This window comes from Clostridium sp. AM25-23AC, from assembly GCF_003435125.1.
GTDB lineage: Bacteria > Bacillota > Clostridia > Lachnospirales > Lachnospiraceae > Pilosibacter > Pilosibacter fragilis.
Genome location: NZ_QWGI01000008.1, coordinates 1 through 57,671, shown reverse-complemented (window position 1 = coordinate 57,671; position 57,671 = coordinate 1). Strand labels below are relative to the sequence as shown.

The following is a 57,671-nucleotide window of genomic DNA, read 5'->3' as shown; positions in this document are numbered from 1 at the left end:
TCTTTTTGAGAAGGAAGAAGCGGAAAAGAATGGTGATCATTTCCGATGCGATCCCGGCAAGGAAAATATGGCTATGGTTCTGAGGAAAGAAATACCGTTGCATATTCACGCTCACCGTTCAGATGATATCTGTACAGCGATCCGTATTGCCAAGGAGTACGATATCAGGATTGTTATAGTTCATTGCACGGATGGGATTGACATTGCTGAACATATAGCAGCCAGCGGTTTTCCTGCGATTGTCGGTCCAAGCATGAACCCGTGCAGCAAGCAGGAGGTTTGGAATAAGAGCTTTGAGACTGCCGGCATCCTCAATAGGGCAGGTGTTAAAGTCTGCATCACTGCCGATCATGATGTAACACCGCTGTATTATTTGCCTATTTATGCTGCTATGGCTGTTCGCTTTGGCATGGATGATGCGGAAGCATTGCGCGCAGTAACATCATATCCTGCAGAGATTTTGGGTATCGATGATCGAAAAGGTGCGCTTGTCAGCGGAAAAGATGCGGATCTCGTTATCTGGAGTCATCATCCATTTGATATTCATGCGAAAGCAGAACATGTTTTTATTGAAGGAAAACAGGAATGTTAAAAAAACAAAGGAACTTGACTGAAAAGTGTAAAAAGTCATTTATCGGGTGGAAATTACCTCATACATATGTAATTTTAACGATTATTTTACTGGTCGTAGTAGGATTGACGTATATCATTCCCGGAGGAGAATATGATCGGGTAATTGATCCTGCGAATGGAAAAACGATCGTATTACCTGACAGTTTCCATTTTGTTGAAGGAAACCGCCCAGACTTCTTTGATATTTTTCTTTCGGTGTCTCGTGGCTATGTAAGTGCTGCAGATATCTTGTTTCTTATTGTTTTTGCATATGGCTTTGTTTATGTATTGAAAGACAACGGCACACTGGATGCTGCGGTGTCTGCGCTGCTTAAATTAATGGGGAAACGTACCGAATTGTTGATACCTGTGGGAATGCTGTTGTTTGGCCTGCTCGGATCAACATTGGGTATATTTGAAGAAACCTATGGTCTTGTGCCGTTGTTTGCAAGCATAATGCTGGCATTAGGCTATGACAATCTTGTAGGAGGTGCCGTCGTTTATATTGGCGTAGCTACCGGATTTGCGGCAGCTATGACAAATCCGTTTTCAGTAGGAATTGCCCAGACCATCGCTGATGTACCGCTGAATTCCAGTGTTGCCTATCGCGCCGTGATTTTTGCAGTATTTGAAATGGTATCTATTTGGTATGTGATGCGCTATGCCAGAAAAGTAAAGCAGAATCCTGAACTTTCAGTTTTATATGGCTGTGATGAAGTGGAACAATCGGACAAAAAGCAGTATGATAAAGAGGTGAACTTTACATTTCGCCGCAAATTGTGTACGATTTTGTTTTTTGCTACGATAGGGATCCTGCTTTACGGAACGAGCATGCTTGGATGGTATATCGATGAGATATCTTCATTATTTTTAGCAATGATGGTAGTGGCGGGAGTCGTGGGAGGAAGCAGTCTGAATGAGATCTGTCTTACTTTTATTGAGTCAACTAAGAGCGTAGTATCCTCGATCCTTGTGATTGGATTTACCCGGGGTATTCTTATTGTCATGAAAGAAGCACTTATTTCCGATACAATAGTTTACTACCTTTCTTCTCTTCTGGATATCGGGAATCCCGTCATTTCTGCTATTGGAATGTTGTTTTTACAGAGCATCATTAATATTTTCATTAATGGTTCTTCCAGTCAGGCTACGATCACTATGCCAATTATAGCACCTGTAGCTGACATTGTAGGCGTAAGCCGCCAGACAGCGGTATTGGCATATTGTTTTGGTGACGGCTTTTCGGACATGTTCTGGCCAACGAACTGTTCATTGGAATGCGGTCTGATGGGAATCCCGCTTGAGCGATGGTATAAATTTATTACACCTCTGTTTTTGATCATGACGATCCTACAGGTATTTTTTATAGCATTGTCGGTTTACGTTTATTGATGTTCCCTGTGAGCAGGCGGGCAGGGAAAGCTCCGGGCTGTTTAACCGCCTGATATCTTTTTTATAGTAAATTATCTGAACAAAGCCGCCTTTTTTTAGCGGAATCTTAACCTCTCAAAACATACTTTTCTCACAATTCCCATGTTATACTAAACATAATTCGCCGGTTACAGGATCGTGGCGCTGCAAGCCCACAGATCCTGTAACGGCATCCCCTGTTCGTGAAATACCTGGCGGAGAGAACACGAATGTGGAAAAAAACCAAGTAACAGGGCGGATTTTGAGAGAATGGGAATGTCCGCCTCAAAAAGACAGGAGAGTGGAATATTGGGAATGACAAAAAAACTGCGGGAGAAGTGGAATGAGGCGCTGCAGGCGGTACTGCCGATCATCGCGATCGTGCTGGTGCTCTGCTTTGTGATCGCGCCCATCTCCTCCAGCATCCTTCTCTGTTTCCTTTTGGGAGCAGTCCTTTTGCTTGCGGGAATGATGCTTTTTACACTTGGCGCAGAGCTTGCCATGTCACCGATGGGCGAGCGAGTGGGAACGTGCCTGACGAAGAGCCGGAAGCTTCCGGTGGTGATCGGGCTGTCCTTTCTCTTAGGCTTCATCATTACGATCTCGGAGCCGGATCTTCAGGTTCTGGCGAATCAGGTTCCGGCTGTGCCGAACATGACGCTGATCTTGTCCGTTGCATGCGGAGTCGGCGCATTTCTTGTCGTGGCCCTGCTGCGAATGTTGTTCTCCGTGGCACTTCCGCCGTTGCTGCTTGCCTTTTACGGCGTGGTGTTTGTACTGGCGATGTTCGTGCCGAAGGATTTTTTAAGCGTGGCCTTTGACTCCGGTGGCGTTACGACGGGACCGATGACGGTGCCGTTTATCATGGCACTCGGTGTCGGAATCTCTGCAACGCGAAGCGACCGCCACGCGGCGGACGACAGCTTCGGTCTCGTGGCGCTCTGCTCCATCGGACCGATCCTCGCAGTCATGATCTTAAGCATGATCTTCAAGGCGGACAGCAGCGCCTACACGCCGCCGGTGATTCCGGAGATCGGTGATTCAAAAGAACTGTTCCTGCTCTTTGCAAGGGAACTTCCGGCCTACATGAAGGAGATTGCAGTCTCCTTACTGCCTATTATCTTATTTTTCATGATTTTCCAGATTTTCATGTTAAAATTAACAACAAGAAAATTAAAGAAGATCGCGATCGGTCTTGCCTATACATACGCGGGGCTGGTACTTTTCCTTACGGGAGTGAACGTGGGCTTCATGCCGGCGGGAAATTATCTCGGACAGGTGCTTGCGAAGTCCGCCCACCCGCTGTTCCTTGTTCCCATCGCAATGATCATGGGATATTTCATCGTAAAGGCAGAGCCGGCCGTGTACGTTCTCAATAAACAGGTTGAGGAGATCACGGACGGAGCGATCTCCTCGAAGGCCATGGGAATGGGACTTTCCCTGGGCGTTGCGGTTTCTCTCGGACTTGCGATGGTGCGGGTACTCACAGGAATCTCGATCCTGTGGTTTCTCATTCCGGGATACGCGATCGCGTTGGGAATCTCGTTTTTTGTGCCGAAGATCTATACAGCGATCGCCTTCGACTCCGGCGGCGTGGCATCGGGACCGATGACGGCAGCGTTTCTGCTTCCGATGGCACAGGGAGCCTGCTCCGCGCTTGGAGGAAACATCGTCACCGATGCCTTCGGTGTGGTCGCAATGGTTGCCATGACACCGCTTATCACGATCCAGGTCATGGGGCTGGCTTCGAGAATAAAAGCGAAGTGCGGAGCGCAGGAAGGAATATCCGCAGCTCATGGACAGTCCGGGGCATACGCGGCGTTTGAGCTGCTGGATGATGACGCGATTATTGAATTGTAGGAGGTTTTATGAGCGAATTATACTTGATGGCGACGATCAGCGACCGGAACCAGAGCCGGAGATTCCTCGCCTTCTATAAAGAATATGGGATTTCCGTCACATTCCTGACGTTAGGCCGGGGAACCGCGGCGTCGGAGGTGTTGGATGCCTTCGGGTTAGAGGCATCGGAAAAGGCCGTCCAGTTTGCGGTAGTGACGGCGTCGGAATGGAAAAAGGTAAAAAAGGGACTGGAACAGGAGATCAAGATCGATATTCCGGGAACGGGGATCGCCTTTGTGACTCCCCTGAGCAGCATCGGCGGAAAGCGGCAGCTTCGCTTTTTGACTGAGGACCGTGGATTTGAGAAAGAGGAGGAAAGCAGCTTGAAAGGAACAGACTACGAGCTTCTTGTAGTGATCGCAAATCAGGGCTATACGGATGTGATCATGGATGCGGCGCGAAAGGCCAACGCTACCGGCGGAACCGTGATCCATGCGAAGGGAACGGGAATGGAGAAGGCGGAAAAGTTTTTAGGCGTTTCCCTTGCTCAGGAGAAAGAGATGATCTTTATGGTCACGAAGACAAAGGATAAAAACGGCATCATGCAGAGCATCATGAAGGAAGCCGGGATCGGAAGCAAGGCGGGGGCAATCGTCTTTTCTCTGCCGGTGACGGAGACGGCGGGGATGCGTCTGATCGAGAAAAATGAGGACGATTAAGCTCTGTCGCGCTGACCGCAGCGGATCATAGGCCTGAAGGCACGGAACGGTGGCATTAAAAAAGAAAAGCGGTTTTCAGAAAAAACGCCGCGGAAACGCTCCGAAACCATTGACACTGCATATAGAGTATTGTACAATCATTCGTAAATCTTCGACCGGTCCGGACACAGAGCGGAGCGTGCGGGGAGACAAATCATGGACGAAGCCCCGGAAGAAACCGGGCGGCGTCAAATTTATAAAGATTTAGGAGTTGATTTTTTTGGATTCAGGGCAAGCCCTGCAGGGACTGATCGTAATTGGACTTCTGGCGTTATCCGCGTTTTTCTCATCGGCGGAGACGGCAATGATGACGGTAAATAAGATCCGTGTGCGGAATCTCGCGGAGGCGGGACTCAGCCATGCCGTTGTGCTGGAGAAGATCTTAAGTAATCAGCCCAAAATGCTTAGCGCAATTTTAATAGGAAACAATATTGTCAATATTTCAGCGTCTTCTCTGATGACTGTGCTGGTCACAGATGTGCTTGGAAATAAATATGTCGGTATCGGAACCGGCGTTTTGACGCTGTTAGTCCTGATCTTTGGTGAGATCACACCGAAGACTTCCGCGACGATCTATTCCGAAACCCTGGCACTTAAGTTCGCGAAACCGATCTATTTGATCATGCAGGTCCTGACCCCGCTGATCGTGGTCGTTGATGTCCTCTCCAGGGGCGTTTTAAAGATGATCCATGTGGATCCGAACAAGAAACAGGACGCGATCACAGAGGATGAGCTCCGCACGATCGTGGAGGTCAGCCACGAAGAGGGTGTGATCGAGTCGGATGAAAAGAAGATGATCTACAACGTGTTCGATTTCGGGGATTCTGTCGCGAAGGACATTATGGTTCCGCGTATCGATATGACATTCCTCGATGTAAATGCCAGCTATCAGGAGATTATGGATATTTTCCGACAGGAGAAGTATACGAGATATCCGGTCTATGAGGAGACGACGGACAATGTCATTGGCATCGTGAATATCAAGGACCTGTTCCTGATCCCGAAAGACAAGGAATTTAAGCTGCGGGATTACCTGCGTGAGCCGTATTACACCTACGAGTTTAAAAAGACGACGGAGCTTATGGTGGAACTTCGAAAGACCATGAACAGCGTTGCCATCGTTCTTGATGAGTATGGCGCGACGGCCGGGCTTATCACATTGGAGGATATGCTTGAGGAGATCGTCGGAGAGATCCGTGACGAGTACGATGCGGATGAGGAAGACAGCATCAGGAAGATCAATCCGAAGGAATATGTGATCGAGGGTGCCATGAAACTTGATGATCTCGACGACCAGCTTGGTCTGGATCTCAAGTCAGAAGATTACGACTCCGTCGGTGGCTATATTATCGGCCTTTTAGACCATCTCCCGCAGGCAGGGGAGGAAGTCACAAGCGGAAATCTCCGGTTTGTGGTGGATACGGTGGAGAGAAACAGGATTGACAAGGTGCATCTGTATATTCTGGATGCGCCGCAGAAGAGCGAAGAAAGTGAGCAGGAGAGCAAACCCGAACAGTGAAGTTACTGAACCGCGACAAAATTAGCGAAAAATGTACAGCTTTCGGTCTTGACAATTTTTTTCAAACCAATTAATATGAAACTATCCAAAAGGGGAGTAGTTGAAATGCACTGTCAACAATCGCGGCGGAAACGTCTGGTGGTGCATACCGGTAAAATGGTAACGAGACTTTTTGCAGAGAGAAATTTCTGCAGAAAGTCTTTTTTTGTTGCTCTGAGGATCCGGGAGCGATCCGATATGGCGGCAAAAAAAGACGGTCTGTAAAATTTCATGGAATCCATCGGCAGGGAAAGAGAAAAACCTGCGCATACTATTTTCAAGGAGGAGTTTTTATGGACTTTTTATGGAATGGATTACTATCGATCACCTGGCAGCAGGTCGTCATGTATGTGGTAGGGCTTTTGCTGATCTACCTGGCAATTGAGAAAAATTATGAGCCGGCCCTTCTTCTGCCGATGGGCTTCGGTGCGATCCTTGTGAATCTCCCGGCCAGCGGTGTATTAAACCAGTTTATGGAGGGCGCCGGTGAGACTCATGGAATCATCCAGTGGCTCTTTGAATCCGGCATTGAGGCATCGGAGGCTTTCCCGCTACTGCTCTTTATCGGTATCGGAGCTATGATCGACTTTGGACCGCTGCTTTCGAACCCGAAGATGTTCCTCTTTGGCGCGGCGTCCCAGTTCGGCATCTTTTTTACGATCTTTATGGCATCACTTCTCGGCTTTGATATCAAGGACGCTGCCTCTATCGGAATCATCGGAGCGGCAGATGGTCCGACTTCGATTCTGGTATCCCAGGTGTTAAAGTCAAACTACATCGGAGCGATCGCGGTGGCGGCATATTCCTATATGGCACTTGTGCCGATTATCCAGCCGATGGCGATCAAAGCGGTTACGACGAAGAAAGAACGCATGATCCGCATGCCGTATGAGCCGGGAAAAGTAAGCCGGTTCACAAGAATCGCTTTTCCGATCATTGTAACATTTGTCGCAGGACTTGTCGCTCCGGCGTCGGTTGCTCTTGTAGGATTCCTGATGTTCGGAAATCTGATCCGTGAATGCGGCTGCTTAAACAGCCTTTCCGAAACAGCACAGACGACACTCGCAAACCTGATCACACTTGTTCTCGGAATCACGATTTCTTTCTCCATGAAAGCGGATCAGTTCGTAAGCTTACAGACACTGATGATCATGGGACTTGGACTTTTCGCTTTTATTTTTGACTCCATCGGCGGCGTCATGTTTGCGAAATTCTTAAATCTGTTCAGCAAGAACAAAGTGAACCCGATGGTGGGAGCAGCAGGAATCTCTGCATTCCCGATGTCTGCCCGTGTCATTGAGAAGATGGGAATCGCGGAGGACAGAACAAACCATCTTCTGATGCATGCCATCGGAGCTAATGTTTCCGGTCAGGTCGCATCTGCAGTTGCCGGCGGAATCATCCTTGGATTCTTTATGTAGGAGGTCTGGACTATGAATGTAAATACAATGCTTGCTTTAGGAATCATGTGGAAGGGAATGCTTGGAATCTTCGTTGTGATGGGGATCCTGGCGCTCGTTGTTTATCTCCTCACGAAGGTGGGAGACCGTTAGCTTACCATCCCGCCCGCCATTCCGCTCAGCGTGCACATGGCGAGGACAGAGAGGAGCCTTTTCGTGTCTTCCGTGACACCGTCCTTCTGGGCGAGGGACATGAGATATAAAAACAGAAAATAGAGAGTTCCGAGGACCAGGCCCCAGAAAAAGCGCCTGGTCCTCATTGTTTTTCCTGCGAGGATGCCGCCGAAGAAGCAGGAAATGACGTAGACGGCACAGACGGCGACGTTTACCTGATTTTCCGGGAGACGGAACTTAAAGAGGGCGAAGGAAAGCACCGCCAGAAGAATGCCGGAGAGGATATAAGTTACGATCAGGGCGCGTACCATGCGCCATACCGGGTTTGTCTGCATGAGAAAACTCCTTTCTTGAAGGATGTACTCCGGGAGTCTTTCCGGAACTCATAAAATCGGGAACAGAAAGATTCTGAGAGGACATCATGGTGTGGGCGTTTGCTTTATACAGGATATGTGAGGAAAGGCCATGCATATGCATCGCGCGGCTGATCTTGTAACTGATGAGCCGATTTGGCTGAAAAAAGCACCCGGATATTTTTCCCTTGTGGCTGCCGGACATGATCGGGAAGCTGCCTGCGGCATGTTATGCGGATAAAAAGTGGATATCCGTACCGGATTTTCCTGCATCACGGCAATAAAATCCGTTGCATAATAGAAAATCGTATGGTATAATTTCATTTAAATTCGGGGTATTATGCCCACGATAAGAGAACAGGAGGAAATGATACCATGAAGCATGTAAAGACTTTAAGTTCCAACACTTTAAAGAACAGCATGAAGAAGGGCGGCTGCGGCGAATGCCAGACATCCTGCCAGTCTGCGTGCAAAACATCCTGCACAGTAGGAAACCAGAGCTGTGAAAACAGCAACCGCTAATGCGGGGCTTCGAATAAACGGAAGTTTTTAAAGAGACCCCTACGGTCGTATGATTGTAGGGGCTATTTCTTGTCTGATCAAAGAATCTGCCGGTGACGGGTTTCCCGGACAGCGATGCCGGGAAAGCCGCCACTGACAGACCACAAAGGGCAGGTAAGAAAGAAGTCAGGAGACCATCAGATCGTGACTGTAATCGGGAAGAGACGGAACAGTCACCTGAAAATTAAGACAGTAGGAGAAAGTTAGCTTTGATACATCAGTATATAAATAATGGATACCATATTGTTTTGGACGTAAACAGTGGATCGGTTCATTCCGTGGATGCGCTGCTCTACGATGCCGTGGAGGTTCTCGCGAAGATCGTCCCGGATATGGAAAAACCGATGCCTCTCACGGATGACCAGAAAAAAGCAGTGAGAGAAGCACTGGTCTGTAAGTACTCTGAAGAAGATATTGAGGATGCGCTCTCCGATATTCAGGAGCTCATCGACGCGGAGGAGCTGTTCGCTGCGGATATTTACAAAGATTATGTGATCGATTTCAAGAAACGTCAGACGGTCGTGAAGGCACTCTGCCTTCATATTGCCCATGACTGCAACCTTGCCTGTAAGTACTGCTTCGCAGAGGAAGGAGAGTACCATGGACGCCGCGCCCTCATGAGCTTTGAGGTCGGAAAGAAGGCACTGGATTTCCTGATTGCAAACTCCGGAAACCGCATCAACCTTGAGGTTGATTTCTTCGGCGGCGAGCCGCTTATGAACTGGAACGTTGTAAAACAGCTTGTGGAATACGGACGTTCCCAGGAGAAGGAGCACAATAAGAAATTCCGTTTTACCCTGACAACAAACGGCGTACTCTTAAACGATGAGATCATGGAGTTCTGCAACAGGGAAATGAGCAACGTGGTCTTAAGTCTTGACGGACGTCCGGAGGTCAATGACCGGATGCGTCCGTTCAGAAATGGTAAGGGAAGCTACGAACTTATTGTTCCGAAATTCCAGAAATTCGCGAAATCACGCGGCGAGAAGGATTATTTCGTCCGCGGAACCTTCACAAGAAACAACCTGGATTTCGGAAACGATGTCCTCCACTATGCGGATCTCGGCTTTGAGAAGCTTTCTATGGAGCCGGTAGTTGCAGCTCCGGAAGAGCCGTACTCCATCCGTGAGGAAGACCTTCCGCAGATCATGGATGAGTATGACAGACTCGCAAAAGAGTTTGTAAAGCGTCAGAAAGAGGGAAGAGGATTCAAATTCTTCCACTTCATGCTTGATTTAAGTCAGGGACCGTGTGTTGCGAAACGTCTGTCCGGCTGCGGTTCAGGAACCGAGTATCTTGCGGTAACTCCTTGGGGAGATTTATATCCGTGCCACCAGTTCGTTGGAAATGAAGAGTTCCTGCTTGGAAACGTGGATACCGGCGTGGTCAACACGAAGGTGCGCGATGAATTCAAGCTCTGCAACGTATACGCGAAAGAAAAATGCAAAAACTGCTTTGCGAGATTCTACTGCAGCGGCGGCTGCGCGGCAAATTCCTTCAACTTCCACGGCAGCATTACGGATGCCTACGATATCGGCTGTGAGATGCAGAAAAAACGTATCGAGTGCGCGATCATGATCCGTGCAGCTTTAGCGGAGGACGAGGAAAACAACTAAATCGATCATAGCGGTCAGGGGAAGAAAACCCCGGACTGTTATTTTAAGGATGACGGAGGCGGTGCTTATGGCGGACTCCGGAATCAAGAGGGACAAAAAGCTTTTTGGACCTCGAAATCATATCAAGAAGGAGATTTTATCATGAAGAGCAACAAAGGAAAGGGACTGCTTGGCCTCCTGGGACTGCTCGTTGTGCTCGGTATCTTCGGCTTTTTCGGCTATGATACTCTTCAGAAGAGTAAGCTGGTCACCGATGAGAACGGAGTGACTTCCCAGAATGGCGGAATCAAGCTCGGTCTGGATCTGGCAGGCGGCGTCAGCATTACCTACCAGGCGAAGGAAGAGAATCCGAGCGCCGAGGATATGTCCGATACCCAGTACAAGCTGCAGCAGAGAGTACAGAACTACAGCTCTGAGGCGGAGGTTTATCAGGAAGGCGGAAACCGTATCAATGTTGATATTCCGGGTGTCACAGACGCGAACAAGATCCTGGAAGAGCTCGGTAAGCCGGGATCCTTACAGTTCTATGATGAGAACTGGAATGTTGTACTGGAAGGAACCGATGTAGCTTCTGCGAAAGCTGTGATCTATAAAGACCAGCAGACAGGAAACAATAACTATGAAGTAGCGCTTACATTTACGGATGAAGGTACTAAGAAATTCGCAGATGTGACAGCAGCGAACGTCGGCAAGAAGATCGCGATCGTTTACGATAATGTGATGTACTCTAACCCGACCGTACAGCAGGCGATCACAGGCGGACAGGCCTCTATCTCCGGCATGACTTCCTATGAAGAGGCTGAGAATCTTGCGTCCACGATCCGTATCGGTTCCCTTTCCCTGGAACTGGAGGAACTCCGTTCCAACGTGGTAGGCGCGAAACTCGGTCAGGAAGCGATCACGACAAGCTTAAAGGCCGGCGCGATCGGTTTCGGAATCGTATGCGTATTCATGATCGTAGTTTACCTCGTCCCGGGTCTTGCGGCATCCCTTGCACTCTGCCTCTATGTGGCACTGATGCTGATCCTGCTCGCGGCCTTTGAGGTTACATTAACACTTCCGGGTATTGCCGGTATCATCCTTTCCATCGGTATGGCGGTTGATGCGAACGTCATCATCTTCACCCGTATCAAGGAGGAGATCGGTCTCGGAAAGACCGTTCATTCCGCGATTAAGACAGGTTTTGCGAAAGCGTTATCCGCCATCGTCGATGGTAACGTGACAACACTGATCGCAGCGGCTGTTCTTTACTGGAGAGGCTCCGGTACAGTTAAGGGCTTCGCTACAACACTTGCCCTTGGTATCGTTCTTTCCATGTTCACAGCACTTTTCGTTACAAAGTTCACACTGAATACCCTGTATAACCTTGGATTTCAGGATCAGAAGTTCTACGGCATCAGAAAAGAGAAGAAGGCGCTCAACTTCCTCGGAAAGAGAAATATCTGCTTTATCATCTCAGCTGTTATGATCCTCGCAGGTGTTGCAGGAATGGTAATGAACAAGTCTTCCATCGGAAACGCGTTCAATTACTCCCTTGACTTCCAGGGCGGTACCTCCACAAGCGTGACCTTCAATGAGGACATGTCTCTGGAGAGAATCTCAAGCGAGGTCGTTCCGGTAGTCGAATCCATCACAAACAGTGCGGATACGCAGACACAGAAGGTTGCCGGAACAAACGAGGTGATCATCAAGACAAGAACCTTAAGCGTGGAAGAACGTCAGGCATTAGACGAGGCACTTGTTGAGAACTTCGGTGTCGATGAGTCAAAGATCACCGCAGAGAGCATCTCCGGTGCGGTAAGTGCTGAGATGAAGCGCGACGCGGTTATGGCTACAGCGATCGCTACCGTATTTATGCTTCTCTATATCTGGGTACGATTCAAGGATATCCGTTTCGCTGCAAGTGCTGTTTTAGCCCTTGTCCATGACGTATTGGTTGTAGTTGCATGCTATGCCCTCGCAAAGTGGTCCGTTGGTTCCACAGCGATCGCCTGCCTGCTTACTATCGTCGGATACTCTATCAACGCGACGATCGTTATCTTCGACCGTATCCGTGAGAACATCAAGCTCATGGGACCGAAGGCATCCACCGTTGATATTGTAAATATAAGTATCACCCAGACCTTCACACGAAGCATCAATACATCCCTGACGACCTTTGTCATGGTATTTGTTCTGTTCATCATGGGCGTATCCTCCATCCGTGAGTTCGCACTCCCGTTAATGGCAGGTATCATCTGTGGTACCTACTCTTCCGTATGCCTGACAGGCGCTATGTGGTATGTAATGACCACAAAGAAGCAGAAGAAGGATGCGGTTGAAAAGCAGGCAAAAAAGGATGCTGAGAAAGCAGCAAAGGAAGCGAAGAAATCCGGAAAATAACCGGAAGAACGTCGTTTCGAAAATAACGATAAGGCAAGAGAAATATGAAATATAAGATTCTGGCAAAAGACGGACGTGCCAAACGGGCTGACGTAGAGACAGTCCACGGCACGATCCACACGCCGGTATTCATGAATGTAGGAACTGTCGCCGCGATCAAGGGCGCTGTGTCCACCGATGACCTTCGTGGGATCGGGACACAGGTGGAGCTTTCCAACACCTATCATCTTCATGTCCGGACCGGCGACAAGCTGATCAAAGAGCTCGGCGGACTTCACAGGTTCATGAACTGGGATCGCCCGATCCTCACCGATTCCGGTGGATTCCAGGTATTTTCCCTCGCCGGACTCAGAAAGATCAAAGAAGAAGGCGTGTACTTCAACTCCCATATCGATGGTCATAAGATTTTCATGGGACCGGAGGAGAGCATGCAGATCCAGTCAAACCTTGGCTCCACGATCGCGATGGCATTCGATGAGTGCGCTCCGCATCCGTGTACCAGAGAATACATGGAGAATTCTGTCGCGAGAACTACAAGGTGGCTGGCGAGATGCCAGGCGGAGATGGCGAGATTAAATTCCCTGCCGGATACCGTCAATAAGGAACAGCTTCTGTTCGGCATCAATCAGGGCGGAACCTTCGAGGATATCCGGATCGCGCATGCGGATACGATCTCGAAGATGAACTGCGACGGCTACGCGGTCGGCGGACTTGCGGTCGGTGAGAGTCACGAGGAGATGTACCGTATCCTCGATGCGGTGGTTCCGCATCTCCCGGAAGAGAAACCGACTTACCTGATGGGTGTCGGAACCCCGGCGAACATCCTTGAAGCGGTGGACCGCGGCGTCGATTTCTTCGACTGCGTTTACCCGACAAGAAATGGCCGTCATGGTCATGTATATACAAACCACGGAAAGATCAACCTGTTTAATGAGCAGTTTTCAAAGGATATGCGCCCCATCGAAGAGGGATGCCAGTGTCCGGCCTGCCGCTCATACAGCAGGGCCTATATCCGCCATCTCCTGAAGGCAAAAGAGATGCTTGGAATGCGCTTATGCGTGCTCCACAATCTTTACTTCTACAACACAATGATGACGGAGATCAGGGAAGCTATCGAGAACCACTGCTACGCCGAGTACAAAGAGAAAAAGTTGGAGGGCGTGACAGGGAACTATAAAGACAAGGTATAAGAAAAGGAGGTGCAACGGATATGACTAACAGCCCGGCATTTTGGATTGGATATATTGTTTTAATCTTTGCTTTCATGTACTTCATTGCGATCAGACCGCAGCAGAAGGAAAAGAAAAAAATGCAGGAACTGATGGCAAGCATCGCAGTCGGTGACAGCGTGCTGACATCCAGCGGATTCTACGGAGTGATCATTGATATGACAGACGATACCGTTATCGTTGAGTTTGGCAACAATAAGAACTGCCGTATCCCGATGCAGAAACAGGCGATCGTTCAGGTTGAAAAACCGGAGGCGTAAGACCTGAAAAACAGAAAAGAAAGAGGTTCATTTCCGATTATGTGGAGATGAACCTCTTTTTTATGTAACCGGAAATTCTGAGGAATTCCCTGTTACATAAAAAGGCACTAACGTGCCAAAGACGCGCACTCGTGCGAAGATGTAGATTGTCGCAAGCGACTGCGCGAGGCGCGAGAATGTGCCAAGGCACATTCTTTTTTGGGTGAGCCGGGAAGAAACTTCCTGTTTTTACTGCGGCGTTGCATTTCTTCCTTCGTCCTCGAAGTACTTTTTCAATTCTTCAAATTCCCGCGCATACTTCGGGGAAACTGCGGTTGGGTTGGAGTGGATCCTTTCTTTGCGGAAACGGCGGCGTTCCTTTCGGAGTGCGGAGAGGAGGGATTCCCGTTCCTTTAACATCTCGGCGAGCTGTTCCGGGGATTTCCCGCGGAGCGCTTCCAGATGGATTCCGGTAAGGTCTTTCAGACTGTCGAGCTTTCCTCCGGCCTTTGCCTTTAATTCCTCAAGACTGACATTGGAGAGATCGCGAATGGAATCTGCGGCGGATCCGGCCTTTTCGCGAAGCATGGACATACCGACAGCCGGTTTTTCCTTGATGGATCCCAGTTTTGTACTGGCTTTTTCCCGGAATTCTTCCATACTCATTCCGGTGAGAGCCGCAGCCTGAATTCTCTTTGCCTCGATCTGATCCAGCAGTTCTTCTTTGGCGGCCTGCAAGCGGTCTTCGGTATTCATCTTGAGAAGAGCGCGCTGTACCTGAAGATTGTCAAGTTCCGCACGGAGCTTCTGCATAGCTTCCAGGGACTTTCCGAAGGCAAGTGCTTCCTTCGTGCAGATGATGGAATCGTAAACAAAGAGCACAGTCACAAAAAATACGAAAAACAGATCCCAGTAGAGCGGCATTGCGAGGACGGCCCGCGCGATGGGCTTATGGATCAGGTGCGTCATAAAGATCGTCAGGAATCCCCAGGCGATGGAGGAGCTGAGACAGATATATCCGTGAAGGTTAAAGGGCTGGTTGCTGTAATCCCAGTAGCGGACTCTGAAAAGACGCTCCATCACATATCCGGTCACGTACTCCAGAGCCGTGGCACCGATAACGCCGGAGATATAGGTGAGGATCAGGCTGTCCTGAAACGGGAGAGATACCCATAACATCATGACTGCGCCGCTTCCGTATAACGGCAGCATTGGCAGCCGCAGGAAACCGCGGTTCACGAAGTGCTTCTGTTTTAAGGAAACATAGGTGGACTCGAAGATCCAGCCAAAGAAACAGTACAGATAAAAAAACGTAAGCCACTGATACCAGGTGTAAGTGTACATAGATCTCCTCTCGGTTGTAAATTCAGATTATCCATATCATACGACAGGAACGGGAAAATGACAAGGCGCAACCGGGAAACTGTATTGGAAAAAGAAAACAGATATGAAAACAGCCGCCCAGGATATGACCGGGGCGGCTGTTTTGTTAACTGATTTATTGTAAAAGTATCTGGCTGTCTGTTGTATCCCTAACGCGGACAGTCAGGCATTGGGAAATTACTGAAGGTTTTTATAAACCTCAAAGCTCGGCTTCTTATTTCCGTTCACATCGATGAGGCCGAACGCATAATGCGCACCCAGAAGTCCCTGCTCATCCTTCATGCGGTTCAACAGGAATGCCTCAACATACGGGTTTGCCTTTGCTGTCTCGTAAGCCTCTTTGATGCACTGAGCCTGGAGATCGAGGCACTGGCCGTTGTGGGCAGGAGAATCGGATGTGAAGCCCTGCTCGGAGAGGATCAGGTGGCGGACCTTTCCGGTCGGGGAGAGCATGTCTGCCTGCTGCATATAGTCGGTCAGAACGTGGAGATTCTTCAGGTTGATAATATAAGTATCTGCTTTCTCCAACGTGTAGATATCATCGGTGAAGACCGGATCCTCGAAGGTCTCCGGATATGCGTGCCATGCGATGCCGTAGTCGGTATCTTTCAGGCGGCTGTTTAACCGCGGGATCATGTCCATAGCGCCGTACTTGAAGCCCTCGACCTGTCCGCAGTTCCAGCGGAAGTCAAACGGAATATAGACGTTTGCCAGCTTGTTGGAACCTTTGATGGTGTCGTACCAGGTGCGGAATCCGGTGGCGTAGTTGGAACAGTAGGTGTCGATATCCATCTGTCCGATATAGTTCCATGCCTGACCGTCATTGACTTCGTTGCCGATGACCCAGTTGGAGACACAATCCTTGAATGCCTCTGTGACGCGCTTTGCGGCATCTCTTGTGGACTGGACGCCTGCATCGTTTAAGGTGTTGAACGCGTAGTAGCTTGCGCCGGTTGGCTGGGATACCGGAAGAAGGGACGGGCTGTAGCTCGCTGCCGCCCAGTCGTTTAAGACGATCAGTGTCACGGTGACACCCGCCTGGTCAAGCTTTGTGTAGAGATCCTGGCAGACAGACAACTGGCTGCTGAATGCCCAGGACATTGGAAAGTTTAAAACGACCTGAGATGCGCCCACCTCGAGGACATCCGGGATCTGGGCGCGCTCGTTGATCAGAACGCCCTTGATGGACTTCGGAGTCTGATAGTGGTCGGCATAGGCCGGAACAGCCATGGAAAAACAGAGAGCTGCGGACAGCGCGGCAGCTGCGATGCGCTTCAGTGAATTCATAAGATTTCCCCTTTGTGGAATGAGCCATTTTTTGCGGAGCATTGATTCCTGAAAATAATTCCTCCGCACTGTTGGCAATGTTCATATATTTACTATACCGTGAGGCGGAATAGAAGTCAATGGAAAGGGACGTAAAACTGGTGAAAAGGGGAAAATGCCGGAATTTGAAATTGAAACAATTATGTCCGGAAATAAAAGTTAAAAACAAGGATATAGGAAAAAAGAACTTTGGCAAGCTGGCAGAGCAAAAAATAGGGACCGCAGCCGTTCCTGCAGTCCCTAAGGGGAGTATGGAAAGTATCAATTTTTTAGGGGGACCTGCCAGAGTTGCCTCCGACAGGTATGAGTATGAAAAAGCTTTGTGTGTTCAAGTGTAACACTTGAAACAAAGGCAGGTTATCCTTTCGGATAACGTAATTATATTATATAGACAAAATGTGTCTAAACTGTGAGTAAAAAATTAAAAGAAAGTAAAATTACTTAACGAATAATGAAGAGCCGTATCGAAATATGGCGAAAATTGGCACAGAGACAGACAACAAATCCTGCGCCGAGGATTTCCCGGAGATCTGCCGCATTTTTGCCGAAGTTTGGCAGGAAATTTGAACATAAATTGTCCATAAATATCTGATATACTATATAATAAATTGGTATCAGAGAGGCCAAAAGCTTTTGATCCCAACATCTTGAGATAAGAGAAAAAGAAAACGGGGAGGTTCACAATGAAGAAAGAAAAAATGATATTAGTACCCGCAGCGTTTCTTATGACAGCAATGCTGGCATTTCCGGTTATGGCATCGGAAAGAATCGAGGAGGTCACGATCGATATCAGTGCAGTCCTGACAGATTCCGACAACCTTGAAGTTGAGGCGGAAGTGTCGGATGACGGCTGTTATGTGGATGAGGTGACAGTCACAAATACACCGAGCGGAGACTGGAACGACAGCACAAAGCCGAAGGTAAAAGTTACTCTTGGCGCGGAGAGCGGATATACGTTCTCCACCGGACTCGGTAGATCCGATGTATATCTCGGAAATGATGATCAGACGGTGACATCTGTTTCGAGAAGTACTTCAAAGCTGTCTGTCTATGTGACACTCCCGAAGATCGAAGATATCGACACGGACTATGATTCTGATGATGATTTGGAAGTATATGATCTTTTCTGGGATGACAGCTACGGTGGAGTTGCATGCTGGGAGGGATCTGATTCCGCAAAGAAATATCAGGTTCGTTTATATAGGGACGGAAGCGCAGTGGGCTCCACATATACGACAACGAATGATTACTACAACTTCTGTGGTTCCTTCACAAAAAGTGGAAGTTATACATTTAAGGTAAAAGCGATCCGGGGAAACAACGAGACCAGCTGGCAGGAGTCTGACTCCAAAGATGTAAACAGCAGCGAGGCATCCGCAATCTACGCGAACCGCACAGCAGCAGCGAAGTATTACGGCAGCGGTTCCTCAGGATCAAACAATCAGACAAGCTCCAGCTCCTCCAGCACCGCAGACGGCGCATGGCTCCGCGACGGCAACGGCTGGTGGTGGTGCAACCCGGATAAGACTTACCCAGTGGCGAACTGGAAGCTGATCAACAACGTATGGTATTATTTCAACCAGTCCGGATATATGACAGAGAACCAGTGGGTAATGAACAACAACCGGTGGTATTACTGCGGAGTGTCCGGCGCGCTGGTCAAGAGCCAGTGGGTACAGACCAACGGCGCATGGTACTACTGCGGAGCTGACGGCGCGATGCTCACGAGCCAGATGATCGGCGGACAGTATTATGTTGATAAAAATGGCGTCTGGGTGCAGTAGAATAAAAATTTCAAAAACCCCTTTAAAAACAAAGGTCTTTCGTATATAATAAAAACTGATATTTCGCGCCCTGAATAAAGCAGGGTTTTCTGATAGAGAGATAAGCGAGGCACATCCCACCGATGGGATGTGGAAATGGATTCAGGAGATTTTCAGTTAGAGAGACAGGAGGAAGACGACAATGATGATGTCCAACGACATTGGAATTGACTTAGGTACCGCCAGCATCCTTGTATACATTAAGGGAAAAGGCGTTGTTTTAAAGGAGCCGTCCGTAGTAGCACTGGACAGGGAGACGAATAAAGTAATTACCTTCGGTGAGGAGGCGCGTCTGATGATCGGACGTACTCCGGGTAATATCGTTGCGGTAAGACCGCTCCGTAAAGGTGTAATTTCCGATTATACCGTAACCGAAAAAATGTTAAAATATTTCATTAACAAGGCGGTCGGAAAGAGAACCTTAAGAAAACCGCGTATCGCTGTCTGCATCCCGAGCGGAGCGACAGAGGTTGAGAGAAAGGCCGTTGAGGATGCAACATACCAGGCAGGTGCCCGCGAGGTCTGCATTATCGAGGAGCCGGTTGCCGCAGCGATCGGTGCCGGAATCGATATTTCCAAGGCATGCGGAAACATGATCGTAGATATCGGAGGCGGTACTGCGGATATCGCGGTGATCTCCCTCGGCGGTACGGTCGTAAGTACTTCTATCAAGACTGCCGGAGATGACTTCGATGAAGCTCTCGTCCGCTATATGAGAAAGAAACATAATCTTCTGATCGGTGAGAGAACCGCCGAGGAGATCAAGATCAATATCGGCGCGGCTTACCGCCGTCCGGAGCTTGTGACGATGGAAGTCCGCGGAAGAAACCTTGTGACCGGTCTCCCGAAGACCATCGTTGTCACATCCGACGAGACACTCGAGGCGTTAAGAGAGCCGGCGATGCAGATCGTTGACGCCGTACACAACGTACTGGAGCGCACCCCACCGGAACTTGCGGCAGATATCTTTGACCGCGGAATCGTTCTCACCGGCGGCGGATCCCTGATCTCAGGACTTGACGCTCTGATCGAGGAGAAGACAGGAATCACGACGATGATCGCGGAGGAGCCGCTTACAGCGGTTGCGATCGGAACCGGTAAGTTTATCGAGTTCGCACACGGCGGAAAAGGCGCAGAAAAATAAAAAATGGCAACTGTAACAGGCTATGTGGAAAGAATCAAATACCGCAATGAGGATAACGGTTACTCGGTCTTAAGCGTGGCGGACGGGGGAGAAGAATATATCCTCGTTGGCACATTTCCCTACATCAGTGAGGGAGAGCGGATCGAGGCGACGGGCCGGATGGTGGAACACTCCATCTACGGTGAACAGCTTGCGGTGGAGAGCTATGAGATAAAGGCTCCCGAGGACACACTGGCAATTGAACGGTATCTCGGCTCCGGTGCTATCAAAGGCATCGGAGCTGCTTTAGCTAAAAGGATCGTGAAAAAGTTCAAGGCGGATACATTCCGGATCATGGAAGAAGAGCCGGAGCGCCTCGCAGAGGTCAAAGGCGTCAGCGAGCGCATGGCGATGGAGATCTGCAGCCAGGTGGAGGAAAAACGGGATATGCGCCAGGCGATGGTCTTCCTTCAGCAGTACGGGATTTCCATGAACCTTGCGGTGAAGATCTACCAGCATTACGGTCCGAAGATGTACTCGGTCATCCAGGAAAATCCTTATCAGCTCGCGGATGATATCCAGGGCGTAGGCTTTAAGATCGCGGATGAGATCGCGGCGAAAGTCGGTATCTTTACGGATTCCGATTACCGGATCCGCAGCGGACTCTTCTATGCACTGCTCCAGGCGACGGGAAATGGCCATACATATCTGCCGGAGGAGGAGCTGTTTGCCAACGCATCGGCACTCTTAAATGTGGAACCGGAGCACATGGAAAAACATCTGGTGGATCTCCAGATGGAGAAGAAGCTGGTGGTGAAAGAAAAGGACGGAAAGCGGATCGTCTATCCGGCACAGTTCTACTATATGGAACTCAATACGGCGAGAATGCTGCATGATCTGAATATTCACTCGAAGATCAATGAGGAGGACGTGAAAAAACGGCTCAAAAAGATCACGGAGGCGGAGAAGATCGAGCTGGATGAGCTCCAGGAGCAGGCGGTGATGGAGGCGGTGAGCAATGGTCTCCTTATTATCACCGGAGGACCTGGAACTGGTAAAACAACGACGATCAACACGATCATCCACTATTTTGACCAGGAAGATATGGAGATCCTTCTGGCGGCCCCGACGGGGCGTGCGGCAAAGCGCATGACGGAGGCGACCGGATATGAGGCAAAGACGATCCATCGCCTTCTGGAGCTGACCGGAGCGCCTGTCGCGGATCCGAAAAACAACGGCAATTCCGGCGAGAACCGGCTGGAGGGCATGCATTTTGAGCGGAACGAGGAAAATCCTCTCGACGCGGATGTGATCATCATCGATGAGATGTCGATGGTCGACATCAGCCTGATCCACTCGCTCTTAAAGGCAGTAAATGTGGGGACGAGGCTGATCCTTGTGGGAGATGTTAACCAGCTTCCGAGCGTCGGACCGGGAAATGTCCTGCGGGATATGATCGCGTCTGAGGCGTTCCCTGTTGTAAAACTTACAAAGATCTTCCGCCAGGCGGCCCAGAGTGACATTATTGTCAATGCCCATAAGATCAATGACGGAGAGGTGGTTCCCTTAAATAAGAAGAGCCGTGATTTCCTTTTTATTCGCCGTGACTATCCGGCGGACATCGTGAAGGATATGATGGTCCTTGTACAGGATAAGCTGCCGAACTACGTCCATGCGGAGATGTCGGATATCCAGATTATGACGCCGATGCGGAAAGGTGCTCTCGGAGTGGAGGCGCTAAATAAGCAGCTTCAGGAGCGGTTTAATCCGCCTGCACCGCAGAAAGCGGAAAAGGAGTCCGGCGGAACGATCTTCCGGGTCGGCGATAAGGTCATGCAGATCAAAAACAATTACCAGATCGAGTGGGAGGTCCGCAACAGGTACGGGATACCGGTGGAAAAAGGGGAAGGCGTCTTTAATGGAGACACGGGGATCATCCGGTCCATCAACAGCTTTGCGGAAACTCTGGAGGTGGAGTTCGATGAGCGGAAGATGGTGGAGTACAGTTTTAAACAGCTGGAGGAGCTGGAACTTGCCTATGCGATCACGATCCACAAGTCCCAGGGAAGCGAGTATCCGGCAGTGGTGATCCCGGTCCATTCCGGTCCGAGGATGCTGATGACGAGAAACCTGATCTATACAGCGGTCACGAGAGCAAAATCGTGTGTCTGCCTGGTCGGGATCCCGGAGGTGTTCCAGGCGATGGTGGATAATGAGGTGGAACAGAAACGGTATTCGGGGCTGAAAGATCGGATTCTGGAGATTGATACATCTATGATGCAGAAATAGACCTGCACTATTTGTTCGAATATTTATATTTAACATGAAATTTAATAAAATTCTTGATATTCTATATCCCCGCCGCTGTCCGGTATGCGGGGATATCACTGGCGGTTCCGGGCGGATGATCTGTCCGGACTGCCTTCATAAACTATCGTTTGTAAGATCGCCGGTATGTAAAAAATGCGGAAAAGAGATTGAAGACGGGAGTCTGGAGTTCTGTCCGGACTGCATGCGCCATCCACGTGCCTTTGAGTACGGGATCGCCCTGTTAAATTACGATGAGGTGGCGAGGCATTCCATGGCGCAGATCAAGTACAATAATAAGAGAGAGTACCTGGATTTTTACGGGACAGCTCTGGCGGCACGGTACGGACGGACAATCCGCCGGATGCAGGCAGATGCCCTGGTCCCGGTGCCGGTCCATGCCACGAGGAAAAAGACCCGGGGATTCAATCAGGCAGAGATCCTGGCACGGGTCATCGGAAAGAAGCTGGGGATTCCGGTGATACCGGAAATGCTGGTGAGAAATAAGAAGACGCTGCCGCAGAAGGATCTTTCGGCAGCGGAGCGGCTTAAGAACCTTTCCGGTGCCTTTGCGGCGGGGGAGATCCCGGAGGGGATCAGGAGTGTGATCCTTGTGGACGACATTTATACAACGGGCAGTACCATCGAGGCGTGCGCGAGAGCCCTGCGGGCATCGGGGATCAGCCGGATCTATTTCGTTGTGATCTGCATGACCGGGGGCAGATAGGACAGGGAAAAGTGATATGCATACAGGTTATAGAATGAGAGATACTGCATAAATATGCAAAAGCATATGCATAAACACTTGCTTTTTGTATAGGCCTGTGGTATAGTGGGTTCCGTCGAAAAAGTTGCAAATTCGTATTGGGTTAGAGGAGGAAAATATTATGAAAAAGGCGATTGCATTATGTCTGACCGCTGCAATGGCAGCATCACTTCTTACAGGCTGCGGCAGCAAAACTACAGAGACAACGGCAGCAGCAGAGAACAAGACAGAGACAACAGCAGGTGCGGCTGTAGAAGAAAAGAAAGATGAGGCAGCCGGAGTTGTCAAGGTGATCGAATATGATCTCACAGATGAGCAGTATGCATTCGGCGTGGATAAAGACCAGCCGGAGCTGCTTGAGCAGGTAAATGCATTCATCGCAAAGATCCAGGAGGACGGAACCTTCGATACGATCTGTGATAAATACTTCAGTGATGGCGAGCCGGCTGCAGTAGAATCCGCAGAGTATGATGCTTCCAAGGATCAGCTTGTTGTTGCGACAAACGCATCCTTTGAGCCGTTTGAGTACGTAGACGGCGACAGCTACAAGGGAATCGATATGGAGATTGCTTCTCTTCTTGCACAGGAGCTTGGCAAGGAGCTTGTGATCGAAAACATGGACTTTGATGCCGTATGCTTATCCGTTGGTCAGCACAAATGCGACATCGCAATGGCCGGCTTAACGATCAACGAGGAGAGAGAAGAATATGTAACTTTCTCCGATCCGTATTATAAAGCATCCCAGAGACTGGTTACACTGGCAGATGATACGGCTTTTGATGACTGCAAGGACGCAGCTTCCGTAGAAGAGATCCTTAAGGGCTTAAGTGCGAGCGACAAGATCGGCGGACAGCAGGGAACAACAGCCCAGTACTTCATTGAGGGCAGTGATGACTGGGGCTTTGAAGGATTTCCGGCTGAGTGGGTACCGTATAAGAGCGCATCTCTTGCAGTTCAGGATATGATCAATGGCAACTTGAAATATGTGCTCATTGATGCGGCTCCGGCAGCAAGCATCACAAAGGCAATCAACGCAATGCAGTAAAAATATTGGAAATACTGGTCATAAAAGCGGGGGCAGGATACGGTTCGCTCCCGTTTTTGACTGTACCGGAACATGGCTGGAAACGCTGTGTTTTTGCTATCTGGAGGTATTATGGGAAACTTCGGGAACAAATGGAACAAGTTTGTACAGATATTTATTGAGAAAAACGGTTACGTCAAGGTCGTACAGGGTCTGCAGAATACGCTTCTGATCGCGGTAGTCGGCATGCTCATCGGTGTTTTAATCGGTACCATCATCGCGACGGTCCGCGTCCTGCCGAAATATAAGACACTTCCGCGGGCGCTGAATGCGGTCTGCAGCTTCTATGTGGGTCTCTTCCGCGGAACCCCGATGGTCGTGCAGCTTCTGATCTTCTACTATGTTATGCTGCCGCTTATGGGGATCAAGCTGCCGGGTGTCCGTGTTGCCATGGTGGTCTTTGGCTTAAACAGCGGCGCGTATATTTCCGAGATCATGCGAAGCGGTATCCAGTCCGTTGATCCGGGACAGCTTGAGGCGGGACGTGCAGTTGGTCTTGGCTTTGGTCCTGCGATGATCCGGATCGTAATCCCGCAGGCAGTGAAAAATATTCTTCCGACTCTGGGCAATGAGTTTATTGCCCTGATCAAGGAAACCTCCGTTGTCAGCTTCGTCGGCGCGGCGGATCTTTACGTTGCCTTCAACTATATCGGAAGCAACAGCTACGAGTTTATGGTCCCGTATCTTGTCATGGCGGCGATCTACATCGTTCTCGTGCTGGTGATCTCAATTCTTGTTAAACTGATGGAAAGGAGCCTGAAGAAGAGTGATAGACGTCATTGATCTGAAAAAAACATTTGGTGATCTGGAAGTCCTGAAGGGAATCAATGTGACCATCAATAAAGGTGACATCGTTGTAGTCATCGGTCCGTCCGGCTCCGGAAAAAGTACATTTTTAAGATGCCTGAACTGTATGGAGGATCCGACCTCCGGCAGCATCATTTTTAACGGCGTAGATATCGCCGATATGCGCGTGGACATCAATATCCACCGCCGCCATATGGGCATGGTATTCCAGCACTTCAACCTGTTCAACAATATGACTGTGATCGAGAATATCATGATGGCGCCGGTCTATGTGCGCTGTAAAGAGTTAAAGAAGGCAAAGAGAAAAGGAACGCTGGCACCTGATGCGCCGAAGACAAAGGCGGAGATCAAGGCACAGGCGAGAGAGGAAGCCCTTGAGCTGTTACGCCGCATCGGTCTTGAGGATAAAGCAGACGTTTACCCGTCCACTCTTTCCGGCGGACAGAAGCAGCGTGTGGCCATCGTCCGCGCTCTGGCGATGAAGCCGGATGTGATCCTCTTCGATGAACCGACGAGTGCTCTCGATCCGGAGATGGTAGGTGAGGTACTGGATCTCATGAAGGAGCTTGCAAACGAAGGAATGACCATGGTCGTTGTAACCCACGAGATGGGCTTTGCGAGAGAGGTTGCAAACCGCGTGCTGTTTATGGATCAGGGAAAAATTCTCGAAGAAGCTCCACCGGAAGAATTCTTCGCGCATCCGAAGAATGAGAGAACAAAGGAATTTTTATCGAAGGTCCTGTAAATATTAGATAATGAAAAGCTTCTTGTTGCCTGAAAGATGGAAACGAGAGGCTTTTTTTATTTACGCGACAACTGACCAAAGTCCGCTCTTGCGCAAAATCTTGTTCTCAATAGTGCCCCTTCTCCTTGGCGTGCCAACTACACAGCAGCAGGGAACTTTCAGAAAGCAGTGCCTGGATACAGGGATCTGGTTCCTCTTGGCTCGCAGGTGAATGCGTTGGAAAAAAGATGATGCTTGTCTGAGCGAAGCGAGTTGCATCATCTTTTTTTCGTCCCTAGCAGTCGCCCGCAAGCCTAGAGGAACCTTCCCTGAATCCCACAAGCACTGCTTTCTGAAAGTTCCCTGCCCCGCCAATCAACTAAAACTCCACGAAAACTCTTATTTCTCAAGGAAATGCTTGACGCGCCGCAATTCTTATGTTACAATGTTCGGGCGAATGGAAGATATAGGTCTTTTTTTTATGCTCAAAAAACGATAGCAATGAATAGAGAAAAGGCCGCCTTACAAAGAAATTAAACGGAGGTGGAAGTCGTGCGCACTAAGATTACACTGGCATGCACAGAATGCAAGCAGCGCAACTACAACATGACGAAGGATAAGAAGACTCATCCGGACCGCATGGAGACAAAGAAGTACTGCAGATTCTGCAAGAGACATACGATGCACAAAGAAACTAAGTAATCCGGTTTGCAAGAAGGACGTGAATTTATGGGAGAAACGGCAAGTAATGAGAAAGCCCCTAAAACGGACTTTATCAAAGGCTTAAAAGCTGAATTCAATAAGATCATCTGGCCGGATAAGGATACGCTTACGAAAGAGACCGCTGTAGTAGTCGTATCAACAGTAATTCTGGGGATTGTTATCGCAGCCCTTGACCTGATCATCAAATTTGGTCTCAATATTGTACTTGGTTAAGGATGAGGTGAAGATATGTCAGAAGCACAATGGTATGTTGTACACACTTATTCCGGATATGAGAATAAGGTAAAGGTTGACATTGAGAAAACAATCGAAAACAGAGGTCTTCAGGATCAGATCTTAGAGGTCTCCGTCCCGCTGGAAGAAGTCATCGAGCTTAAAAACGGTGCTCAGAAGCAGGTCGAGCGTAAGATGTTCCCGGGCTATGTGCTGATTCATATGATCATGAATGATGATACATGGTACGTTGTACGGAACACCAGAGGTGTGACCGGATTCGTAGGACCGGGATCCAAGCCGGTGCCGCTTTCAGAAGAAGAGATGATGAGCCTTGGCTTTAAGACACCGGATGTCGTTGTGGATTTCGCCGTCGGAGATACCGTCGTTGTTACGGCCGGCGCATGGAAGGATACCGTCGGTGTCATTAGAACCGTCAATGAGTCCAAGCAGTCCATTACAATCAACGTCGAAATGTTCGGCCGTGAAACACCGGTGGAACTGAGCTTTTCTGAAATCAAGAAGATGTGACCGTAAACGGACTAAGATCCGGACCGGTCGTCCGTACCTTTTTTAGGAAAACGGACTTTGTGCCCGCGTGGGAGGGAAATCCCCGACATTACCACATTATTTAGGAGGTGCCTAATTATGGCAAAGAAAGTTACAGGTTATATTAAATTACAGATTCCTGCCGGCAAGGCAACACCGGCTCCGCCAGTTGGACCGGCTCTTGGACAGCACGGTGTAAACATCGTACAGTTCACAAAGGAGTTCAACGCTAAGACTGCTGATCAGGGCGATATGATCATCCCGGTTGTTATCACAGTTTACGCTGACAGAAGCTTCAGCTTCATCACAAAGACTCCGCCGGCTGCTGTATTATTAAAGAAGGCTGCAAAGATCAAATCCGGTTCCGCAACACCGAACAAAGCAAAGGTAGCTACTCTTACAAGAGCTGAGGTACAGAAGATCGCTGAGCTCAAGATGCCAGACTTAAACGCTGCAAGCATCGAGGCTGCTACAAGCATGATCGCTGGTACTGCTCGTTCCATGGGTATCACCGTAACAGACTGATCGTAAGCGACTGAATGGAGGATGGACCTCCATATACAGCAACAATCACGTGGGAGGGAGGACTCCCGACACTACCACAGGAGGTTTTTTATAATGAAAAGAGGAAAAAGATACGTAGAAGCGGCAAAAGCTATCGACCGCGCTACTCTTTATGATACAGCAGATGCAATCGCATTAGTTAAAAAGTCTGCTGTTGCTAAATTTGATGAAACAATCGAGGCTCACTTAAGAACAGGCTGTGATGGCCGTCATGCTGATCAGCAGATCCGTGGTGCAGTAGTTCTGCCGCACGGAACAGGTAAGACTGTTCGTATCCTTGTATTCGCTAAAGGACCGAAGGCTGATGAGGCTCAGGCTGCAGGCGCTGACTTCGTTGGAGCAGAGGATTTAATCCCGAAGATCCAGAACGAAGGCTGGTTAGATTTCGATGTAGTTGTTGCTACACCGGATATGATGGGCGTTGTTGGACGTCTTGGCCGTGTACTTGGACCGAAGGGCTTAATGCCGAACCCGAAGGCTGGTACCGTAACAATGGACGTTACAAAAGCTATCAAAGAGATCAAAGCTGGTAAAATTGAGTACAGACTCGATAAGACAAACATCATTCACGTGCCAGTAGGTAAGGCTTCTTTCACAGAAGAACAGTTAGCGGACAACTTCCAGACGCTTATGGATGCAATCAACAAAGCAAAACCGAGCACAGTAAAGGGCGCTTACTTAAAGAGCGTTACTCTTACTTCCACAATGGGCCCGGGCGTTAAGTTAAACGTAGCTAAGTTAACAAACTAGTCGATTGTGTCATTTTAACTGTCAGACATTGATCTGGTTCTGCGCCCCAGCGGCGTACAGCCGGATTGACCGTCTGGCAGTATTTTAATGCAAAAAACTAAAAAAGTGATTGACAATCCAAATATATTATGATAAACTATTTGGGTATTGAATGCCGAAGACAGCAGGTGCCGTAAGGCGTAAGGTAAAAACACCTGCCGAGGGACGTACAAAACTCACACAGAATTTTGTAAACCTCTCGGTCTGCGGACAGAGAGGTTTTTCTGATAAGCGAAAAAATGCTGTGACGGCGAATCCAATACTAAATAAAACAGGAGGTAAACCATTCATGGCAAAAGTTGAATTAAAGCAGCCGGTAGTTGCTGAGATCGCTGAAGTCCTCAACGGAGCAAAGTCTGCTGTAGTCGTTGACTACCGTGGATTAACTGTTGAGCAGGATACTGCTCTTCGTAAACAGTTAAGAGAAGCTGGTGTTTCTTATAAAGTATATAAGAACACAATGATCCGCTTCGCTGCAAAGGGAACTGAGTTCGAAGCACTTGAGCCGCATCTTGAAGGACCGACAGCACTTGCTGTTTCTAAAGAAGATGCAACAGCTCCGGCCAGAGTATTAGCTGAGTTCGCAAAGAAAGCTGACAAGCTTGAATTAAAAGGCGGCGTTGTAGAGGGAACATACTACGATGCAGCAGGTATCGGTGTGATCGCAAGCATCCCGTCCAGAGAGGTTCTTCTTGGAAGACTTCTTGGAAGCATGCAGTCCCCGATCACAAACTTCGCACGCGTTCTCAACCAGATCGCAGAGAAGAACGGCGAAGGCGCAGAAGCTCCGGCAGAGGCTTAATCCTCATCCCGGTCCTGCAGGCGGAAACACGCATCGCGTGATCCCGTCAAAGGCAGCATAGATGCTGTATAAAAGTTGTGAAAAACAAACGTGAAATATAAATTATTATGGAGGTAAATTATAATGGCAAAGTTAACAACCGCTGAGTTTATCGAAGCTATCAAGGAATTATCCGTATTAGAGTTAAACGAATTAGTAAAGGCTTGTGAGGAAGAGTTCGGTGTATCCGCAGCAGCAGGCGTAGTAGTTGCAGCAGCAGGCGCTGGCGCAGCAGCAGAGGAAGAGAAGACTGAGTTCGACGTTGAGCTTACAGAAGTAGGCCCGAACAAGGTTAAAGTTATCAAAGTTGTTCGTGAAGTAACAGGTCTTGGCCTCAAGGAAGCTAAGGACGTTGTAGACGGCGCTCCGAAGGTTCTTAAGCAGGGTGCATCCAAAGACGAAGCTAACGACATCAAGACAAAACTTGAGGCTGAAGGCGCTAAGATTACTCTTAAGTAATCAACTTTTATACTTTGAATGTTTTGATCCGCAGGAAGATGACTTCCTGCGGATTTTTTCATGTAACAGGAAATTCCGAGGAATTCCCCGTTACATAAAAAGGCACTGACGTGCCAAAGATGCACACTCGCGCAAAGATGTAGATTGTCGCAAGCGGCCGCGCGAGGCGCGAGAATGTGCTAAGGCACATTCTTTTCATTTTGGGGCGATTGTAAGTAATTTGGCGGTGGAAAGACAGGCGCTTATGTGTTAAAATGGATAGCATGAAAATGGCATTGCCTGCCCATTATGCGTATCAATGATCGGGCGGGACAAAAAGGAGAAAGAAATGATTGAAGAATTAGTAAAGAGATACCCGGTTCTGGAATCCGTAAAGGGGCAGATCGAGGATGCATACAAGATCTTGGAGACATGCTATGAGGACGGAGGAAAGCTTCTGATCGCCGGAAACGGCGGAAGTGCCGCAGACTCTGACCATATCGTCGGAGAGCTGATGAAAGGTTTTGTAAAGCGTCGCCCGGTATCTGCGGAACTCGCCGAGGCGTTAAAGCAGACAGACCCGGAGAGAGGGGAAGAACTGGCGAAAAAGCTTCAGGGCGGGCTCCCGGCCATCGCCCTCACAAACCATGCGGCTCTCTCCTCAGCATTCGCAAACGATGTGGATGGAATGCTCTCTTACGCACAGCAGTTAAACGGCTACGGAAAAGCAGGGGATGTGTTCCTCGGAATCAGCACCTCCGGAAACTCTGAGAATGTGATGTATGCCGCTGTGACCGCAAAGGCAAAGGGACTTAAAGTTGTCGGTCTTACGGGAAAGACAGGCGGAAAGCTCGCAAAGCTCGCAGATGTCGCTATTATCGTGCCGGAGCAGGAGACCTATAAGATCCAGGAACTCCACCTGCCGATCTACCATGCGCTCTGCCTGATGCTGGAAGACAGATTTTATGCGGAATAGTACCGATATGATAATACATGTCTGCATGATGTTGAAAAATCCTATGAATGCCTGCGGACGATATCCGGATGTGCGAATGGGCAGACAGCAGGAATCATGCCGGAGAAGAACCGCAACCGGGGGAAAATTATGAAGAGACGGGAATGTGCCTCGTTAATTATTCTGGCATTGGCGGCGGTACCCGCACTGTTAGTTGCCATCGGACAGGTTTATGTGACAGGCGTAGACGGGATCAGGCTCAGAAGAACGGAGACCATCGACCTTCTGACGGAGATCGCGGTGCTGTTCTTTTTATACCTGTTCACGATCTGGAAAATTGAATCGAACCGGATCCGGACAGGTGCGGTACTTCTCATCACAGCCGGATTTCTCTGGATCCACCAGGCATTCACGGCGATGATCCTGTCCGGCGCGTATGTGCTGGTGCTTTTGATGCTAGGCGCACGGATCCGCAGAGGGATGGACCGTGAGCACAGATGGAGGGAGTACCATGTGATCACAGGGCTGGCGGACTTCCTTCTTGGAAGTGGATTTATGATATGCCTGTTCTGCCTGGGATCCCTGTTTTTCGGATGTGGGATCACAAGCTTCCGGTTTCTCACAGTGGTCATCGCTGGACTTCTGGCTGGGTACCGGATGATGGAATTGAGGGCGGCGGGAGATAGCGGAATGCCGTGGAAACGCGTGCCGCAGAGAACCATGATCTCCCTGGAGATGTCCATCTGTATCGCGCTGATGTTCGCCATGATCCTTTTGCAGGCGGGACGAATGAATATCTGTGCCGACTACGATTCCCTCCATTACGGACTGCGGAATGAGTATGTTCTGGACAACGGCGGCGGAATCTATGAAAATCTCGGAATGGTCAATGTGGTGTACACCTATTCGAAAGGTCTTGAGACACTGCTTTTACCGATCTCCGGGCTGCCGTCCTACGGATTTTTCCTGAGCTTCCAGATCTGGATGACTGTCGGCACTCTGATCGCGGCGGGACAGATCGTGGAGCTGTTTGTCGGAAGAAGGTATGCGGTGAGATGCATGACACTTCTCTCCTGCATTCCGGGAATCATGAACATGTCCATCACGGCAAAGACGGACTCTATGACGGTGTTTATGCAGCTTGTACTGCTGTTGTTTCTTCTGCTCTATATTCGCAGACAGAGGAGCGCGTATCTCGTGCTGGCGGTGGACGCCTACCTGATGACGCTTGTGTTAAAGCCAACGGCACTTGTATTTTCAACGGTGGCCGCTGGAACGGCGGGGCTTTATATCCTGCTCACGAGACAGCTGAAATTCCGGCTGAAGGGAAGTTTTCTTCCTTCCTGTATTTATATGATCCCGATGTGGCTTCTCATCTGGTACCGGACATGGCTGCATACGGGACTTCCGCTGACATCCGTGTTCAACTCGATCTGGGCGGCCCTCGGATTTACCGTGAGGTACCCGTACCGGTTTGAAAGTCTGCCGTCGAACGGAGGGTCCCTGATCTCAATCGAGGGACTAAAGCACATTTTAAAGAGAATTTATGGTGTCCTCATGGCCCCTGTGGGCGAGGACATGGCCCATGTGCGGATTGCCTGGGGCACACCGCTGCTTCTGCTCTTTCTTCTTCTCGTCTGTCTGCCGGTGCTGGCGGATGTGAGAAGATCGAGGCAGAAAGAGAAAAATACCTTGATCTGTCTGGCCTTGGTATTTGTGACGAACGGACTCATGAGTCTCATGGCTCTTTACCTGTTATGGCAGGTGGACGGCAACTATTTCCTGCTTCTCTATGCGCTGTCAGCGATCATGGCGGTGATTGTGGTAGGAAAATTAAAGAGCGGTTTCCTGCGCGGGTCCATATGCAGGATGCTGGTACCGTTTATTCTCTTTAATGTGACCATCACGGCGGTCAGCAACTGGGGCGGAACCCTGGGACTGACACCGGTGAAGTTCATCCACAAGGGATATTATGATCATATGGAAGAGTCCCATGAACTGCTTGCTTTCTACGGAAATGAGAAGATATGGGATATCCTGGCGGAGAACCCGAGAACCCGCGTCGTCGTATTCGGTGAGCAGCCGGAAATGCTGAGGTTCCCGTGCAGCACTCAGAGTTACACGGACATTGAGGGAAGCGGTGGAAACTTTAATCTCTCATCCAGCCCGGAGGCGCTGGCGGACTTCTTTACATTCGCGGGAGTAGATTACATCTATCTCGGAAGCGGATACTTAAAGCCTGGAACGGATGGATTCCGGAACGTGACAGGTCTCTTAAAACAGGGGTATCTTATGGATCTCCTGTATGAAAACGGAAACGGGCTTGCGGTATTCTCGTCTGATCCGAAGAACCTCACCGAGGAGGAGAGTGAGGCGCTTTTAGCGGAGTTTACTGAAAAATACTGGCCCGGAGAACAGCAGTAAGGGGATAAGACATGAATTTACAGGAGAAGATCCTGAAAGTGTGGAGGAGGTGGAGCCCGGAGCTCCTCATCTTTGCGATCTTTCTGGGATTTGGATTTTGGATCAACCGTGAAGTGGAATTAAAGGGACTTTACATGGATGACCTGTATCTCTGGTCCTGCTACGGGAACCAGTCATTTACGGAGTATGTATTCCCAATGGGCAGCAGCCGCTTCCGCTTCCTGTTTTATCTGGCGTCCTGGCTGGAGCTTTTCTTCATCGGGGGACATGTGGAATGGATGGTTCCATTCAACATCATCCTGAATACGGGAATCGCATACAGCATTTACAGGATGGCGGTGTCATTCAGCGACGGGCGAAGGATCATAAGCTTCGCTGTGGGGATTCTCTACCTGTCATCCAGAATGGCATATTATCAGATCGGCCAGTTTTACGGTCTGATGGAGAGCCTGGCGCTCTGGGCAGCGCTGGGGATACTGTGGTTTCTGTACCGGTATGTGAATGAGAAAAAAACGGGGGCCTTTCTCATGGCAAACCTCCTGTATTTCGTGGTCAGCTTCATTCACGAACGGTATATGGCGCTTCTTCCATTGTTGCTTCTGGCAGTAGCCCTCGGATTTGGAAAGGGACTGGCGCCGGAGACTGTGACAGCGGAGACAGGGAGAAATAGTGAACCGAACCGCGCCGCGGAGCCGGGACGAAGCCGCGGAAGAGGACAGAGCCGCGGGGCGCAGAATAAAAAAGAGGCGGCGGCCCGCACAGCAGCGGCTGAGGAGAAGGTTGGTTTCCATCTCCCGAAGCTCCTGCTTTTCGTGATCACGCTTTTCGTGTTCGGCGCGATCCAGATGATCCGCCTTTACACTATCGGAACGCTTTCACCGGCGGGAACCGGCGGAACTGACGTGGCAGATACTTTTAAGTTCACGGACGCCATTGGACAGGCACTGAACCAGGTGGGACTCGTGTTTGGGAGAAACTCCGGACCGCTCCACCTCTGTATCGAACCGTTTGCGGACAGCCCGGATAGAATCAAAAATCTAATCCTGGCGGCGGAGGCAATTCTGGGTGTCGGCGTTCTGGCGGCTGTGATCGGTATGATCCGGGCGCGGTATGAGATCGTCTGCCATTTAAAGAACGCGGTGCTGTTCCTTGTGTTTATCACACTCTGCATCGGCAGCTCCAGCGTGACGATCCGTGTGGAGATGCGCTGGGTCTATGTGGCTTACGCGGCGGCGCTTCTGTTCTTTGCCTACCTGTCACGGGTGATGGGGAAGGCGGGGATCCTGGTGCTGTTGTACGGCTGCCTGATCTTCCCGGTGGAGACATATTACCGGGACAACTGGGACAACCTGTATCTGTGGGCGCCCCAGAGCCAGTATAATTCCCTGGCGGAGAAGACATACGGAACATACGGGGACGATATCTTCGACAAGGAGATCTACATCATCGGGAAGGATTTTGAGATCAGTGATTTTAATGCTGAAACATTCCTGAAAGTATATGCAAAAGATAAAACAAATGTTCCGAAGCTCAAGTTTATCGACAGTGACATGGATCTCAAAGAGATCACGGATGACATGGTGATCCTGTGTGAGGATCCGGAGCACAACGCATACAACGATGTGACGGAGATCGTGAAGAGGCAGAGGTTCGACACGCCTTTCGGCAGCTATTCGGACGGATGGATCGATGAGCACGCGAAGATCGTTCTGACAAACGGTGAGAGCAGCAAGCTGACCTTAAAGTGCTACTACCCGGGCAGGCTTACAGGCGGTGAGACCTGTAAGATCAAGGTGAACGGACGGCAGATGGCTGATCTTGTATTTACGGACAACACGATGTACTACGAGATCCCGGCTGCGCCGTATCAGAGATTTACCGTGGAATTTTCCTGCAACTTCTATGTGAAAGGGGCGAAGGAACACCGCGGGGAGGAAAATCTGGCGATGGTCGTGAAGGTGGTAGACCAGTAAAAGAGGCAGGTCCGCAGAAATTTTTGCGGACCAACGGGAAAACGCAGGAATGAAATTTTCTGCAAAAGGGCAGCCGGAGAAGGCTGCGACAGTAAAAAAGGAGAATCAGAAGAATGAATGGACAGCAGTGGGCTCCAATGTGCGCGGGCTTTGCCGTTGCTGTGGTCCTGTTCCTTGTACTCGGGTATTTCCTGAGGAAGAGGGACATGACTGCCCATCTTGCTCCCGTAAAGCGGGAACTCAAGAAGGAAAAGCAATGGCTGCGGCGCGGGGAGTATAATGCGGCTATGGTAAAGGGCCGCCAGAATCTGGAACTGTTTCTGAAGCTGGTGGCGGAATTTAATGGGATCGAGCTCGACAATTCTGCCCAGGCGATGGCGAACGCCAAGAGCGGTCCGGATGGAAGAGGACAGCGCGAAACTTACCGGATGAACGGGAGAAAGCGTCAGAGAGTCATGACATTCCAGCAGTTTGGATGGTGGCTCGACGAGAATGGGTATCTGGACCGGGTCGGAAAGTGGGAATTGAACGAGATCCGCGTGATCGGAAACAAGGCGGTTCATGAGAACTATGTTTCTAAGGAAGATGCCTGGAATCAGTACAATTATATGGAAGATGTTCTGCGGATCGTCGCTGACCACCACGCAAACCGGCGGAAACAGAGAGGACCGGCGGTTAAAAAGAGCCAGACGGGGTGCCATGGGGCGAGCGTGAAGAAGACGTCCGTGGCACAGATGAAAGGACGCAGACAGGGGCAGTCAAAGAGTGGAGGACAGAGTCAGGCAGGAAAAAGCCAGGCGAAGAACAGCGGACAGGGACATGCCCGGAAGCGTGAAGGCGGAAAGCAGACCAGTGGCGGGAACGCGAGGCAGGACGCAAAGGTAAGCGGCAATCAGAGAGTGGTTCAGAAGACCGAGGGAAAGAAAACGGCGGAACAGAAAAGCACTGAGAATAAGCAGACATTGAGAAAGCCGCAGAACGGCAGCAATGGGAAGGCAGCTGGAAAGAATGAGACGTCGGAGAGAACTCAGCAGAAGAGAGAAGTAAAAACAGCGGTCAATAAAGCCCAGCAGAGCAGGGAAGTAAAGATTGTAGAGAAGACCGCAGAGAATGCCCAGCCGGAGAAGCTGAGTTCTTCCGCGAAGAGGCGTCAGAGAAGAAAGCGCGCGAAAGCAGCCAGAGAGCAGGCTGAGGCAGCAGGAATGGTTCGCGAGACTGCACCGCAGAGTAAGGCAGCAAAGCCGACAGAAAAAATAGCAGAGCCGACAGAAAAAACGGTAAAGCCGACAGAAAAACGCACTGTGTGTCATGGGAAAGAGACAGATCGCCAACCGCGCCAGGTACAGCCCCAGACTTCCATGAGGATCGTGACACTCAGTCAGCCAACCGGCGGATGGACAGCGGGAACTGATAAGAAAGAGACAGTGAAGTCAGAAAAGTCAAAGAAGAACACAGCACCGCAATTGAAGCGGAAGAGTGGAGAAGCGGAAAAGCGGACGCAGGGGAATATTGCAGCAAGGCAGACACAGAATGAAGGCGCAGCAGATCCGACAGCGAGACGCCGCCGCAGACCGAAAAGAAGACCGGCAGCGGAACATGCAGGAAATAACGTAGGAAGAACCGCAGCAGGCGGAGGAGATCATGAAGAATAAGAAAAGCTATGTCTATATCGGACTTCCAGTTCTGGGGATGATTTTTTATCTGGCATATATCAGGCGCTCCGCCATTGACATGGTGTATTCCGATTATATCCGGCTCATCAATTCCTATCTGCCGGACGTGTGGAACCCGGATAAGTTTTTTGTGGCGGATCTGCTCACAAGAATTCCGGTGAACTTCTTAGAGCGCGGACTGAATGTCATGATCTTTGGATACAGCGTCACTGTGGACCGGATCATGGGCATCCTCGGATTTGGACTCTCCGCCCTGGTCATCGGCCGGTACAGCAGGAAAAAGGAACTCTGCCCGGTCTGGTACGCGGCGATGATGATCGTTATGTTCAGCCTTAATAAGTGGGAGATGCTGTACAACGGAACCGGATGGGCGCATTTCCTGGCATTCGGATTGTTTTTCTGGAATTATGCCCTGCTGGATCAGGTGTACGAAAAGGGATTCCGAAACGCGAAGAAATCGGAGCTTGTACTTCTCTTTGTACTGCCGTTTGTGATCACCATAGGGGCGGCGGGACCGTACTGCGCGATCTACACGGTAACGATCGTGATGGCGTACCTGTTTATTTACGTGCGCGATATTGTAATTGCAAAGAGTTTATCTGGAAAATATCAGGCAAAGGCCGACAGACAGAATTTAAGCAGCACGGATAGGAAAAACGTATCGGGCAAAGGCAGGGAAAACGCTGGCGTGATCGGTGTAATTTCAGATGATCTTGCCGGAATCGGAACCGCCCGCGTGATCGCCCTGATCGCAGTGGCAGTCATTCCGTTTCTCATTTACCTCTGGAGCAACTCCCAGGCGGTTTACGAGTATTCGGGGGCGGTAAATGTGCCGCTCTTTACGGCTTTCCGACAGGATCCGAAATTTTTTATTAAATTTCTTCTTAAGTCTTTTGCTTCCATGGTTTTTGGAGTAGAATTGATTGACAGGAGCTTTGCAGGGATTCCGGGGAAGGTCTGGTGCGCGGTCGGCGTGATCGTCCTGTTTGCGTATTTCTTTGCGCTGTGGATGAATTTTTATTACCGGATCGAGAAACAGACGATCCTGCCGCTGATGCTCCTGGCAGGCGGTGGTATGAACCACCTGATGGTGCTTGTGAGCCGGTATATCTTCATGCCGAATGACAAGTATGGGATGAGTTCCCGGTATGCGCTGCAGTATCAGATCGGTGTGATCGGAATCTTTCTTACGTTCGCTCTGGCTGCGAAGTGCGGATTCTGTAAAAAGGAAGAATGCAGGGAAAGCAGAGGCACAGAGCCGAAAGGGGCACAGCATATCAGTAGGACTGAAAAGGTTCCTTTGCCAAAGCTGGTAAAGAGATTATCGATCGCCCTCGCCGCCATGTTCCTCATCGGAAACGTGATGACGACGGCGGAGGAATTCCGCTTCGGAAAGTACCGGAAAGAACATAACCGGGACGAGGTAAAACAGATCTTATTAAATTTTGAAAACGAGTCAGACAAAACACTGGAGGACGCGCTGGAGTATCACAAACCGGGATGCCGGGAAGCACTTACGGTCCTCAAAGAAAACGGTTGGAATATATGGAGGTAAACCTATGAAAGTAGTAATCCTGGCAGGAGGATTCGGAACAAGGATCAGCGAGGAGAGTCATTTAAAACCAAAGCCGATGATCGAGATCGGTGAGAAGCCGATCATGTGGCATATCATGAAATATTATTCCCAGTTCGGGTATAACGAATTTATTATCTGTCTGGGATACAAACAGTATGTGGTAAAGGAGTTCTTTGCGGATTACTTCCTTCACACATCTGATGTGACCTTCGATCTTGCGAACAACAGCATGAAGGTCCACAACAACTATGCGGAGCCGTGGAAGGTGACTCTGATCGACACAGGACTCAACACCATGACCGGCGGACGCGTAAAGAGGATCAAAGAGTATGTGGGAAATGAGCCGTTTATGCTGACCTACGGCGACGGTCTCGCAAACATCGACTTAAAGGCACTGGAAGAGTTCCACAGAAGCCATGGAAAGCTCGCAACCATCACGGCAGTCAATATCGGACAGCGCTTCGGTGTCCTCGACCTCGAGGATAACGGAAAGATCAATTCCTTCCGCGAGAAGAATGACGATGACGGCAGCCTGATCAACGGCGGTTACATGGTATTAAATCCGGGCGTATTCGACTACATTGAGGGCGATTCCACCGTATTCGAGCAGGCACCGTTAAGAAACCTCGCAAAGGACGGCGAGCTCATGGCATACCGCCACGAGGGATTCTGGAAGTGCATGGATACCCAGCGCGAGAAACAGCAGTTAGAGGCGATGTGGCAGTCAGGAAACGCGCCGTGGAAGATCTGGGAATAGGTTCACACGCCTGCTTTCCGGAAGCCGCTGTGAGGATCGCAGAAAACGGCTGCGCGGAGAGCAAAAATCCGTAAATGGAGATACGAAAATGAATTTGGAAGAAGTATTTAACTTTTATAAAGGAAAGAAGGTCCTCGTAACCGGACATACCGGCTTTAAGGGAACCTGGCTTTCCAGGATCCTTGTAAACGCGGGGGCGGAGGTCACAGGATATTCCTTAAACCCGCCGACAGACCCGGCACTGTTCAACATGGCAGGTCTTGAGGGTAAGATGAATTCTGTCATCGGTGACATCAGGGACCTCGCCCATTTAAAGCAGGTATTCGAGGATACAAAACCGGAGATCGTCTTACATCTGGCGGCACAGCCTATCGTGCGGGACTCCTATAAGGATCCGGTCTACACCTACGAGACGAACGTCATTGGCACCGTCAATATTTTGGAGTGTGTCCGCCTGAATCCGTGCGTGAAGTCTTTCTTAAACGTGACGACGGATAAGGTCTACGAGAACAGGGAGTGGGAGTACGGCTACCGCGAGGTGGACCGCCTGGACGGCTATGATCCGTATTCCAACAGCAAATCATGTTCCGAGCTTGTGACACACAGCTACAGGAAGTCCTTCTTTGCGGACGGACACTGCGCGATCTCAACCTGCCGTGCGGGAAATGTCATCGGCGGCGGCGACTTCGCGAATGACCGTATCGTTCCGGACTGCGTCCGCGCGGCGATGGCGAAAAAGCCGATCGTTGTCCGCAATCCGCATTCTACCCGCCCGTACCAGCATGTGCTGGAGCCGTTAGCGGCATATCTCATGGTTGCGAAGGCCCAGTATGAGGACGGAAAATACGCCGGATACTACAACGTGGGACCGGATGACAAGGACTGCGTGACCACGGGTGAGCTTGTGGACATGTTCTGCAGCGCCTGGGGAAATGGACTTTCCTGGGAAAACAAGAGCGACGGAGGTCCTCACGAGGCAAACTTCTTAAAACTCGACTGCTCCAAGTTGAAGACCACATTTGGATGGCATCCGCGTTATGGCGTGAAGGAAGCCATCGGACTCACCGTTGAGTGGTGCCAGGAGTATGAGAAGAACGGCGATGTTGTGGCTGTCATGGACAGACAGATCAAGGAGATGTTCCAGTAGAACAGAAGAAAATAGTCCACTATTTGAAAAAGACAGGAAACCTGGAGGTGCGTGCAGAAACTTCCCGGCAAATGAAACATTGTATACAGCAGGAACGAGTTCAGAAATTGGTCTGCTGTATCATCAGGAAAGGAAAAAGTTATGTTTGAAAACAAGACAGAGGCGGAGGCAAGAAAAGAGATCCTTGACCTCGTAGCCGAATATGCCAATAAATTCCATAACCAGAAAAAGGAATTCCATGAGGGAGACCGTATTCCGTACGCGTCCCGTGTGTACGACAGCAGGGAGATGGTAAACCTTGTGGACAGCTCCCTGGAGTTCTGGCTTACATCCGGACGTTACACGGATGAGTTCGAGAAAAAACTCGCGGAGTACCTTCGTGTGCGCTACTGCGCCCTCGTAAACTCCGGTTCCTCCGCAAATCTGATCGCATTCATGACACTTACATCCCCGCTTCTCGGCGAGCGCCGTGTAAAGCGCGGGGACGAGATCATCACTGTTGCGGCAGGTTTCCCGACCACCGTAACTCCAGCGATCCAGTATGGCGCTGTCCCGGTGTTCGTTGACGTGACGATCCCGCAGTACAATATCGATGTCACGAAGTTAGAGGCGGCACTTTCCGATAAGACAAAGGCAGTCATGATCGCCCATACACTCGGAAACCCGTTCGATTTAAAGGCAGTGAAGGAATTCTGTGAGAAACATAACCTGTGGCTCGTTGAGGACAACTGCGACGCGTTAGGCTCCAGATACACCATCAACGGTGAGGAGAAATTCACCGGAACCGTAGGCGATATCGGAACATCCAGCTTCTATCCGCCGCACCACATGACCATGGGTGAGGGCGGAGCCGTTTACACGGACAATCCGCTGTTAAACAAGATCATCCGTTCCTTCCGCGACTGGGGCCGTGACTGTGTCTGCCCGTCCGGACATGACAACCTCTGCGGACACCGCTTTGACAGACAGTACGGTGAGCTTCCGCTTGGCTATGACCACAAATATGTATATTCCCATTTCGGATATAACCTGAAAGCCACAGACCTCCAGGCAGCCATCGGATGTGCCCAGCTCGAGAAATTCCCGACCTTCGTGGAGCGCAGACGCCACAACTTCGACCGCCTGAGAGCAGCTCTCGCTGAGACAGAGGACCGTCTGATCCTTCCGGTACCGGCTGAGAATTCCAGACCAAGCTGGTTCGGCTTCCTGATCACATGTAAAGAGGGAACTGACAGAAATAAACTCGTCCAGTACATCGAGAGCAAAGGCATCCAGACGAGAATGCTGTTTGCCGGAAACCTCATTAAGCATCCGTGCTTCGACGAGATGAGAGCAGAGAAAAAGGGCTACCGCGTAGTAGGAACCCTGGAAAATACGGACCGGATCATGAGTGACACCTTCTGGGTTGGCGTTTATCCGGGAATGACAGACGAAAAGATCGACTATATGGCAAAAGTGATTAAAGAGGGGCTGTTACAGTGAGCGGAGAAAAATCCTTTGACCTGACGAAAGTCCATGAGGTCAACTTAAAGCTTTTAAAGGAGATCGACCGGATCTGTAGAAAGTACAAGATCAAGTACGCACTGGATTCCGGCACGCTTCTGGGCGCGGTGCGCCACGGCGGCTTCATCCCGTGGGATGACGATGTGGACGTCATGTTCACGAGAAAGAACTACGAGATGTTCGCGAAGGTCGTAAGACGGGAGCTGCCGGAGGACATGTCCTTTGTGGAGCCGAACGAGTACCATGGCGGAAAGGCGTTCTACGACTTTATCTCCCGTGTGACCTACAATAAAAGCCAGAAGTTTGAGGACTCCGGAAAGATGGAGTTCTATGACGATAAGATCAGCCGCCTGAATGTGGACCTGTTCATCGTGGACGGACTTCCGGAGGGAAAGCTCGCGAAGAAGCTCACAAAGCTCTCCCACTGCGTTCTCTACGGATTTGCCCTGGGACACCGGTATGAGATCGATTACAGCGATTACAAGGGCGTTATGAAGCTTTTTGTGGCAGTTCTCGCGACCATCGGAAAGCTGATCCCATTCCCGGTGATCTGGAAGCTGTGGAATGCCCTGTGCCATATGGACAGCAGGAAAGAGCGCCCGTTATATTTCTACACGGGTTACGCGCCGAACTGGTTCTATGTGGAGATGAAGAGAGAGTGGGACGATGAGGTCGTTGAGATGCCTTTTGAGGACACAAGGTTCTACGCTCCGGCCGGCTGGGATGAGCTTCTGACGCAGCTTTACGGCGACTACATGAAGCTTCCGCCGGAGGAAAAACAGATTCCGGAACATTCCGATATGGAGATCAAAATTTATGACTAAACTGCTTTCGGTCGTTGTATCGGTATACAACGAGGAGCTGGCGCTAAGAGAATTCTATGCAGAGACAGGGAAGATCCTGAAAAGGCTGCCGGGAAACTGGGACTATGAGTTCCTGTTCGTGAACGACGGCAGCAGGGATCAGTCCCTTTCGATCCTAAAGGAGTTCGCGGCGTCGGACGAAAAAGTGAAGATCGTCAATTTTTCCAGGAACTTCGGGCATGAGGCGGCGATGATCGCAGGGCTGGACTATGCGGGCGGTGACGGTATCGTCTGCATGGACGCGGACCTGCAGCATCCGCCGGAGTGCCTGCCGGAGATCGTGGAAAAATTTGACGAGGGATATGAAGTGATCAGCATGGTCCGCACGAGGAATAAGACGGCTGGGCTGGTGAAGAATGTCACATCCGCGGCATTCTACAAGCTGATCAACCATCTCTCCGATGTGAAGTTTGAGGCCAACGCCTCGGACTTTTTTGCGGTGAGCAAAAACGCGGCGGAGGTTCTCAGGAACAACTACCGGGAGAAGGTCCGCTTCCTGCGGGGCTATGTCCAGAGCATCGGTTTTGAGAAGACCACCATCGAGTACGAGGCGAGACCGCGTTTTGCAGGGGAGAGCAAGTACAGCTTAAAGAGTCTGTTCAAATTTTCCATCAACACGATCCTGTGCTTTTCTGATCTGCCGTTAAAGCTTGGAATCTATTCCGGTGTGATCACAGCGCTTTTCGGACTGATCATGGTGATCTATACCGTCTATACCTGGAAAATCTATGGGGCGCCGAACGGCTATGCGACCATCGTGGTACTGATCTCGTTTATGTTTTCCGTGTTGTTTGTGATCGTGGGGATCATCGGCGAGTATATCGCGATCCTGTTTGCGGAGATCAAGGACAGGCCGGTGTATATCGTGAAAGATACTGCTAATGTCAAAAAAAACCGAAGCAAAGATACAGATGGACAGGATGTCCGGTAGGTTCTATGCATGGAAAATGATCCTGGCAGGAACTTTTTCAGCTGTGATCGGCGGACTCCCACCGGAACCACTGGAAAAACATTACAAAATCATGAATTATTTGTGTAAATTTGAGAAAAGGACTTCAAAAATAAAAGGGAATCGTATATAATACGTGAGTATGCCGATTTCCCGGAAAATTCTATTTAGCATAATGGGAGATCCGTTGAATTCAGAGGAGGAATTTTATCATGAAATTATTAAAGAGAATGGCTGTGCTGTCTTTAGTAGTTCTTGCCCTTGGCGGATGTACAAAGAGCAGCATTTCAACAGATGCACCGGTATCCGGAAGTGAAGAAGTGGATCCGGCAAAAATGGAGACGGATGACGACGAGACACTTCCGAGAGACCAGAACTTCCTTGTAGAGGATGAGACTGTAGAGACGACGATGTACGACTGGGAGCAGGCACAGAGCGAGTGCGACGGACTGTTCAACGACACATCTGCATTCCCGCAGTCTGTAAAGATGGAGTTCACTTATGATGAGTCCGCATTAAACATCGGTCTCACATGGACAGTAAAGAACGACACAACAAACGATGACGCTATGGAATATGCTGTGACAATGGTTAAGCAGTTCAACGATATCATCGCTGCACAGAGCATGGATCTTGAGAATTCCAGCACTGATTCCTTCGGAACACTCTGGAACCAGTTCTCCCTTGATGTAAAAGTTGTTACTGAGGGAGGAAAGGCACTTGTAGATAAGAGCTACAAGGCCGGAGAGAAGATCGACCTCAAGAGCAACGAGACTGCTGCAGAAGGTCCGGAGGACGTTGCAGACGATTCACCGAAGAAGCTTGACGAGACAAAGGCTTCCAAGTAATTAGTTGGAATAATTTTGACAGAATAAATAATTAAGACAATATAATGGCAGAATGCTTTTCAATGTGATCCAGAAAGCGTCCTGCCATTTTTTGTTGTCATATTTTCTTATGGTCTGCACAGACCTGCTGAACAGTAACAAACGCCGCACTATTCTTAACGGCAGAATAAATGCGGCGTTTATATATGGATTCAGTTTTAAATTTCAGACCTGCGTTTATTGACGCGGCTTATTTTGCACACTGCTTCACGAAGTACTCAAACATCGGAAGAGAGTCGGCACATTCCTTCGGGTTTGTAACCGGGCCGGTCATGCGCTCCGGGTGCCACTGTACGGACCAGATCGGAAGAGTCTCGTGCTGCACAGCCTCTGTGAAAGTGTGTCCGTTGGACTCGCCCCATGCGATGGCCTGGAGACCTTCGCCGAGCTTGTCGAGGGCCTGATGGTGGTAGCTGTTTACTTCCATGGACTCGCCGTAAAGGTTTCCTAAGATGGAATCTTTCTTGAGCGTCACCTGATGGCAGACACCCTTGGAGTGATCACCGCCGAGCTGTGTCGGGATATCCTGGGTGAGAGTACCGCCGAAGTATACGTTTAAGATCTGGATTCCGCGGCAGATGCCCCAGATCGGTTTCCTGCGGTCAACGAAGGCCTTGATGATCTTGTATTCCAGATCGTCGCGCTGTGGGTCTGTGATGACGAAGTCAAACATCTTTTCCTGACCGTAGAGCTTTGGTTCAACGTCTTTACCGCCGCTTAAGAGAAGTCCGTCAGCGAGATCCGCGTATTCCTCAGCACAGTCGTTGTTGACTGCAAGGATCGGGATGCCGCCTGCGCGGCGGATATTCTCAGCATAGTTCTGGTTTAATGCCCATGTCGGTGTTCCGTTGGCTGCTGCGCCGGTTCCTCCGGTCAGTAAGATCAATGGTTTCATAATGTAATTCTCCTTTTCCATTTCTGCCGTCTGCCTGTCCCCGTAGTGAAATCTGACGGAATGGATCCGGCTGTCTCTCATACAGACAGAGCGGAAGTTGATAGATGGCAGCTGTTTAAAAAGTGAAACAGCTATGATAGTATATGATAATTCTGCAGCACAGGGCAGAAATCATCCGTTTTAAGCGGTATGCCCCGGAAAGCGAAGCCTCCCGGGATCCGTGTCTGGCATCAGATGATGCAGGTCATCCTACATCAAGCCCGCTGTGGTAGGAATAGTTTCCAAGCTCTGCCAACAGCGCGGACATATCCGGCGGCCCGGATGGGACATTCGCGATCAGGAACGCATTGAGGTAATAGTAGACTGCATTGCATTTCTTCAAGGTCTGATGGTACAGATCTGGGAATGACGTCGTCGAGGCGATGGAATTATCCCATGGATTCGTCCAGACCTCATGGTCCAGGTTCAGGATATCGCGGACCTGGGCGGAAAGCTTATCCGTCACAAGCTTTTTAGAAGCGATCGGATGCTTGAGGAAGATTGATTCCAGAGAACCGATCACATGGGTCTTATGTCCCTCGGGATCGGACAGGATCCGGCTTCCGAAACGGATCGCGAAGATCGAGCGGGCAACCATTCCGTCTGTGACCTGGAAGTTGTTTTTCTCTGTGATCTGGTAGTAGGTGCGGTTGATGCACCGGCTGAGATATCTGGAGATAAACTGGCTCTCCTGGGCGTTTAAACAGAGGGAAGCGGTCTGGTTGAATTCGGACGGCTTTTTGTGCTTGAACTTCCAGAGCAGGATCGCGTCGATATCGTTTTCCAGGGCGGCATGGAGTCCATGACACTCGGTCTTTTTCTTATCGGTGCGGTACTTGATCCGCCCGTAGACGAAGGGGTGGCAGATCGAATCAGAGATATAGTGGCACATGAATCCTGCGAGGAATGCCGCCGCCTCCTCTTTCTGCTGTCTCGAGTGGATCTCGGTGAGCTCTAAGAGGCTGTTCTTAAAAAAGTCGTTTACCTGATACTCGTGCATATGGGAGCCGACGTTGCGGTAGTCCCTGTGACGGAGGATCGGGATATTATAAAAGAAGATATCAGGTCCCTGGAGACCAAGCTGGTAGAGCCAGCGGTATTTGGATATCACATGTTTCAGGTAGTTGTTCGGAAGGTCATTGTAGGCCTTTACACCGAACAGGTAGTGAGTCGTAAATCCGGGCACAAGAATCATCTCCTTTGAAAGAAAATGCCAAGGTCCTGCTCCGGCGCGGACTTTGGCTTTCTGCTTGTGCAAATAAAAGCTGCCATGGGCAGACACAGTGTTTATTATAGCATAGATGTGTGGAAATGGGAATAAAACGTAGTAAGAAATAGAAAAGGTAAAAACGCGGCGGGCGGCGGTAATGCGCGGCGGGATAGAAAATGAGGCCGTCAGGCTGCAGGGCGTGATATGGAATGAATATGATTGGGGAGATCCATGATATTGTCTGGGGACCATGGACACCGGTACTGTTTTTGATGGTGGGGACCGTATACAGTGTGCGGATCCGGTTCTTTCAGCTCAGGAAGATCCCATGCTGGTGGAACGCGACGATCGGGAACCTTCTCAGGGACAGGAAGAGTCATCAGGGATCCTTCCGGTCGGCATGTACGGCGCTGGCGGCAACCATAGGAACCGGGAATATCACGGGGGTGGCGGCGGCTGTGATCGCCGGAGGACCAGGTGCGGTGTTCTGGATGTGGGTGTCCGCCTTCCTCGGAATGGCGACGGCTTACGGGGAGACAGTTCTCGGGATCCGGTACCGGGAAAAAGGACAGGACGGCGGATGGATGGCGGGACCGATGATGTATCTCGAAAAGCGGCTGGGCTGTCCCAGGGCGGCAGTCCTCTACGGATTTTTCTGTATTCCGGCGGCTTTCGGCATGGGAAGCATGGTGCAGGCAAACGCGATCTCGGAGACGGTGTCCTATGTGTACGGAATCCCAGAGGCTGCAGTGGGGATGATCCTTGTGGTCCTTGCGGGTATCGTGCTGGCAGGCGGCGGACGGCGGATCTTTCTCGCGGCGGAGCGGCTTGTTCCATTGTCTGCGGGGCTTTATACGGCAGCAGCGCTGGCAGTGATCATTCTGTATGCCGGGAATGTGCCGGGAGTGATCCTGGGAATTCTGGTGGATGCATTTTCCTTCCGCAGCGCTGTTGGCGGAGTCGCGGGTTACGGGATCTCCCGATGCGTCAGCTATGGGATCGCCAGAGGTGTCTTTTCCAATGAGGCGGGGCTCGGGAGTCTTGCAGTGTTAAACGGGAGCGCGGAGATGGCATCGGAGGAGCTTCAGGGGCAGTGGGCGATCTTTGAGGTATTTTTTGATACCATCGTGAGCTGTACGCTGACAGCGCTTGTGATCCTCTGCGTGGCGGGCAGCGGGACGGCCTCAGAGTTCGGGGCGGAGAACGGAGCATCGCTCACAAGCCTCTGTTTTTTTACAGCGCTTGGGAGCCCCGGCGGGTATGCGGTGGCGGTCTGCGTGGTGCTGTTCGCGTTCTCCACGATCATCGCATGGTACTATATGGGGCGGCAGGCGGCGGAGTATCTTGGCGGGAAGATCTCGGGAAAGATCCCGGCTGTCTACACGGTGGGATATCTTCTGGCGGCGTTCCTCGGGTGCCTCGGGGCGATGGAGACGGTGTGGGAGGTCTCGGACATCTTTAATGGACTGATGGCGGTGCCGAACCTGGCGGCGCTGGTGCTGCTGGCGGGGGAGATCTATGCGCCGGGGGAAAAGCGGGATCCATAGCTGCTGCCTCACGCCGGAGAGGGGTGTGCGATACGTCTTACGGCGGTACAAAATTGCCCTTTTTCGTGTTCATATCTTGTTCAAAAAGTCTTCAAAATTCTTTTACACAATTCACACGATTTCTTCATGTTTTATGGATATCATATAACCATAAACAGAAAGACATCTGATATAGATGCTGCTTATAAGATTTTTTTCATAATACTCGAGCTGATAAGTGATTATCAGCTCTCCTCCCTTTTTCAAATAATTATTTTGTTGAAGAAAAGCACTCGGCGGGGTGCTTTTTTTCATGTATATAAGGAGAGATGCCGGATGGAAGAGAAAGTTTATGAATATTTAAAGAGACTCGTATCGGTTCCTGGGATTTCGGATACGGATGAAGAGCGGAAGACGGCGGAGGCAATTAGGGAGATCCTTGCGGAGCAGCCGTATTTTCGGGCATACCCGGAAAACTTCGGTACGGTGGAGATCCCTGGGGACGCGAGAAAGCGTCCGTTGGTTTACGGGCTGGTGCGCGGAAATAGGAAATCCGGACGGACGATCATTCTGACGGGACATGCAGGATGGATGGAAATGTACTGTTTTTGTCGGTTCCGGATGAGGAGTCTTATTCCGTCGGCATGCGCGGCGCAGCTGGATTTCTTGCGGATCTTCGGGAGAGGGAAAAGCTTTCCTACGACCTTCTGATCGATCTGGAACCCATGGGCCGGGACGAGAAGGGACAGGAAGCAATGTGTAAAAACCGCAGAACTTCAGGCGGAAGCTGATGGAAGTACAGATACTGCAGACCCGGCATCGGAAAAATATGCGGACATCGACAGTGAAGAAGATGCAGAAAAGAACGAAGCGCGGCAGAAATTTACAGTGCTCTCTTTCGCGGAACTCTCCGGACAATGCAGCGAAAAGGATGTGGATGGTTTTGAATGCTTTATGGCGGAATTGAAGGGCCGCACAGAAGCGCGGATCCGCAGCGGAGAGACAAATTATCCCCAGGCCACCATCGACATGATGACAGAGGTCCTGGACTGGTCCGGACTCACAGAGCCGGTGATGGTCATCGGCTTCGCCCCGCCGTTCTACCCGGCATACCACAGCGACCAGATGACCGGAAAAGAGGGCGTTGGAAGCTGGCAGTTCAAAAAGATCAAGAAAGCGTCTGAGGCAGCCGGATGCATGGTGAAGAAAGTCCACTACTTTACAGGAATCTCCGACCTCAGCTACTGCGGCACCTGCGGGGATATGGACTTTTCCGGCTACGCCGCCGAGACTCCGCTCTGGGGCGGCGGCTACCAGGTAGACTTTGAAGAGATCGGAAAGCTGAATATCCCAGCCGTCCTCATGGGCCCATGGGGAAAGGACATCCACAGGAGAACAGAGCGGGTGAACAGGAAGAGCCTGCTTGTGGAGCTGCCGGAGATTTTACATGCATTGATAGAAGACCAATCTTAAAAGAGTAATGAAATCGACCAGCAGTATGCGGATATCGCTTCAATAGAACAGAAGGAAAGATCGCTTATCGGATGCCATTTTTTCTACAGGAAAATGTCCTAAAAAAGTAAGAGAAAAGATAAAACGCTGCAATGTTTTTCTGTTATACTCCTTAATATAAAAGACGTGTTTTCGTATGGTTCACAGTCAACGCAGGAAATACGCATATCTGCAGGCATGTTTTGGAGTGTGAAACCATACCATTCAGGGATAAGGAGGAATCCAGTATGAAGAAAAGAACATTGGCGGCGGCAGGTTTGGCGATGATAATGGCAGTTTCTCTTGCGGGATGCAGCACGACGGTGTCTGTGCCGGATACCGTGAAGGTCGAAAATGTGGGAGACAGCTCGGACGGAAAGATCACCATGGACAGCAGCGAGACGGTGAAGATTGTGCCGGATATGGCGAAGATCGTGTTTGCGGTGAGATCTGAGGCGAAGGCTGCAGATGAGTGCCAGCAGAAGAATACGGAGAGCTTAAATTCCCTGACCGAATACCTGAAAGGACAGGGGATCGATGAAAAGTCCATCACGACCTCCGGATATTACCTGAACCCGCGGTATGACTGGAGCAGCAACACGAGGAAGCTCATTGGATACGAGATGCAGACCGAGGTGACCGTCTCCGATGTTGCGGTGGACCAGGTCGGCACGCTGCTCTCCAACGGTGTCGGAAACGGGGCGAATGAGATCTATTCCGTGTCTTACTATTCCAGCGGATATGATGACGCGTATGCGGAGGCGTTAAAGAAAGCAGTTGATCTTGCCCGGACGAAGGCGGAGGCACTTGCGGAGGCCAGCGGACGGACACTCGGATATGTGGTGAGTATTGAAGAGTATTCGGACAGCCAGTACGGCAGATATGTGGACGGCGGCGTGAACCTGAAAAAGGAAAGCGCTGTAATGGAGGCAGCCGGGGCAGAGGACACCGCGGCAGATATGAACGTGATGCCGGGAGAGATGGAAGTCAGCGCGAATATTAAGATCGTGTTCTCCATGGGAGACTAGGTAATTCACAGGGCATGGACCGGAAAACAGTGGACATCCAGGACCATGCCCTGTATAATATAGGGTACGATCAAGTGGCTGTCCAGTATCCTGGCAGTCATGTAAATTACTGTTCAGGCGGTAAAAGCCCACAGTTAAAAAGGAGAAAGACAATGGCAGAAAAGAAAAATCCGGTCATTACCATCGAAATGACAAACGGCGATATCATCAAAGCTGAGCTTTACCCGGACGTTGCTCCGAATACGGTAAACAACTTTTTAAGTCTTGTAAATAAGGGATTCTATAACGGACTGATCTTCCACCGCGTGATCAAGGGATTCATGATCCAGGGCGGATGCCCGGACGGCAACGGAATGGGCGGCCCGGGATACTGCATCAAGGGCGAGTTCTCCCACAACGGCTTCCAGAACGATCTGGCGCATACCGAGGGCGTTCTCTCCATGGCCCGTGCAATGAACCCGAACTCCGCAGGCTCCCAGTTCTTCATCATGCACAAGGACGCTCCATACTTAAATGGTGAATACGCAGCGTTTGGTCAGGTCATCGACGGTATGGACATCGTAAACAAGATCGCTGAGGTCCGCACCGATTACAGCGACCGTCCGATGAAGGAGCAGAAGATCAAATCTATCACAGCAGAGACCTTCGGCGTAGAGTATCCGGAACCGGAGAAGTGCCGATAAAAATGGCAGTTGGATTCCAGACATGGAAGAGTACTGTTTTTGAGCTGTCATGCATTCGGAAGAAGCTGCCGGAGGAGATTCGGCAGGTGTGCAGGCGGAGCAGGAACAACTGCCGCAAATATAAAAAAGGAGACATGCTATGCAGGAGACCCGTTATGCAGTTGTAGACGGTGAGAAAATTCCTGTCCTGCTCTCCGATGAAAACGAGGCTCTCCTGGCGGCAAAGGCTGCCGGGAGGGCCATTGTTGGCTTATGGAGAGAAGACACACAGGGGAATGAGTGGTGCGCGGCGGACACATTGATCGCGGATGTGGAGGATGCGGACGAAGAGTTTTTGGGGCGGATCGCGAGAAGGCATCTTGGGCTGCCGTGGGCGATCTGCGAGACGGAGCGGCTTAAGATCCGGGAGATCGCGGAAGGCGATTATGAGGAGATCGTGGAGAACCATGTGGATGCCGACCTGGATACGGTGGAGAAGGTAGCCGGTTACACAAAGCACCATTATGAGGTGTTTGAGTTTGGATTCTGGGCGGTCGAGGAAAAGAAGAGCGGAAATCTCACCGGTGTTGTGGGGTTCCGGATCCCGCAGGATGACGGCATCGGGGATGTGGATTATTATGTCCTGTCCCTGGATGATGAGAATATCCTGGATGACACGCTGGAGCTGGGCTACCATATTTTCCCGGAATACCGGAGAAAAGGATACGCGAAAGAGGCATGCCGGGCGGCGATCGAATACGCTGAGGAAGAGTTTGGAACTGTCCAGTTTATCGTCAGGATCGGGAAGGAAAACATCGTGTCAAAGAAGGTCGCGGAAAGCCTGGGATTCGTGCGGACGGAATAAAGGTTTATTGAGGAAAAAAGTCATTAATTCCGCAAGATTTCTCTTGTCAAATGGTGTATCAATCATGTATATTAAACATTGTATACAAACAACACAAATACAATTTGATGATACCAAGGTAACAAGCTTAAAGGTTCGGCTCAAGCCTGCCTGCAGGAGAAGCTTTAAATTTGTTTCTGGGAATGCGAAGCATTCCGATGGTAGGACTCACGTGTAGAAAATATAGAAGGTGATAACATGAAAGACCATTTAGACCTCAAAGCATATGCCAAGATCAACCTTGGCCTGGATGTGGTCCGGAAGAGAGAGGATGGGTACCACGAGGTCCGCATGATCATGCAGACCGTGAACCTGTACGACCGGATCGAGATGGACCGGACCGAAGACGGCGTGATCAGGACGGAGACGAATCTCCCGTTCGTTCCGGACGGGGAGGGAAACCTTGCGTGGCGCGCGGCGAAGCTGCTTCTCGATGAAAAGGGAATCAAGGACGGCGTGACCATAAAGATCCGCAAATATATTCCTGTTGCGGCCGGCATGGCCGGAGGCAGTACCGATGCGGCAGCCGTTTTAGTCGGTGTGAACCGGATGTTTGATCTTGGATTCACGAAAAAAGAGCTTATGGAGCGGGGTGTAAAGCTCGGCGCGGATGTTCCGTACTGTATCATGCGTGGAACGGCCCTGTCGGAAGGAATCGGTGAGATCCTGACAGAGCTCCCGGCACCTCCGCAGTGCCATCTCGTGATCGCGAAGCCGCAGATCTCCGTGTCAACGAAAGCGGTATACGGAAAACTGCGCGTGAATGAGCTTGCACCGGAGGAACACCCGGATATCGACGGCATGATGGCGGCGATAAAAAATGGTGACCTGGATGGTGTGATCGAACGTCTTGGAAATGTCCTGGAGACCGTGACGGTCCCGGATCATCCGGAGATTGCGGAAATCAAGGAAATAATGGTGGAGAACGGCGCCTGCGGCTCCCTGATGAGCGGCAGCGGGCCGACGGTATTCGGTATATACAAGGGCAGGGAACTGGCAGAAAAGGCCTGTCAGGCCCTCAGGGAAGCGGACGGCGGACGTCTGACCCGTCAGGTGTACCTGACTGAATTCTACAACCGGAAGAAAGCCAGATAGAGGAGAGAGACACGATGACGAATCATTTTGAAGTAAATATGGATGAATATCTGCCATTACGGGATGTTGTGTTCAAGACCCTGCGCCAGGCAATTTTAAAAGGAGAGCTGGAGCCGGGCGAACGCCTGATGGAGATCCAGCTTGCGGAGCGGCTTGGCGTGAGCCGTACCCCGATCCGTGAGGCGATCCGTAAACTGGAGCTCGAGGGCCTGGTCCTCATGATACCGAGAAAGGGCGCGGAGGTTGCGAAGATCTCTGAGAGCAACCTGCGGGATGTTCTGGAGGTGCGCCGTTCCTTAGAGGAGCTTGCCATCGACCTTGCATGCCAGAGAATCACCGCGGAAGAGCTGGAATCATTAAATAAAGCGGAAGTTGATTTCAAGGCAGCCATCGGGAACGGGGACGCGATGCAGATCGCCCAGACTGACGAGCAGTTCCATGAGATCATCTACAACAGCACGAAGAACCAGAAGCTGGTCCAGATCTTAAACAATTTAAGAGAGCAGATGTACCGCTACCGCCTGGAATACATTAAGGACGCGGACAAGCGCCAGATCCTTATGGTGGAGCATGAACATATTTTAAAGGCACTGACGCTGCGCCATATCCAGGAGGCGAAGATGGCTGTGCGGGAACACATCGACAATCAGGAGATCACGATTCTCAAGAATCTGAAGGAGCAGGAAAATGACATTCAAAGAAAAGTACCTGGCAGGAGAAATTGAATTTGAAGCCATCGATGACTATGTGGATGAGTGGAACAACAGCGATGACGAGAGAACGCTGGCGAAATTCCTCGGTCTCAACGCGGACGAAGAGGACGCGTGGATCGATGACGGGGATGAAGCGCTGAAGGAGATGCTGGACGCAGGAAAGCAGTAGCTTTGGCATGCCCGTAGCTTAAGGTCACAGATAGGGGAAAAGGTTACGGGCAAACGGATAGGAAGAAAGGAGAAGCTTCATGACAACAGTTACACTTGGAAAGACGGGAATCACGGTAAATAAGAACGGTTTCGGCGCGCTTCCGATCCAGAGAATCACGAAGGAAGAGGCCGCAAAGCTTTTGAGAAAGGCATATGACGGCGGAATTACATATTTCGATACGGCGAGAGCATATTCTGACAGTGAGGAAAAGATCGGATATGCCTTAAGTGATGTCAGAAACCATATCTATCTGGCGACAAAGACAGCGGCAACGACAGCAGAAGGCTTCTGGAAGGATCTCGAGACAAGCCTTCGTCTTTTAAAGACGGACTGTATCGATGTATACCAGTTCCACAACCCGGCAGTCTGTCCGAAGCCGGGCGATGAATCCGGCCTCTATGACGCTGCTTTAAAGGCAAGGGAACAGGGAAAGATCCGGTTCATCAGCATCACGAATCATCGCCTTGCGGTTGCAAACGAGGCGGTGGATTCCGGTCTGTACGCGACGTTACAGTTCCCGTTCTGCTATCTCTGCAGCGAGAAGGATCTGGAGCTCATGGAAAAGTGCAAAAAGGCAGATATGGGCTTTATTGCCATGAAGGCATTGTCCGGCGGCCTGATCAACAATTCAAGAGCCGCTTACGCGTTTCAGGCACAGTACGACAGCGTACTTCCGATCTGGGGTGTCCAGAAGGAACATGAGCTTGACGAATTTTTAAGCTATATCGACAATCCGCCGGTGATGGACGACGAGATCCGCACCCTGATCGAGAATGACAGAAAACAGTTATTCGGAAGCTTCTGCCGTGCCTGCGGCTACTGTATGCCATGTCCGGCCGGGATCGAGATCAACACCTGCGCGAGAATGTCCCTGCTTCTCAGAAGATCCCCGTCCCACCTCCAGCTCACACCGGAGGTACAGGCGAAGATGATGAAGATCAAGGACTGCCTCCACTGCGGCCACTGCATGAGCAAGTGCCCGTATGGTCTGAATACGCCGGAGCTGCTGCAGAGAAACCTGAAGGATTATGAGGAGGTTCTTGCGGGTAAGGAGATCCTGCCGGGGAATTTCTAAGGATAGGAAATAGATAGACTTGGCGAAAAGAGGATGGGTGGCTGTCCTCTTTTTGCATATGATGAAAGCGGAGCATGCAAATTTTGCACATCGATATTCGTCAATATGCAAAAGTGCTTTTTGATAAATTTCATTTTTCAAATTTGCTCATTTATAGTAGCAAAATTAAAAAAACTTAACAAAGTATATTTATTGACAAAATATAACATCTAAAACGTGCAAAATAACGGTGGAGTTATGCAAAATCACAATTGTATGGGCAAAATAAAAAAATAAATAGATATAATAAAAAGACAATGCAAATTGCTATAAAACTTTGTGACAAATTACCAATACAAGAAAGGCGGCAGCTAAAAATATAAGACTTGAAAAAATCATAAGAATTATATATTATATAGAGTGTATAGATAATGATAAAAATACGAAAATTGTAACCCCTTCCATCAAGGGATATTAACGGTATGTATTTTTTGAAGAAAATTATATCGGCCACACAGGAGGATGAACATTTATGATGGACTTGTATGGAAATGGATTATTACTTGGAGAAAAAACCCTGGACAGCTTATGGATGAGACAGAACCTGACTATGAACAACATTGCAAATGTTGATACGCCAGGTTTTAAGTCACAATATATGACCTTTGAGAATGAACTGGCACAGAAGATCCGGTCTGCTCTTACTGTGAAGAAGACTTCTATGAAAAATGTGGCAAGAGGGATTGAAAATATGAGACCGTCTGTCCATACAACCTTAAATGAATCAACCAGACTGGATGAGAATAATGTGGATATGGATCAGGAACAGGTTGAATTGGCAAGAACAGCTTATGAATACCAGTTTATGATCAGTTCTGTAAGTAGCGATCTTTCACGTCTGCGCAGCGCAGCTAAAAACTTTTAAATCATACAAATTATACAGTTAAGGAGAAAATATAAAATGATTGAACAGGTGAATGGGTTTATTACCCCTATGAAAGGGTGGGATGCTGTTGAAAAGAATGATAAAAAAATAACAGGAACAGAAAATGGCACAAAATCTGTGTTCCAGTCAGTGCTTGAAGATACAGTGCAAAATGTTTACGACACACAGAAGGATGTAGAACAGAAACAGTATCTTCTGGCAACGGGGCAGTTAGAAGATGCCCACAGTCTTCCAATCGCCCAGGCAAAAGCAGAACTGAGCCTGGAAGTTATGATCTCTCTTAGAAATAAAGCAATGGAAGCGTATAACGAAATTTTAAAGATGAGTGTTTAATACTGCTGGCCATGGAATGGAACAGTAGATTTTTAATATTTGCTATATATGGAAATGCAAAGGATGAATGGAACAGTGCAGAATCTAAAAGAAGCATGGCAGAAGATGCCAGGGAAAACAAAAAAAATGATCGCAGTCATTGCAGCGGGGACGATTATCCTGGCGGCAGCCGGACTTCTGGTCCTGAATATAGGCACGAAAAAAGGATACAGTACCTTGTTTACAGGAATGAGCTCGGATGATGCCCAGGCAGTTGTAAGTCTTCTTCAGGATGAAGGTGTTGATTACAGATACAATGACAAAAACGGCTCTGTCCAGGTAATGTCAGATACAGTAGATAAGACCAGGGCTGAATTGCTAAGCAAAGGATATCCTAAAAGCGGCTTTACTTATGATATGTACCGTAATAATGCGGGAATCATGAGCACTGAAAAGGATAAGGAAAAATATACATTGTATGAACTTCAGGATCGTCTTGGTGCCCAGATCGGATTATTTGAAGGGGTACGTGATGCAAAAGTGACCATAGCAGAAGGCGGAACCCAGAAATATGCACTGGATGATACACAGCAGACAGATGCATCAGCCTCTGTTGTGGTGACAATGGATCCCGGACAGGATCTGACAGATACAAAGGCAGCTGCTATCAAGAACCTGATCGCAAGAGCTGTAAAGGGAATGAATTTTACCAATGTTTCTGTATTTGATGCTGCTACCATGATGGAAGTCGGCGGTGAAGATGAGGCAGGTAATACTGCCGGTACAGGAAAAGATGTAGCAGAGCTTACCAGTCAGGTAGAAAAAAGTATAGCAGGAAATGTGCGCCGGGTCTTGGAATTAATGTATGGACAGGGAAAAGTTGCAGTTTCTGTAAAAGGCACACTGAATATGCAGAAGCTGATCCAGGAAACAGTCCAGTATACCACTCCGGATAAGGTTGACCAGAATGATAAAACAGGACTGCTGGAAAAAGAAGAAACAGCAGGGGAGAATACAGGAAGTACGTCTTCGGGAAATGGAGGCGCAGCAGGCGCAGATGCTAATGCAGATACACCCCGTTATACGGGCCAGACAGGCACACAGGCAGGTTCAGATACATATTCCAACAACAGCGCAATAAGAGAGTGGCTGTATAATTCCACAAAAGAACAGCGTCAGATCGATCCTGGTGTTCTGGAAAATACAACAGTAGGCGTTACTATTGATACAGATGATACATCTATTGCGAGCCTATGAAACTTTTTCTGTAAAATAACCTAAGTAAGG

The 57,671-nt window shown here is 49.8% G+C and carries 56 protein-coding genes and 1 other annotated feature (1 of these 57 running past the window's edge); of the genes, 51 read left to right on the top strand and 5 right to left on the bottom strand.

All coding sequences use genetic code 11. The features are described 5' to 3' along the window. From DW677_RS06645 to DW677_RS06610, 7 genes are all read left to right on the top strand, one after another. A protein-coding gene (locus tag DW677_RS06645) for an amidohydrolase (protein WP_117484032.1) crosses the window boundary here: on the top strand, nucleotides 1-592 show its 3' portion. It extends 542 nt beyond the left edge of the window; only the last 592 of its 1,134 coding nucleotides appear in the window; its start codon lies off the left edge, out of view; its stop codon occupies nucleotides 590-592. Continuing rightward, nucleotides 586-2,004: a TIGR00366 family protein gene (locus DW677_RS06640; protein ID WP_117566714.1), complete on the top strand. Its 1,419-nt coding sequence runs from the start codon at nucleotides 586-588 to the stop codon at nucleotides 2,002-2,004. The genes DW677_RS06645 and DW677_RS06640 overlap by 7 nt, the downstream gene beginning before the upstream one ends. Before the next feature lie 333 nt (nucleotides 2,005-2,337). Next, nucleotides 2,338-3,882, top strand: coding sequence for a DUF1538 domain-containing protein (locus DW677_RS06635; protein WP_117566748.1), 1,545 nt, complete (start codon nucleotides 2,338-2,340; stop codon nucleotides 3,880-3,882). An 8-nt stretch (nucleotides 3,883-3,890) separates the two neighbouring features. Further along, the gene (locus tag DW677_RS06630) at nucleotides 3,891-4,580 is read left to right on the top strand and encodes a P-II family nitrogen regulator (RefSeq protein ID WP_117566713.1); all 690 of its coding nucleotides are present in this window, start codon (nucleotides 3,891-3,893) and stop codon (nucleotides 4,578-4,580) included. Between the two features lie 259 nt (nucleotides 4,581-4,839). Then, nucleotides 4,840-6,138: a hemolysin family protein gene (locus DW677_RS06620; protein ID WP_117566711.1), complete on the top strand. Its 1,299-nt coding sequence runs from the start codon at nucleotides 4,840-4,842 to the stop codon at nucleotides 6,136-6,138. Between the two features lie 332 nt (nucleotides 6,139-6,470). Continuing rightward, on the top strand, nucleotides 6,471-7,598 hold the full coding sequence (locus DW677_RS06615; RefSeq protein ID WP_021904605.1) for a sodium ion-translocating decarboxylase subunit beta: 1,128 nt from the start codon (nucleotides 6,471-6,473) through the stop codon (nucleotides 7,596-7,598). A 12-nt stretch (nucleotides 7,599-7,610) separates the two neighbouring features. Then, the gene (locus tag DW677_RS06610; protein ID WP_021904606.1) at nucleotides 7,611-7,730 is read left to right on the top strand and encodes a hypothetical protein; all 120 of its coding nucleotides are present in this window, start codon (nucleotides 7,611-7,613) and stop codon (nucleotides 7,728-7,730) included. Here DW677_RS06610 and DW677_RS06605 read toward each other — a convergent pair. Next, the gene (locus DW677_RS06605) at nucleotides 7,727-8,086 is read right to left on the bottom strand and encodes a TIGR04086 family membrane protein (RefSeq protein WP_117484029.1); all 360 of its coding nucleotides are present in this window, start codon (nucleotides 8,084-8,086) and stop codon (nucleotides 7,727-7,729) included. The two genes, DW677_RS06610 and DW677_RS06605, sit on opposite strands and share 4 nt — an antisense overlap. A gap of 393 nt (nucleotides 8,087-8,479) precedes the next feature. Between DW677_RS06605 and scfA the strand changes: the two genes are divergently transcribed. The 5 genes from scfA (at nucleotide 8,480) to yajC (ending at nucleotide 14,152) form a co-directional block, all read left to right on the top strand. Then, nucleotides 8,480-8,626, top strand: a complete 147-nt coding sequence (gene scfA / locus DW677_RS06600) for a six-cysteine ranthipeptide SCIFF (protein WP_015553081.1) — start codon at nucleotides 8,480-8,482, stop codon at nucleotides 8,624-8,626. 248 nt (nucleotides 8,627-8,874) lie between these two features. Beyond that, nucleotides 8,875-10,281, top strand: a complete 1,407-nt coding sequence (scfB, locus tag DW677_RS06595; protein WP_117566710.1) for a thioether cross-link-forming SCIFF peptide maturase — start codon at nucleotides 8,875-8,877, stop codon at nucleotides 10,279-10,281. A 141-nt stretch (nucleotides 10,282-10,422) separates the two neighbouring features. Then, entirely contained in the window at nucleotides 10,423-12,663 is a 2,241-nt protein-coding gene (gene secD / locus DW677_RS06590) for a protein translocase subunit SecD (protein ID WP_117566709.1), read from the top strand. A gap of 44 nt (nucleotides 12,664-12,707) precedes the next feature. Beyond that, the gene (gene tgt / locus DW677_RS06585) at nucleotides 12,708-13,853 is read left to right on the top strand and encodes a tRNA guanosine(34) transglycosylase Tgt (protein WP_015553084.1); all 1,146 of its coding nucleotides are present in this window, start codon (nucleotides 12,708-12,710) and stop codon (nucleotides 13,851-13,853) included. A gap of 20 nt (nucleotides 13,854-13,873) precedes the next feature. Next, nucleotides 13,874-14,152, top strand: coding sequence for a preprotein translocase subunit YajC (yajC, locus tag DW677_RS06580; protein ID WP_015553085.1), 279 nt, complete (start codon nucleotides 13,874-13,876; stop codon nucleotides 14,150-14,152). 228 nt (nucleotides 14,153-14,380) lie between these two features. Here the strand turns inward: yajC and DW677_RS06575 are convergent, their stop codons facing one another. Both DW677_RS06575 and DW677_RS06570 read right to left on the bottom strand, forming a co-directional pair. Next, the gene (locus DW677_RS06575) at nucleotides 14,381-15,475 is read right to left on the bottom strand and encodes a hypothetical protein (protein WP_117484025.1); all 1,095 of its coding nucleotides are present in this window, start codon (nucleotides 15,473-15,475) and stop codon (nucleotides 14,381-14,383) included. Between the two features lie 216 nt (nucleotides 15,476-15,691). Beyond that, nucleotides 15,692-16,801 (bottom strand): DUF5722 domain-containing protein, encoded by a 1,110-nt coding sequence (locus DW677_RS06570; protein WP_117484024.1) that lies wholly within the window; start codon nucleotides 16,799-16,801, stop codon nucleotides 15,692-15,694. Nucleotides 16,802-16,920: 119 nt separating this feature from the next. On the opposite strand from DW677_RS06570, the gene DW677_RS06565 reads away from it, so the two are divergent. The 26 genes from DW677_RS06565 (at nucleotide 16,921) to DW677_RS06440 (ending at nucleotide 44,259) form a co-directional block, all read left to right on the top strand. Further along, nucleotides 16,921-17,178, top strand: coding sequence for a hypothetical protein (locus tag DW677_RS06565; protein ID WP_117469071.1), 258 nt, complete (start codon nucleotides 16,921-16,923; stop codon nucleotides 17,176-17,178). Nucleotides 17,179-17,523: 345 nt separating this feature from the next. Continuing rightward, nucleotides 17,524-18,624: a hypothetical protein gene (locus tag DW677_RS06560; RefSeq protein WP_117484023.1), complete on the top strand. Its 1,101-nt coding sequence runs from the start codon at nucleotides 17,524-17,526 to the stop codon at nucleotides 18,622-18,624. Nucleotides 18,625-18,808: 184 nt separating this feature from the next. Then, nucleotides 18,809-19,807 (top strand): rod shape-determining protein, encoded by a 999-nt coding sequence (locus tag DW677_RS06555; RefSeq protein ID WP_330579494.1) that lies wholly within the window; start codon nucleotides 18,809-18,811, stop codon nucleotides 19,805-19,807. 3 nt (nucleotides 19,808-19,810) lie between these two features. Further along, complete coding sequence (locus DW677_RS06550; RefSeq protein ID WP_117566708.1) at nucleotides 19,811-22,075, top strand: ATP-dependent RecD-like DNA helicase; 2,265 nt, start codon at nucleotides 19,811-19,813, stop codon at nucleotides 22,073-22,075. Between the two features lie 34 nt (nucleotides 22,076-22,109). After that, nucleotides 22,110-22,820: a ComF family protein gene (locus DW677_RS06545; RefSeq protein WP_117566707.1), complete on the top strand. Its 711-nt coding sequence runs from the start codon at nucleotides 22,110-22,112 to the stop codon at nucleotides 22,818-22,820. A gap of 160 nt (nucleotides 22,821-22,980) precedes the next feature. Next, nucleotides 22,981-23,904 (top strand): ABC transporter substrate-binding protein, encoded by a 924-nt coding sequence (locus tag DW677_RS06540; protein ID WP_117566706.1) that lies wholly within the window; start codon nucleotides 22,981-22,983, stop codon nucleotides 23,902-23,904. Between the two features lie 111 nt (nucleotides 23,905-24,015). Next, entirely contained in the window at nucleotides 24,016-24,726 is a 711-nt protein-coding gene (locus tag DW677_RS06535; RefSeq protein ID WP_015553094.1) for an amino acid ABC transporter permease, read from the top strand. Beyond that, the gene (locus tag DW677_RS06530) at nucleotides 24,710-25,495 is read left to right on the top strand and encodes an amino acid ABC transporter ATP-binding protein (RefSeq protein WP_117469075.1); all 786 of its coding nucleotides are present in this window, start codon (nucleotides 24,710-24,712) and stop codon (nucleotides 25,493-25,495) included. Before DW677_RS06535 ends, DW677_RS06530 begins: the two co-directional genes overlap by 17 nt. Nucleotides 25,496-26,026: 531 nt before the next feature. Then, the gene (gene rpmG, locus DW677_RS06525) at nucleotides 26,027-26,176 is read left to right on the top strand and encodes a 50S ribosomal protein L33 (RefSeq protein WP_008726232.1); all 150 of its coding nucleotides are present in this window, start codon (nucleotides 26,027-26,029) and stop codon (nucleotides 26,174-26,176) included. 27 nt (nucleotides 26,177-26,203) lie between these two features. Then, complete coding sequence (secE, locus tag DW677_RS06520; protein ID WP_117469077.1) at nucleotides 26,204-26,410, top strand: preprotein translocase subunit SecE; 207 nt, start codon at nucleotides 26,204-26,206, stop codon at nucleotides 26,408-26,410. A gap of 15 nt (nucleotides 26,411-26,425) precedes the next feature. After that, nucleotides 26,426-26,941: a transcription termination/antitermination protein NusG gene (gene nusG / locus DW677_RS06515; protein ID WP_117484019.1), complete on the top strand. Its 516-nt coding sequence runs from the start codon at nucleotides 26,426-26,428 to the stop codon at nucleotides 26,939-26,941. Between the two features lie 117 nt (nucleotides 26,942-27,058). Beyond that, the gene (rplK, locus tag DW677_RS06510; RefSeq protein WP_117469078.1) at nucleotides 27,059-27,484 is read left to right on the top strand and encodes a 50S ribosomal protein L11; all 426 of its coding nucleotides are present in this window, start codon (nucleotides 27,059-27,061) and stop codon (nucleotides 27,482-27,484) included. Between the two features lie 93 nt (nucleotides 27,485-27,577). Continuing rightward, nucleotides 27,578-28,273, top strand: coding sequence for a 50S ribosomal protein L1 (gene rplA, locus DW677_RS06505; protein ID WP_015553098.1), 696 nt, complete (start codon nucleotides 27,578-27,580; stop codon nucleotides 28,271-28,273). Between the two features lie 136 nt (nucleotides 28,274-28,409). Next, nucleotides 28,410-28,547: a sequence feature (ribosomal protein L10 leader region), on the top strand. Nucleotides 28,548-28,601: 54 nt separating this feature from the next. Further along, on the top strand, nucleotides 28,602-29,114 hold the full coding sequence (gene rplJ / locus DW677_RS06500) for a 50S ribosomal protein L10 (RefSeq protein WP_015553099.1): 513 nt from the start codon (nucleotides 28,602-28,604) through the stop codon (nucleotides 29,112-29,114). Nucleotides 29,115-29,237: 123 nt separating this feature from the next. After that, nucleotides 29,238-29,612: a 50S ribosomal protein L7/L12 gene (rplL, locus tag DW677_RS06495; RefSeq protein WP_015553100.1), complete on the top strand. Its 375-nt coding sequence runs from the start codon at nucleotides 29,238-29,240 to the stop codon at nucleotides 29,610-29,612. Between the two features lie 328 nt (nucleotides 29,613-29,940). Beyond that, the gene (locus tag DW677_RS06490; protein ID WP_015553101.1) at nucleotides 29,941-30,567 is read left to right on the top strand and encodes an SIS domain-containing protein; all 627 of its coding nucleotides are present in this window, start codon (nucleotides 29,941-29,943) and stop codon (nucleotides 30,565-30,567) included. Nucleotides 30,568-30,696: 129 nt separating this feature from the next. Beyond that, nucleotides 30,697-32,970, top strand: coding sequence for a hypothetical protein (locus tag DW677_RS06485; RefSeq protein WP_147324941.1), 2,274 nt, complete (start codon nucleotides 30,697-30,699; stop codon nucleotides 32,968-32,970). A gap of 11 nt (nucleotides 32,971-32,981) precedes the next feature. Continuing rightward, the gene (locus DW677_RS06480; RefSeq protein WP_117566704.1) at nucleotides 32,982-34,943 is read left to right on the top strand and encodes a hypothetical protein; all 1,962 of its coding nucleotides are present in this window, start codon (nucleotides 32,982-32,984) and stop codon (nucleotides 34,941-34,943) included. Between the two features lie 113 nt (nucleotides 34,944-35,056). Continuing rightward, complete coding sequence (locus tag DW677_RS06475; RefSeq protein ID WP_117566703.1) at nucleotides 35,057-36,595, top strand: hypothetical protein; 1,539 nt, start codon at nucleotides 35,057-35,059, stop codon at nucleotides 36,593-36,595. Next, complete coding sequence (locus DW677_RS06470; RefSeq protein ID WP_117566702.1) at nucleotides 36,585-38,171, top strand: hypothetical protein; 1,587 nt, start codon at nucleotides 36,585-36,587, stop codon at nucleotides 38,169-38,171. Before DW677_RS06475 ends, DW677_RS06470 begins: the two co-directional genes overlap by 11 nt. 4 nt (nucleotides 38,172-38,175) lie before the next feature. Further along, nucleotides 38,176-38,949 carry a glucose-1-phosphate cytidylyltransferase gene (gene rfbF, locus DW677_RS06465; RefSeq protein ID WP_117469084.1) on the top strand — a complete coding sequence of 258 codons (774 nt, stop codon included), beginning with the start codon at nucleotides 38,176-38,178 and terminating at the stop codon, nucleotides 38,947-38,949. Nucleotides 38,950-39,037: 88 nt separating this feature from the next. Further along, nucleotides 39,038-40,096: a CDP-glucose 4,6-dehydratase gene (rfbG, locus tag DW677_RS06460; protein ID WP_117469085.1), complete on the top strand. Its 1,059-nt coding sequence runs from the start codon at nucleotides 39,038-39,040 to the stop codon at nucleotides 40,094-40,096. 141 nt (nucleotides 40,097-40,237) lie between these two features. Further along, on the top strand, nucleotides 40,238-41,578 hold the full coding sequence (rfbH, locus tag DW677_RS06455; protein WP_117566701.1) for a lipopolysaccharide biosynthesis protein RfbH: 1,341 nt from the start codon (nucleotides 40,238-40,240) through the stop codon (nucleotides 41,576-41,578). Further along, on the top strand, nucleotides 41,575-42,423 hold the full coding sequence (locus DW677_RS06450; RefSeq protein ID WP_117469087.1) for a LicD family protein: 849 nt from the start codon (nucleotides 41,575-41,577) through the stop codon (nucleotides 42,421-42,423). Before rfbH ends, DW677_RS06450 begins: the two co-directional genes overlap by 4 nt. After that, complete coding sequence (locus tag DW677_RS06445) at nucleotides 42,416-43,393, top strand: glycosyltransferase family 2 protein (protein WP_117503152.1); 978 nt, start codon at nucleotides 42,416-42,418, stop codon at nucleotides 43,391-43,393. The genes DW677_RS06450 and DW677_RS06445 overlap by 8 nt, the downstream gene beginning before the upstream one ends. A 230-nt stretch (nucleotides 43,394-43,623) precedes the next feature. Beyond that, a complete protein-coding gene (locus DW677_RS06440; protein ID WP_015553110.1) occupies nucleotides 43,624-44,259 on the top strand; it encodes a hypothetical protein in 636 nt (211 codons plus the stop codon). 229 nt (nucleotides 44,260-44,488) lie between these two features. Here the strand turns inward: DW677_RS06440 and DW677_RS06435 are convergent, their stop codons facing one another. Together DW677_RS06435 and DW677_RS06430 are read right to left on the bottom strand one after the other, a co-directional pair. After that, complete coding sequence (locus DW677_RS06435; RefSeq protein ID WP_158552996.1) at nucleotides 44,489-45,193, bottom strand: gamma-glutamyl-gamma-aminobutyrate hydrolase family protein; 705 nt, start codon at nucleotides 45,191-45,193, stop codon at nucleotides 44,489-44,491. 244 nt (nucleotides 45,194-45,437) lie between these two features. Further along, nucleotides 45,438-46,427: a zinc dependent phospholipase C family protein gene (locus DW677_RS06430; RefSeq protein WP_347465601.1), complete on the bottom strand. Its 990-nt coding sequence runs from the start codon at nucleotides 46,425-46,427 to the stop codon at nucleotides 45,438-45,440. A 224-nt stretch (nucleotides 46,428-46,651) separates the two neighbouring features. On the opposite strand from DW677_RS06430, the gene DW677_RS06425 reads away from it, so the two are divergent. The 13 genes from DW677_RS06425 to fliF all read left to right on the top strand — a co-directional run bounded on the left by DW677_RS06425 (nucleotide 46,652) and on the right by fliF (nucleotide 57,641). Further along, on the top strand, nucleotides 46,652-47,989 hold the full coding sequence (locus DW677_RS06425) for an amino acid carrier protein (RefSeq protein ID WP_117503154.1): 1,338 nt from the start codon (nucleotides 46,652-46,654) through the stop codon (nucleotides 47,987-47,989). Nucleotides 47,990-48,304: 315 nt separating this feature from the next. Next, entirely contained in the window at nucleotides 48,305-48,679 is a 375-nt protein-coding gene (locus DW677_RS06420) for a hypothetical protein (RefSeq protein WP_117566700.1), read from the top strand. A gap of 243 nt (nucleotides 48,680-48,922) precedes the next feature. Next, nucleotides 48,923-49,441 carry a hypothetical protein gene (locus DW677_RS06415; protein WP_147324939.1) on the top strand — a complete coding sequence of 173 codons (519 nt, stop codon included), beginning with the start codon at nucleotides 48,923-48,925 and terminating at the stop codon, nucleotides 49,439-49,441. A 266-nt stretch (nucleotides 49,442-49,707) separates the two neighbouring features. Continuing rightward, nucleotides 49,708-50,487 carry an SIMPL domain-containing protein gene (locus DW677_RS06410; protein WP_117469094.1) on the top strand — a complete coding sequence of 260 codons (780 nt, stop codon included), beginning with the start codon at nucleotides 49,708-49,710 and terminating at the stop codon, nucleotides 50,485-50,487. 152 nt (nucleotides 50,488-50,639) lie between these two features. Continuing rightward, nucleotides 50,640-51,170: a peptidylprolyl isomerase gene (locus DW677_RS06405; RefSeq protein ID WP_021904634.1), complete on the top strand. Its 531-nt coding sequence runs from the start codon at nucleotides 50,640-50,642 to the stop codon at nucleotides 51,168-51,170. Nucleotides 51,171-51,309: 139 nt separating this feature from the next. After that, the gene (locus tag DW677_RS06400; protein ID WP_117469095.1) at nucleotides 51,310-52,014 is read left to right on the top strand and encodes a GNAT family N-acetyltransferase; all 705 of its coding nucleotides are present in this window, start codon (nucleotides 51,310-51,312) and stop codon (nucleotides 52,012-52,014) included. Between the two features lie 237 nt (nucleotides 52,015-52,251). After that, on the top strand, nucleotides 52,252-53,148 hold the full coding sequence (gene ispE / locus DW677_RS06395; protein WP_117566698.1) for a 4-(cytidine 5'-diphospho)-2-C-methyl-D-erythritol kinase: 897 nt from the start codon (nucleotides 52,252-52,254) through the stop codon (nucleotides 53,146-53,148). Between the two features lie 14 nt (nucleotides 53,149-53,162). Next, on the top strand, nucleotides 53,163-53,873 hold the full coding sequence (locus DW677_RS06390; protein ID WP_015553120.1) for a GntR family transcriptional regulator: 711 nt from the start codon (nucleotides 53,163-53,165) through the stop codon (nucleotides 53,871-53,873). Then, complete coding sequence (locus DW677_RS18700; protein ID WP_242992119.1) at nucleotides 53,836-54,030, top strand: hypothetical protein; 195 nt, start codon at nucleotides 53,836-53,838, stop codon at nucleotides 54,028-54,030. The genes DW677_RS06390 and DW677_RS18700 overlap by 38 nt, the downstream gene beginning before the upstream one ends. Nucleotides 54,031-54,109: 79 nt before the next feature. Beyond that, nucleotides 54,110-55,147: an aldo/keto reductase gene (locus tag DW677_RS06385; protein ID WP_242992118.1), complete on the top strand. Its 1,038-nt coding sequence runs from the start codon at nucleotides 54,110-54,112 to the stop codon at nucleotides 55,145-55,147. 511 nt (nucleotides 55,148-55,658) lie between these two features. After that, on the top strand, nucleotides 55,659-56,051 hold the full coding sequence (flgB, locus tag DW677_RS06380) for a flagellar basal body rod protein FlgB (protein WP_015553123.1): 393 nt from the start codon (nucleotides 55,659-55,661) through the stop codon (nucleotides 56,049-56,051). Between the two features lie 36 nt (nucleotides 56,052-56,087). After that, nucleotides 56,088-56,405: a flagellar hook-basal body complex protein FliE gene (gene fliE, locus DW677_RS06375; RefSeq protein WP_015553124.1), complete on the top strand. Its 318-nt coding sequence runs from the start codon at nucleotides 56,088-56,090 to the stop codon at nucleotides 56,403-56,405. A 63-nt stretch (nucleotides 56,406-56,468) separates the two neighbouring features. Further along, nucleotides 56,469-57,641: a flagellar basal-body MS-ring/collar protein FliF gene (gene fliF / locus DW677_RS06370; RefSeq protein ID WP_242992117.1), complete on the top strand. Its 1,173-nt coding sequence runs from the start codon at nucleotides 56,469-56,471 to the stop codon at nucleotides 57,639-57,641. The last annotated feature ends 30 nt before the right edge of the window (nucleotides 57,642-57,671 follow it).

Bases quoted from the DNA above. Each gene is read 5' to 3' on its own strand.
- secE (WP_117469077.1), top strand. From the start codon at position 26,204: ATGGGAGAAACGGCAAGTAATGAGAAAGCCCCTAAAACGGACTTTATC.
- nusG (WP_117484019.1), top strand. From the start codon at position 26,426: ATGTCAGAAGCACAATGGTATGTTGTACACACTTATTCCGGATATGAG.
- DW677_RS06415 (WP_147324939.1), top strand. From the start codon at position 48,923: ATGGCGGAATTGAAGGGCCGCACAGAAGCGCGGATCCGCAGCGGAGAG.
- DW677_RS06475 (WP_117566703.1), top strand. From the start codon at position 35,057: ATGAATGGACAGCAGTGGGCTCCAATGTGCGCGGGCTTTGCCGTTGCT.
- DW677_RS06630 (WP_117566713.1), top strand. From the start codon at position 3,891: ATGAGCGAATTATACTTGATGGCGACGATCAGCGACCGGAACCAGAGC.
- DW677_RS06550 (WP_117566708.1), top strand. From the start codon at position 19,811: ATGGCAACTGTAACAGGCTATGTGGAAAGAATCAAATACCGCAATGAG.
- DW677_RS06410 (WP_117469094.1), top strand. From the start codon at position 49,708: ATGAAGAAAAGAACATTGGCGGCGGCAGGTTTGGCGATGATAATGGCA.
- DW677_RS06405 (WP_021904634.1), top strand. From the start codon at position 50,640: ATGGCAGAAAAGAAAAATCCGGTCATTACCATCGAAATGACAAACGGC.
- secD (WP_117566709.1), top strand. From the start codon at position 10,423: ATGAAGAGCAACAAAGGAAAGGGACTGCTTGGCCTCCTGGGACTGCTC.
- DW677_RS06490 (WP_015553101.1), top strand. From the start codon at position 29,941: ATGATTGAAGAATTAGTAAAGAGATACCCGGTTCTGGAATCCGTAAAG.
- fliF (WP_242992117.1), top strand. From the start codon at position 56,469: ATGAATGGAACAGTGCAGAATCTAAAAGAAGCATGGCAGAAGATGCCA.
- DW677_RS06610 (WP_021904606.1), top strand. From the start codon at position 7,611: ATGAATGTAAATACAATGCTTGCTTTAGGAATCATGTGGAAGGGAATG.
- rplL (WP_015553100.1), top strand. From the start codon at position 29,238: ATGGCAAAGTTAACAACCGCTGAGTTTATCGAAGCTATCAAGGAATTA.
- DW677_RS06485 (WP_147324941.1), top strand. From the start codon at position 30,697: ATGAAGAGACGGGAATGTGCCTCGTTAATTATTCTGGCATTGGCGGCG.
- DW677_RS18700 (WP_242992119.1), top strand. From the start codon at position 53,836: ATGACATTCAAAGAAAAGTACCTGGCAGGAGAAATTGAATTTGAAGCC.
- rfbH (WP_117566701.1), top strand. From the start codon at position 40,238: ATGTTTGAAAACAAGACAGAGGCGGAGGCAAGAAAAGAGATCCTTGAC.
- DW677_RS06575 (WP_117484025.1), bottom strand. From the start codon at position 15,475: ATGTACACTTACACCTGGTATCAGTGGCTTACGTTTTTTTATCTGTAC.
- DW677_RS06435 (WP_158552996.1), bottom strand. From the start codon at position 45,193: ATGAAACCATTGATCTTACTGACCGGAGGAACCGGCGCAGCAGCCAAC.
- DW677_RS06640 (WP_117566714.1), top strand. From the start codon at position 586: ATGTTAAAAAAACAAAGGAACTTGACTGAAAAGTGTAAAAAGTCATTT.
- tgt (WP_015553084.1), top strand. From the start codon at position 12,708: ATGAAATATAAGATTCTGGCAAAAGACGGACGTGCCAAACGGGCTGAC.
- DW677_RS06570 (WP_117484024.1), bottom strand. From the start codon at position 16,801: ATGAATTCACTGAAGCGCATCGCAGCTGCCGCGCTGTCCGCAGCTCTC.
- DW677_RS06390 (WP_015553120.1), top strand. From the start codon at position 53,163: ATGACGAATCATTTTGAAGTAAATATGGATGAATATCTGCCATTACGG.
- DW677_RS06535 (WP_015553094.1), top strand. From the start codon at position 24,016: ATGGGAAACTTCGGGAACAAATGGAACAAGTTTGTACAGATATTTATT.
- fliE (WP_015553124.1), top strand. From the start codon at position 56,088: ATGATTGAACAGGTGAATGGGTTTATTACCCCTATGAAAGGGTGGGAT.
- DW677_RS06445 (WP_117503152.1), top strand. From the start codon at position 42,416: ATGACTAAACTGCTTTCGGTCGTTGTATCGGTATACAACGAGGAGCTG.
- rplJ (WP_015553099.1), top strand. From the start codon at position 28,602: ATGGCAAAAGTTGAATTAAAGCAGCCGGTAGTTGCTGAGATCGCTGAA.
- scfA (WP_015553081.1), top strand. From the start codon at position 8,480: ATGAAGCATGTAAAGACTTTAAGTTCCAACACTTTAAAGAACAGCATG.
- rfbF (WP_117469084.1), top strand. From the start codon at position 38,176: ATGAAAGTAGTAATCCTGGCAGGAGGATTCGGAACAAGGATCAGCGAG.
- rfbG (WP_117469085.1), top strand. From the start codon at position 39,038: ATGAATTTGGAAGAAGTATTTAACTTTTATAAAGGAAAGAAGGTCCTC.
- DW677_RS06420 (WP_117566700.1), top strand. From the start codon at position 48,305: ATGGAAGAGAAAGTTTATGAATATTTAAAGAGACTCGTATCGGTTCCT.
- DW677_RS06555 (WP_330579494.1), top strand. From the start codon at position 18,809: ATGATGTCCAACGACATTGGAATTGACTTAGGTACCGCCAGCATCCTT.
- DW677_RS06385 (WP_242992118.1), top strand. From the start codon at position 54,110: ATGACAACAGTTACACTTGGAAAGACGGGAATCACGGTAAATAAGAAC.
- DW677_RS06540 (WP_117566706.1), top strand. From the start codon at position 22,981: ATGAAAAAGGCGATTGCATTATGTCTGACCGCTGCAATGGCAGCATCA.
- rplK (WP_117469078.1), top strand. From the start codon at position 27,059: ATGGCAAAGAAAGTTACAGGTTATATTAAATTACAGATTCCTGCCGGC.
- ispE (WP_117566698.1), top strand. From the start codon at position 52,252: ATGAAAGACCATTTAGACCTCAAAGCATATGCCAAGATCAACCTTGGC.
- DW677_RS06605 (WP_117484029.1), bottom strand. From the start codon at position 8,086: ATGCAGACAAACCCGGTATGGCGCATGGTACGCGCCCTGATCGTAACT.
- flgB (WP_015553123.1), top strand. From the start codon at position 55,659: ATGATGGACTTGTATGGAAATGGATTATTACTTGGAGAAAAAACCCTG.
- DW677_RS06470 (WP_117566702.1), top strand. From the start codon at position 36,585: ATGAAGAATAAGAAAAGCTATGTCTATATCGGACTTCCAGTTCTGGGG.
- DW677_RS06400 (WP_117469095.1), top strand. From the start codon at position 51,310: ATGCAGGAGACCCGTTATGCAGTTGTAGACGGTGAGAAAATTCCTGTC.
- DW677_RS06635 (WP_117566748.1), top strand. From the start codon at position 2,338: ATGACAAAAAAACTGCGGGAGAAGTGGAATGAGGCGCTGCAGGCGGTA.
- DW677_RS06615 (WP_021904605.1), top strand. From the start codon at position 6,471: ATGGACTTTTTATGGAATGGATTACTATCGATCACCTGGCAGCAGGTC.
- DW677_RS06440 (WP_015553110.1), top strand. From the start codon at position 43,624: ATGAAATTATTAAAGAGAATGGCTGTGCTGTCTTTAGTAGTTCTTGCC.
- DW677_RS06480 (WP_117566704.1), top strand. From the start codon at position 32,982: ATGAATTTACAGGAGAAGATCCTGAAAGTGTGGAGGAGGTGGAGCCCG.
- DW677_RS06430 (WP_347465601.1), bottom strand. From the start codon at position 46,427: ATGATTCTTGTGCCCGGATTTACGACTCACTACCTGTTCGGTGTAAAG.
- rplA (WP_015553098.1), top strand. From the start codon at position 27,578: ATGAAAAGAGGAAAAAGATACGTAGAAGCGGCAAAAGCTATCGACCGC.
- DW677_RS06560 (WP_117484023.1), top strand. From the start codon at position 17,524: ATGAAGAAAGAAAAAATGATATTAGTACCCGCAGCGTTTCTTATGACA.
- DW677_RS06565 (WP_117469071.1), top strand. From the start codon at position 16,921: ATGGAAAGGGACGTAAAACTGGTGAAAAGGGGAAAATGCCGGAATTTG.
- yajC (WP_015553085.1), top strand. From the start codon at position 13,874: ATGACTAACAGCCCGGCATTTTGGATTGGATATATTGTTTTAATCTTT.
- DW677_RS06425 (WP_117503154.1), top strand. From the start codon at position 46,652: ATGAATATGATTGGGGAGATCCATGATATTGTCTGGGGACCATGGACA.
- DW677_RS06545 (WP_117566707.1), top strand. From the start codon at position 22,110: ATGAAATTTAATAAAATTCTTGATATTCTATATCCCCGCCGCTGTCCG.